The sequence below is a fragment of the Providencia sp. 21OH12SH02B-Prov genome, from assembly GCF_027362595.1.
Lineage (GTDB): Bacteria > Pseudomonadota > Gammaproteobacteria > Enterobacterales > Enterobacteriaceae > Providencia > Providencia zhejiangensis.
On sequence record NZ_CP114796.1, the window covers coordinates 4,210,023 to 4,267,693 of the forward strand.

53 protein-coding genes, 1 tRNA gene and 2 pseudogenes (2 of these 56 cut by a window edge) are annotated in these 57,671 nt (G+C 39.4%); 25 read left to right on the forward strand and 31 right to left on the reverse strand.

Annotation, left to right across the window (positions count from 1 at the left end; genetic code table 11):
- Nucleotides 1–356 carry the 3' end of an alpha/beta hydrolase gene (locus O7C57_RS19310; RefSeq protein WP_231131840.1) on the forward strand. It extends 607 nt beyond the left edge of the window, so 356 of the gene's 963 nt are visible here — the last part of the coding sequence; the start codon falls outside the window, past its left edge; it ends in the stop codon at nucleotides 354–356.
- Nucleotides 357–378: 22 nt separating this feature from the next.
- Here O7C57_RS19310 and O7C57_RS19315 read toward each other — a convergent pair whose 3' ends face one another.
- The gene (locus O7C57_RS19315) at nucleotides 379–1,314 is read right to left on the reverse strand and encodes a LysR substrate-binding domain-containing protein (RefSeq protein WP_154622185.1); all 936 of its coding nucleotides are present in this window, start codon (nucleotides 1,312–1,314) and stop codon (nucleotides 379–381) included.
- 750 nt (nucleotides 1,315–2,064) lie between these two features.
- Between O7C57_RS19315 and O7C57_RS19320 the strand changes: the two genes are divergently transcribed.
- From O7C57_RS19320 to O7C57_RS19350, 7 genes are all read left to right on the forward strand, one after another.
- Nucleotides 2,065–2,661, forward strand: a complete 597-nt coding sequence (locus O7C57_RS19320; protein WP_154621901.1) for an ankyrin repeat domain-containing protein — start codon at nucleotides 2,065–2,067, stop codon at nucleotides 2,659–2,661.
- 18 nt (nucleotides 2,662–2,679) lie between these two features.
- On the forward strand, nucleotides 2,680–3,603 hold the full coding sequence (locus O7C57_RS19325; RefSeq protein WP_196713908.1) for a DUF2877 domain-containing protein: 924 nt from the start codon (nucleotides 2,680–2,682) through the stop codon (nucleotides 3,601–3,603).
- Complete coding sequence (gene fdrA, locus O7C57_RS19330; protein WP_163860502.1) at nucleotides 3,593–5,143, forward strand: acyl-CoA synthetase FdrA; 1,551 nt, start codon at nucleotides 3,593–3,595, stop codon at nucleotides 5,141–5,143. Before O7C57_RS19325 ends, fdrA begins: the two co-directional genes overlap by 11 nt.
- Complete coding sequence (locus tag O7C57_RS19335; RefSeq protein WP_154623676.1) at nucleotides 5,143–6,558, forward strand: DUF1116 domain-containing protein; 1,416 nt, start codon at nucleotides 5,143–5,145, stop codon at nucleotides 6,556–6,558. The genes fdrA and O7C57_RS19335 overlap by 1 nt, the downstream gene beginning before the upstream one ends.
- Before the next feature lie 123 nt (nucleotides 6,559–6,681).
- Nucleotides 6,682–8,244: a xanthine permease gene (locus tag O7C57_RS19340; protein ID WP_154623677.1), complete on the forward strand. Its 1,563-nt coding sequence runs from the start codon at nucleotides 6,682–6,684 to the stop codon at nucleotides 8,242–8,244.
- Between the two features lie 71 nt (nucleotides 8,245–8,315).
- Nucleotides 8,316–9,266, forward strand: coding sequence for a carbamate kinase family protein (locus tag O7C57_RS19345; protein ID WP_154623678.1), 951 nt, complete (start codon nucleotides 8,316–8,318; stop codon nucleotides 9,264–9,266).
- Nucleotides 9,267–9,328: 62 nt separating this feature from the next.
- Nucleotides 9,329–10,705, forward strand: coding sequence for an amidohydrolase family protein (locus O7C57_RS19350; RefSeq protein WP_196713909.1), 1,377 nt, complete (start codon nucleotides 9,329–9,331; stop codon nucleotides 10,703–10,705).
- A 56-nt stretch (nucleotides 10,706–10,761) separates the two neighbouring features.
- Here the strand turns inward: O7C57_RS19350 and O7C57_RS19355 are convergent, their stop codons facing one another.
- On the reverse strand, nucleotides 10,762–11,349 hold the full coding sequence (locus O7C57_RS19355; RefSeq protein WP_154623686.1) for an RBBP9/YdeN family alpha/beta hydrolase: 588 nt from the start codon (nucleotides 11,347–11,349) through the stop codon (nucleotides 10,762–10,764).
- 179 nt (nucleotides 11,350–11,528) lie between these two features.
- Here O7C57_RS19355 and O7C57_RS19360 point away from each other — a divergent pair, with 179 nt between their 5' ends.
- Nucleotides 11,529–12,341 (forward strand): hypothetical protein, encoded by an 813-nt coding sequence (locus O7C57_RS19360; RefSeq protein ID WP_244316462.1) that lies wholly within the window; start codon nucleotides 11,529–11,531, stop codon nucleotides 12,339–12,341.
- A 51-nt stretch (nucleotides 12,342–12,392) separates the two neighbouring features.
- Here the strand turns inward: O7C57_RS19360 and uxuA are convergent, their stop codons facing one another.
- A complete protein-coding gene (uxuA, locus tag O7C57_RS19365) occupies nucleotides 12,393–13,583 on the reverse strand; it encodes a mannonate dehydratase (protein WP_154623681.1) in 1,191 nt (396 codons plus the stop codon).
- A gap of 44 nt (nucleotides 13,584–13,627) precedes the next feature.
- Nucleotides 13,628–14,938, reverse strand: coding sequence for an MFS transporter (locus tag O7C57_RS19370; protein WP_163860500.1), 1,311 nt, complete (start codon nucleotides 14,936–14,938; stop codon nucleotides 13,628–13,630).
- Nucleotides 14,939–15,153: 215 nt separating this feature from the next.
- On the opposite strand from O7C57_RS19370, the gene O7C57_RS19375 reads away from it, so the two are divergent.
- Nucleotides 15,154–15,870 (forward strand): FadR/GntR family transcriptional regulator, encoded by a 717-nt coding sequence (locus O7C57_RS19375; protein WP_154623683.1) that lies wholly within the window; start codon nucleotides 15,154–15,156, stop codon nucleotides 15,868–15,870.
- 50 nt (nucleotides 15,871–15,920) lie between these two features.
- Here the strand turns inward: O7C57_RS19375 and uhpT are convergent, their stop codons facing one another.
- The 21 genes from uhpT to O7C57_RS19480 all read right to left on the reverse strand — a co-directional run bounded on the left by uhpT (nucleotide 15,921) and on the right by O7C57_RS19480 (nucleotide 39,339).
- Nucleotides 15,921–17,321: a hexose-6-phosphate:phosphate antiporter gene (uhpT, locus tag O7C57_RS19380; RefSeq protein WP_163860499.1), complete on the reverse strand. Its 1,401-nt coding sequence runs from the start codon at nucleotides 17,319–17,321 to the stop codon at nucleotides 15,921–15,923.
- A gap of 29 nt (nucleotides 17,322–17,350) precedes the next feature.
- On the reverse strand, nucleotides 17,351–18,139 hold the full coding sequence (locus O7C57_RS19385; RefSeq protein ID WP_230085850.1) for an inositol monophosphatase family protein: 789 nt from the start codon (nucleotides 18,137–18,139) through the stop codon (nucleotides 17,351–17,353).
- Nucleotides 18,140–18,722: 583 nt separating this feature from the next.
- On the reverse strand, nucleotides 18,723–18,983 hold the full coding sequence (locus O7C57_RS19390; protein WP_154624771.1) for an acyl carrier protein: 261 nt from the start codon (nucleotides 18,981–18,983) through the stop codon (nucleotides 18,723–18,725).
- Nucleotides 18,980–21,094: a hypothetical protein gene (locus tag O7C57_RS19395; protein ID WP_269723458.1), complete on the reverse strand. Its 2,115-nt coding sequence runs from the start codon at nucleotides 21,092–21,094 to the stop codon at nucleotides 18,980–18,982. The genes O7C57_RS19390 and O7C57_RS19395 overlap by 4 nt, the downstream gene beginning before the upstream one ends.
- A gap of 99 nt (nucleotides 21,095–21,193) precedes the next feature.
- A complete protein-coding gene (locus O7C57_RS19400; RefSeq protein WP_269723459.1) occupies nucleotides 21,194–22,186 on the reverse strand; it encodes a hypothetical protein in 993 nt (330 codons plus the stop codon).
- A gap of 4 nt (nucleotides 22,187–22,190) precedes the next feature.
- Complete coding sequence (locus O7C57_RS19405; RefSeq protein ID WP_269723460.1) at nucleotides 22,191–23,498, reverse strand: hypothetical protein; 1,308 nt, start codon at nucleotides 23,496–23,498, stop codon at nucleotides 22,191–22,193.
- Nucleotides 23,499–23,519: 21 nt separating this feature from the next.
- Nucleotides 23,520–25,715 carry a type III secretion system translocon subunit SctE gene (sctE, locus tag O7C57_RS19410; RefSeq protein WP_269723461.1) on the reverse strand — a complete coding sequence of 732 codons (2,196 nt, stop codon included), beginning with the start codon at nucleotides 25,713–25,715 and terminating at the stop codon, nucleotides 23,520–23,522.
- A 10-nt stretch (nucleotides 25,716–25,725) separates the two neighbouring features.
- Nucleotides 25,726–26,241: a type III secretion system translocator chaperone SicA gene (gene sicA / locus O7C57_RS19415; RefSeq protein ID WP_154624776.1), complete on the reverse strand. Its 516-nt coding sequence runs from the start codon at nucleotides 26,239–26,241 to the stop codon at nucleotides 25,726–25,728.
- Between the two features lie 109 nt (nucleotides 26,242–26,350).
- Complete coding sequence (locus O7C57_RS19420; protein ID WP_154635689.1) at nucleotides 26,351–27,454, reverse strand: EscU/YscU/HrcU family type III secretion system export apparatus switch protein; 1,104 nt, start codon at nucleotides 27,452–27,454, stop codon at nucleotides 26,351–26,353.
- 15 nt (nucleotides 27,455–27,469) lie between these two features.
- A complete protein-coding gene (sctT, locus tag O7C57_RS19425; protein WP_154623043.1) occupies nucleotides 27,470–28,270 on the reverse strand; it encodes a type III secretion system export apparatus subunit SctT in 801 nt (266 codons plus the stop codon).
- Nucleotides 28,267–28,539: a type III secretion system export apparatus subunit SctS gene (sctS, locus tag O7C57_RS19430; RefSeq protein WP_154623044.1), complete on the reverse strand. Its 273-nt coding sequence runs from the start codon at nucleotides 28,537–28,539 to the stop codon at nucleotides 28,267–28,269. Before sctS ends, sctT begins: the two co-directional genes overlap by 4 nt.
- 12 nt (nucleotides 28,540–28,551) lie before the next feature.
- Nucleotides 28,552–29,217, reverse strand: coding sequence for an EscR/YscR/HrcR family type III secretion system export apparatus protein (locus tag O7C57_RS19435; protein ID WP_196713916.1), 666 nt, complete (start codon nucleotides 29,215–29,217; stop codon nucleotides 28,552–28,554).
- A gap of 1 nt (nucleotide 29,218) precedes the next feature.
- Nucleotides 29,219–30,148, reverse strand: coding sequence for a FliM/FliN family flagellar motor switch protein (locus O7C57_RS19440; RefSeq protein WP_269723462.1), 930 nt, complete (start codon nucleotides 30,146–30,148; stop codon nucleotides 29,219–29,221).
- Between the two features lie 2 nt (nucleotides 30,149–30,150).
- Nucleotides 30,151–31,539, reverse strand: a complete 1,389-nt coding sequence (locus O7C57_RS19445) for a hypothetical protein (protein ID WP_269723463.1) — start codon at nucleotides 31,537–31,539, stop codon at nucleotides 30,151–30,153.
- A complete protein-coding gene (locus O7C57_RS19450) occupies nucleotides 31,511–31,966 on the reverse strand; it encodes a hypothetical protein (protein WP_269723464.1) in 456 nt (151 codons plus the stop codon). The genes O7C57_RS19445 and O7C57_RS19450 overlap by 29 nt, the downstream gene beginning before the upstream one ends.
- Nucleotides 31,966–33,258, reverse strand: coding sequence for a type III secretion system ATPase SctN (gene sctN / locus O7C57_RS19455; protein ID WP_154623049.1), 1,293 nt, complete (start codon nucleotides 33,256–33,258; stop codon nucleotides 31,966–31,968). Before sctN ends, O7C57_RS19450 begins: the two co-directional genes overlap by 1 nt.
- Nucleotides 33,259–33,260: 2 nt before the next feature.
- The gene (locus O7C57_RS19460) at nucleotides 33,261–33,563 is read right to left on the reverse strand and encodes a type III secretion system protein (RefSeq protein ID WP_336432812.1); all 303 of its coding nucleotides are present in this window, start codon (nucleotides 33,561–33,563) and stop codon (nucleotides 33,261–33,263) included.
- A 132-nt stretch (nucleotides 33,564–33,695) separates the two neighbouring features.
- Entirely contained in the window at nucleotides 33,696–35,765 is a 2,070-nt protein-coding gene (locus O7C57_RS19465) for an EscV/YscV/HrcV family type III secretion system export apparatus protein (RefSeq protein WP_154623051.1), read from the reverse strand.
- Nucleotides 35,766–35,769: 4 nt separating this feature from the next.
- The gene (sctW, locus tag O7C57_RS19470; protein WP_154623052.1) at nucleotides 35,770–36,882 is read right to left on the reverse strand and encodes a type III secretion system gatekeeper subunit SctW; all 1,113 of its coding nucleotides are present in this window, start codon (nucleotides 36,880–36,882) and stop codon (nucleotides 35,770–35,772) included.
- Complete coding sequence (sctC, locus tag O7C57_RS19475) at nucleotides 36,873–38,570, reverse strand: type III secretion system outer membrane ring subunit SctC (RefSeq protein ID WP_154623053.1); 1,698 nt, start codon at nucleotides 38,568–38,570, stop codon at nucleotides 36,873–36,875. Before sctC ends, sctW begins: the two co-directional genes overlap by 10 nt.
- Entirely contained in the window at nucleotides 38,560–39,339 is a 780-nt protein-coding gene (locus tag O7C57_RS19480; RefSeq protein WP_154623054.1) for an AraC family transcriptional regulator, read from the reverse strand. The genes sctC and O7C57_RS19480 overlap by 11 nt, the downstream gene beginning before the upstream one ends.
- Nucleotides 39,340–39,536: 197 nt before the next feature.
- On the opposite strand from O7C57_RS19480, the gene O7C57_RS19485 reads away from it, so the two are divergent.
- The 10 genes from O7C57_RS19485 (at nucleotide 39,537) to O7C57_RS19530 (ending at nucleotide 46,797) form a co-directional block, all read left to right on the forward strand.
- Nucleotides 39,537–40,733 (forward strand): PrgH/EprH family type III secretion apparatus protein, encoded by a 1,197-nt coding sequence (locus O7C57_RS19485; RefSeq protein ID WP_154623055.1) that lies wholly within the window; start codon nucleotides 39,537–39,539, stop codon nucleotides 40,731–40,733.
- Between the two features lie 11 nt (nucleotides 40,734–40,744).
- Entirely contained in the window at nucleotides 40,745–41,074 is a 330-nt protein-coding gene (locus O7C57_RS19490; protein WP_154623056.1) for an EscF/YscF/HrpA family type III secretion system needle major subunit, read from the forward strand.
- A gap of 54 nt (nucleotides 41,075–41,128) precedes the next feature.
- Entirely contained in the window at nucleotides 41,129–41,422 is a 294-nt protein-coding gene (gene sctI, locus O7C57_RS19495) for a type III secretion system inner rod subunit SctI (RefSeq protein WP_154623057.1), read from the forward strand.
- A gap of 3 nt (nucleotides 41,423–41,425) precedes the next feature.
- Nucleotides 41,426–42,184 (forward strand): type III secretion system inner membrane ring lipoprotein SctJ, encoded by a 759-nt coding sequence (gene sctJ, locus O7C57_RS19500; RefSeq protein ID WP_154623058.1) that lies wholly within the window; start codon nucleotides 41,426–41,428, stop codon nucleotides 42,182–42,184.
- Entirely contained in the window at nucleotides 42,168–42,722 is a 555-nt protein-coding gene (locus O7C57_RS19505) for a hypothetical protein (protein ID WP_154623059.1), read from the forward strand. Before sctJ ends, O7C57_RS19505 begins: the two co-directional genes overlap by 17 nt.
- On the forward strand, nucleotides 42,700–43,350 hold the full coding sequence (locus O7C57_RS19510) for a hypothetical protein (RefSeq protein WP_154623060.1): 651 nt from the start codon (nucleotides 42,700–42,702) through the stop codon (nucleotides 43,348–43,350). The genes O7C57_RS19505 and O7C57_RS19510 overlap by 23 nt, the downstream gene beginning before the upstream one ends.
- On the forward strand, nucleotides 43,328–43,822 hold the full coding sequence (locus O7C57_RS19515) for a hypothetical protein (protein ID WP_163860487.1): 495 nt from the start codon (nucleotides 43,328–43,330) through the stop codon (nucleotides 43,820–43,822). The genes O7C57_RS19510 and O7C57_RS19515 overlap by 23 nt, the downstream gene beginning before the upstream one ends.
- Before the next feature lie 344 nt (nucleotides 43,823–44,166).
- Complete coding sequence (locus O7C57_RS19520) at nucleotides 44,167–44,595, forward strand: winged helix-turn-helix domain-containing protein (protein ID WP_154635688.1); 429 nt, start codon at nucleotides 44,167–44,169, stop codon at nucleotides 44,593–44,595.
- 14 nt (nucleotides 44,596–44,609) lie between these two features.
- Nucleotides 44,610–45,044: a YbaY family lipoprotein gene (locus O7C57_RS19525; protein WP_163860486.1), complete on the forward strand. Its 435-nt coding sequence runs from the start codon at nucleotides 44,610–44,612 to the stop codon at nucleotides 45,042–45,044.
- A gap of 1,294 nt (nucleotides 45,045–46,338) precedes the next feature.
- Nucleotides 46,339–46,797, forward strand: coding sequence for a hypothetical protein (locus O7C57_RS19530; protein WP_269723465.1), 459 nt, complete (start codon nucleotides 46,339–46,341; stop codon nucleotides 46,795–46,797).
- A gap of 78 nt (nucleotides 46,798–46,875) precedes the next feature.
- On the opposite strand, the gene O7C57_RS19535 is transcribed toward O7C57_RS19530, so the two are convergent.
- Nucleotides 46,876–48,393 carry an MFS transporter gene (locus O7C57_RS19535; RefSeq protein ID WP_154622706.1) on the reverse strand — a complete coding sequence of 506 codons (1,518 nt, stop codon included), beginning with the start codon at nucleotides 48,391–48,393 and terminating at the stop codon, nucleotides 46,876–46,878.
- A 1-nt stretch (nucleotide 48,394) separates the two neighbouring features.
- Nucleotides 48,395–49,480 (reverse strand): HlyD family secretion protein, encoded by a 1,086-nt coding sequence (locus O7C57_RS19540; RefSeq protein ID WP_163860484.1) that lies wholly within the window; start codon nucleotides 49,478–49,480, stop codon nucleotides 48,395–48,397.
- Between the two features lie 128 nt (nucleotides 49,481–49,608).
- Between O7C57_RS19540 and O7C57_RS19545 the strand changes: the two genes are divergently transcribed.
- Nucleotides 49,609–50,232: a TetR/AcrR family transcriptional regulator C-terminal domain-containing protein gene (locus O7C57_RS19545; protein WP_269723466.1), complete on the forward strand. Its 624-nt coding sequence runs from the start codon at nucleotides 49,609–49,611 to the stop codon at nucleotides 50,230–50,232.
- Between the two features lie 272 nt (nucleotides 50,233–50,504).
- Here the strand turns inward: O7C57_RS19545 and O7C57_RS19550 are convergent, their stop codons facing one another.
- Nucleotides 50,505–51,506, reverse strand: a complete 1,002-nt coding sequence (locus O7C57_RS19550; RefSeq protein ID WP_230085797.1) for a fimbrial protein — start codon at nucleotides 51,504–51,506, stop codon at nucleotides 50,505–50,507.
- 13 nt (nucleotides 51,507–51,519) lie between these two features.
- Nucleotides 51,520–51,933: a fimbrial protein gene (locus tag O7C57_RS19555; protein WP_425476428.1), complete on the reverse strand. Its 414-nt coding sequence runs from the start codon at nucleotides 51,931–51,933 to the stop codon at nucleotides 51,520–51,522.
- 101 nt (nucleotides 51,934–52,034) lie between these two features.
- Here O7C57_RS19555 and O7C57_RS19560 point away from each other — a divergent pair.
- The 3 genes and pseudogenes from O7C57_RS19560 to O7C57_RS19570 all read left to right on the forward strand — a co-directional run bounded on the left by O7C57_RS19560 (nucleotide 52,035) and on the right by O7C57_RS19570 (nucleotide 55,299).
- Nucleotides 52,035–52,732 (forward strand): IS1 family transposase gene (locus tag O7C57_RS19560; RefSeq protein WP_269723143.1). Its coding sequence is split into 2 segments (ribosomal slippage): nucleotides 52,035–52,284 and nucleotides 52,284–52,732, totalling 699 coding nucleotides; the frame shifts between segments, so codons are not numbered across the junction.
- A 24-nt stretch (nucleotides 52,733–52,756) separates the two neighbouring features.
- Nucleotides 52,757–53,914, forward strand: a pseudogene (locus tag O7C57_RS19565) (PTS transporter subunit EIIC); the annotation flags it as partial.
- 14 nt (nucleotides 53,915–53,928) lie between these two features.
- Nucleotides 53,929–55,299 carry a class-II fumarase/aspartase family protein gene (locus O7C57_RS19570; protein ID WP_154623533.1) on the forward strand — a complete coding sequence of 457 codons (1,371 nt, stop codon included), beginning with the start codon at nucleotides 53,929–53,931 and terminating at the stop codon, nucleotides 55,297–55,299.
- A 194-nt stretch (nucleotides 55,300–55,493) separates the two neighbouring features.
- On the opposite strand, the pseudogene O7C57_RS19575 reads toward O7C57_RS19570, so the two are convergent.
- A pseudogene (locus tag O7C57_RS19575) lies at nucleotides 55,494–55,987 on the reverse strand (tyrosine-type recombinase/integrase); the annotation flags it as partial.
- Between the two features lie 165 nt (nucleotides 55,988–56,152).
- Nucleotides 56,153–56,247: transfer RNA gene (locus O7C57_RS19580), tRNA-Sec, on the reverse strand.
- A gap of 255 nt (nucleotides 56,248–56,502) precedes the next feature.
- On the opposite strand from O7C57_RS19580, the gene prlC reads away from it, so the two are divergent.
- Nucleotides 56,503–57,671, forward strand: the 5' portion of a protein-coding gene (gene prlC, locus O7C57_RS19585) for an oligopeptidase A (protein WP_154624688.1). Its footprint extends 874 nt past the window's final position; only the first 1,169 of its 2,043 coding nucleotides appear in the window; the start codon lies at nucleotides 56,503–56,505; the stop codon falls past the right edge of the window.

The window sequence follows — 57,671 nt, forward strand, 5'->3', positions numbered from 1 at the left end:
CTTTGATGGCTTATCAAAATCACCCGACAGCGTTTCAATCCTTTGTGTCAGCCAGCCCCTCATTATGGTGGGGAAAAGGTGAAATGATAAATAGGGATAAACTGACCCAAGAACACAATGCAGCGCCTTTATTTATTACCTTGGGGGGTTTAGAGGAGAAGCCTGATTTATCACGCCTTAGTGAAGAGCAGATTAAACATTATCAATCCCGTTCTAGTTGGATTACTGCACGCCAATTGTGCACTGAAATTGCAAACCACGGGCGCCATTGTCAGTTTTCTCTCTACCCAGACAAAACGCATGGTAGCGTGATCCCTGATGCGATTTATAAAGCGCTACTCGTTGCGACGGAATAAATTCTAGTACCGCATAACGGACTTAGTGGCTAATGGGTTTAAGCAGATCACTGTATAGCTTGGCCAAGATACCATTGGCCGTGAATTCTTTACGGATCCATTGTGTCACTAATCCTGTTGCAGAGTGTTGGGTCGCGAGTAACATATGCGAATCTTGTCTTGGATTTTGAATCTGTTTGATAACCAATAGGCCATTTTTAACGTGTTCTTTAACCATATAATCAGGCAAAAAACCAATCCCTTCCCCTAATATCTGACACTGGCATTTCGTATTAAAATCGGGTACCTGAATAGCCTCTTGACCATGCAGTAGCCAACCAACCCGTTTATTGATAGTGAGTGCGGTATCTTCAACCATAATATTTGGATATAAACGTAGCTGACTTTCTGCGATAGGTTCAGGCATCAATGCTAATGGATGAGTCGCAGAGATCGCAAATTGCCAGTGGATAGCCCCAATTTCAGTGTAATCAATTCCCCCACCATCCATTAGTGTGCCTGGTGCGCCAATCGCAATATCCGACAAATTGTTAATAATGGCATCCCATACGCCGTTATACACCTCAGTCGTGACTGTAATTTGGCAAGTTGGAAACTGTTTTTTAAGGATTTGCAGCAGCTTCGCCGTATGATAAGGCGTATACAGCAGCTGATTAATACAGATCCGTACACGGGCTTCAATCCCCTGTTCAATGGAATAAATACTCTTCTTAATAAGATGAAAGTTATTCAATAAATCAGTTGCTTTACGGTAAAAATAATAGCCTGCTTCGGTTAACTCAATATTACGCGTATCTCGGATAAACAACACAACATCTAAATAGGTTTCGATACGTTTTATCGTATAACTGACGGCGGAGGTGGTTATTCCTAACTCTTCTGCTGCTTTACTAAAGCTCGCATATTTAGCTGCTGTCGTGTAAGTCAGTAAGTTTTCTTCGGTAAATATAGAGTTCATACTGGTGTCCAAAATAGGCTTAAAATCAATCAAAATAAAAAGTTATAATCAAAATACTTCGCATTACAGTTAAGCAACAAAAGATGGATAGCTTACGGTTGATAACTGGTGTGTGTGAGCATCCGCAACAATAACGTAACTTGAAGTATGACGAATATATGTGAATTATATTTAATAACCCGTAATTTTAGGTTATTTATCAAGCATTTTTTCAAGGTTAACAGAAATCGGCATACATACCGAGCGATAAAAAATTTTTGCTTTTTTGGCAAAAACCGATGTAATACGAAACCAACTATTTATAACCAAAATAGCTAATCTTATTGAAATGAATAATAAAAAATTCTATTAACAATCTCGCTGATCTCGATCAACTCTTTTACATTGTTAACAGTTTAAAAACTTTTAATTTGAGTTATATCACAAAATTGATCAAATCCTTTTTTCCCCTTCTCATTAGCAAACAAAATTTCATTATATTGCTTATTTTTTATCCAAAAACACGGCAAAAGCGACAAAAAATCATGCTATCACGCACAAAAAATCGTTATTGTTGATTTAAAATCAACAATAAAAGTAGCTATTGATGAATTAATTTTAAATGGATTCTATTTATCTCACCTGCTTGCTATGCTTAATTCATCATAAATATGCCCATAACGCTTCATTTACTTGGGTCACATTTAAATATTGTCTTTATCTATTTCGTTATTTGATGCTGAAATCAAATAATTTAATAAGGGGAAAAACATGACATTAGAGCAAGAGTTTTTATCCGCAGCAGAACAAGGCAACCTAGATTTATTAAAAAACTGCCTGAAAAAGGGCGTTGATATCAATACAACCAACCGCCAAGGCCGTACTGCTATTGTGAATGCAAGTCTCAATAAACATTATGAGTGTGTGACTTTCCTGATTAATGCAGGTGCAGATATTAATAAACAAGACCAAACATGTTTTAATCCTTTTTTATTAAGTTGCTTAAATAATGATTTAACATTACTACGCATCGTACTCCCCGCTAAGCCAAACCTTGATTTATTGACTCGCTTTGGTGGTGTGGGCATCACGCCTGCAAGCGAAAAAGGCCATGTCGACATTGTGCGAGAATTACTCGAAAAAACAGATATTAATGTTAACCACACAAACTTTGTCGGTTGGACACCACTACTGGAAGCGATCGTGCTGAATGATGGCGGTGAAAAACAGCAGCAGATTGTCAAAATGTTGCTAGAGCACGGTGCCAACCCGCATATGACCGACAAATACGGTAAAAAACCATTAGAGTTAGCGCGCGAAAAAGGCTATCACGAAATTGCTGAATTATTGATAGCAGCCGGTGCATAGTGCATTACAAGGAGGCTTGTGAATAACATCAAGACTCAACGACAACAACTGCATGGACTCTCGGCTGATATAACATTTTTCAATCTGTTAAATCAGCCTTCATTATCAGGCCACATAGAACAGGTTTTCCGTAAGGCGATCAATATTTCGATTAATCATTCACTTTTTACCTTACTGAGCGCCGAATTAGATAATGCCCCTAACAGTTGTCGATTATTGAATAGTGATCTTTCTCAATTAAATATCAAAGAAGGAGAAAACGTTTATTTATCGGATAAAAAAATTTATTTTGGCGACCATTACTTTCTGTCATTCTCTTTATGTCATCAATGGCAGCCTAATAATATTAGTTTTATTCCAGAGAAAATAAATAGCGACGACTATTTTACATTTTTAAATTTTAATATTAATGAAATAGATAAACTATTGAATAAAAGTGGTCACGCTTTATTGAGTTATCATGGGTGTAATTTATTTTATTCTAGTCTCGCTAACAAATTAAATTTATTACGTAACGAATTAATCGATTCATTAAAGAAAGCAGAGCATCAAAACTTGCCTGTTATTATCCAACAATTTGTTGGGCTCGGGATTGGTCTTACTCCTTCAGGGGATGACTATTTAGTTGGATTAATGGCGTTTTTATTACTCAAGCATCACCCAGCACAGCACCTACACCCTTTTTTTGAACAAGGTATCCGCCGTGCCAAAGATGCCACCACTAAAATTGGTGCCATCACCTTAGAAAAGGCGCTCAATCGCGAATATAGAGAAAACTTGCTGCAACTTATTCAGATGTTAGTAACAGCAGATGAGAGAAATATTTATCCGCAGTATCAAAAGATTTTAGATATCGGGTCTAGTTCGGGTAGCGACATGTTATTTGGCATTCGTGATGCTTTGTACCTTACCCATTATTTTGGAGAAAAGTATGTCGACTAAAGTTGTCATCAAAAAGAATACCTATTTTGATTCTGTATCATTGATGTCTATTTCCACAAAAGCTAACCAACTCGACAACGTTGAGCAGGCATTTGTGGCCATGGCAACAGAAATGAATAAAGGTGTACTGAAAAACCTAGGGTTATTATCCGCTGAATTGGAAGCAGCCAAAAACGGCGACTTGATGATTGTCATTAAAGGCACGAGTGATGAAGCAAATGAAGCAACACTCATCGCGATTGAAGAGCTGTTCAATAAGAAAAACCAAGGTGGCTCACAACATGAAGCTAAATATGCCACGATTCATTCCGCACATAGCCACATCCCAGACAGCAACCTAGCGGTCATTTCTGTTAATGGTCAATTTGCTGCTCGTGAAGCACGCATCGCACTTGAAAATGATCTTAACGTCATGCTGTTCTCTGATAATGTCTCAATCGATGATGAATTCGCGTTAAAACAACTCGCTAGCAGTAAAGGCCTATTGATGATGGGTCCGGATTGCGGTACTGCAATCATCAATGGTGCAGCACTATGCTTTGGCAATAGCGTTCGTCGCGGTAGTATCGGTATTATCGGTGCATCCGGAACAGGCAGCCAAGAGCTCAGTGTCCGTATTCATGAATTTGGCGCTGGGATTTCACAACTGATCGGAACGGGTGGTCGTGATCTCAGTGAAAAGATCGGCGGGATCATGATGATTGATGCGCTGAAAATGCTGGATGAGGATGATGAAACTCAAGTAATCGTCTTAGTTTCTAAACCACCAGCGGCGGCCGTTGCCAAAAAAGTCTTAACTCAAGCAGAAAAATGCCACAAACCGGTTGTCGTTTGTTTTCTCGGTAATCAACCCACGCCAGAAGATAAACCCGGTTTAAGCTTCGCAAAAGGAACTAAAGAGGCGGCACTAAAAGCGGTGCTTCTCACTGGCGTCAAAGAAGAAGAGTTGGATTTGCATTCGTTGAATTGGCCTCTAATTGAAGAAGTGAGAGCAAAACTATCACCCACACAAAAATATATTCGCGGCCTTTTTTGTGGCGGTACGTTATGTGATGAAGCCATGTTTGCTGCACTCGAAAAATATGATGATGTCTACAGTAATATTCAACCGAACCCTGATTACCGCTTAAAAGATCTCAACAAAAGTGTTGCCCATACTTTCCTTGACTTTGGTGATGATGATTTTACCAATGGCAAACCTCACCCAATGATCGACCCAACCAACCGCATAGAGCGTTTACTGCAAGAAGCGCGCGACCCTGAAGTCGGTGTTATCGTCATGGACTTTGTTCTGGGTTACGGCTCTCATGCAGACCCTGTTGGGGTAATGATTGATGCTATCAAAGCAGCAAAAGAGATTGCGAAACAAGATAACCGTGAACTGGTGATCCTCGGGTATGTTTTAGGCACTGATCAAGATACACCATCAATGGATGCACAGGTGAAAATGCTCACTGATGCAGGTGTCATTTGGGCGAGTAGTAGCACCAACACCGGTTTGTTAGCGCGTGAATTTGTCTGGAAAGGGGAGAAAGCATAATGACTTCATTATTTAAACAACCATTAAATGTGATTAATGTGGGCATTGAAATGTTTAGCGATGACCTGAAAAAACAACATGTTCCCGTAACACATTTGAATTGGACACCGCCTGGGCAAGGTAACGTTGCCGTCATCCGTGCATTAGACAAAATTGAAAGTAACGCCGCATTACAAGAAAAGATTGCAGCGGCTAACGCGCAAGCCTTGGAACGTATCATTCAATCACAACCGATGTTGGTCGGCTATGATCAAGCCATTAATGTTGTACCAGGAATGACCAAGAATACTATTTTACACGCAGGTCCTCCTGTTGAGTGGAAAGACATGTGCGGTGCGATGAAAGGCGCGGTGACAGGCGCATTAGTATTTGAAGGTCTAGCGAAAGATTTAGCGGATGCTGAACGTGTTGCCGCTTCTGGTGAGATCATTTTCTCCCCTTGTCACGAACACGACTGTGTAGGCTCCATGGCGGGAGTGACCTCTGCCTCCATGTTTATGCACATTGTTGAAAACAAAACGTATGGTAATCGCGCTTTCACTAACCTTAGTGAGCAAATGGCAAAAATTTTGCGGATGGGGGCCAATGACCAAAGTGTTATCGACCGCTTGAACTGGATGCGTGATGTTTTAGGTCCAATGCTACGTGACGCGATGAAGCTCGCTGGTGAAATAGACCTGCGCTTAATGTTAGCGCAAGCCCTGCATATGGGGGATGAATGTCATAACCGTAATAATGCAGGCACCACACTGCTCATCCAAGCATTAACACCGTATATCATCCAAACTGATTTTTCTGTTGCTCAACAAAAAGAAGTATTTGATTTTGTGGCAAGTAGTGATTATTTCTCAGGCCCAACTTGGATGGCGATGTGTAAAGCGGCAATGGATGCGGCACATGGTATCGAATACAGCACCGTCGTCACGACCATGGCACGTAACGGTTATGAGTTCGGTTTACGTATCAGTGGGCTACCGGGCCAATGGTTTACGGGTCCATCGCAACAAGTGATTGGTCCTATGTTTGCAGGTTATAAACCTGAAGACTCTGGCCTCGATATTGGAGACTCCGCAATTACTGAGACTTATGGTATTGGTGGCTTCGCCATGGCAACAGCGCCTGCCATTGTTGCTCTCGTCGGAGGTACCGTTGAAGAAGCTATTGATTTTTCAAGGCAGATGCGTGAAATCACTTTAGGTGAAAACCCAAATGTGACGATTCCTCTGCTTGGCTTTATGGGTATTCCTACTGCCATTGATATCACTAAGGTTGCCGCCAGCGGTATCCTTCCGGTCATCAATACCGCAATTGCCCATAAAGATGCAGGTATCGGTATGATTGGGGCGGGTATTGTTCACCCTCCGTTTGATTGCTTTGAAAAAGCGATGTTGTCTTACGCCGAAAAATACGCCTAGTCACACAGATAATAAGCCCAACTTCGGTTGGGCAATCCAGACTAATGAGTTGTGATTCACCAGAGCAAATAGGGTTTTTAATTATGACTGCCCCCGCAGTCTCTTCTTTGAAGGATACATTCCATGAGTGTAACGAAACTAAAGTGGAAACGTGGTGACTGGGCGGCCTACTTCGGGCTAATGACCAATAACTTAACTAATCTGCTCACAATGATGGGGCTACTGATCTTTGTCGTCGGTATCCCAAAAGATATTGTTTATGGACGTATTGCACCCGCTTTTGGTTTTGCCGTCTTACTTGCGAGTGTCAGCTATGCTTATTTTGGCCAGCAACTTGCCAAACAAACTGGGCGCGACGATGTTACCGCACTACCGTCTGGCCCAAGTGCACCCTCTATTTTTACCGTCACCTTTTTAGTCATCATGCCAGTCTATCAAACTACGCAAAATGCGGAGTTTGCCATTCAGATTGCACTGGTTTGGTGTTTTGTGGAATCAATGATCCTTGTTGGTGGCTCATTCCTCGGTGAAACGATCCGTAAAATGATCCCTCGCACTGTCTTGCTTTCCTGTTTATCTGGGCTAGGTTTGCTGTTACTGGCCATGAACCCAATGCTACAAGCATTTGAAGCCCCGACCGTCTCATTTATCGTTTTACTGCTCATCTTTATCAACTGGTTTGGTAAAAAACCGATCTTTGCCCGTATACCGACAGGCTTATTGCTTCTGATCGCAGGTACCGTATTGGCATGGATTTCAGGATTACAAAGCCCTGCTGCGATTAAATCCTCCGTCGAGTCATTTGGATTTAACCCACCAGGCATCCATATTGATAGCTTTTTACAAGGTCTACCGCACGCGCTGCCTTACTTAGCTTCCGCGGTTCCATTAGGCTTAGCAAACTATATCTTTGACCTCGAAAATATTGAGAGTGCCCACGCTGCTGGTGATGAATACAATACACGTAAGGTCATGCTAGCCAATGGTTTATCATCAACTGTAGGTTGCTTTATGGGGAACCCATTCCCCGTGACGGTGTACGTAGGTCATGCGGGTTGGAAAGCCATGGGAGCCAGTATTGGCTATACGTTAGCTTCTGGGATCACTATGTTCATCGTTCCGTTATTTGGTTTGGGGGCTTTCATGTTAGCCATTATTCCAATGACAGCGATCGTACCTATTCTGGTATTTATCGGGGTTGTTACGGCGAACCAAGTGGTGCGAGAAACACCCAAGATTGAAGTCCCCGTTATCTTTATTTGTTTATTCCCTTGGATTGCCAACTGGGCACTGACCATGATGAATAGCATGATGGGAGCAGCAGGGACTTCAGCGGCGCAGATCGGAACCGATGTATTGTTGAGCAAAGGGGTGTATTACCAAGGTCTCGTACACCTCGGCAATGGTGCACCGCTAGCCAGTATGCTGTGGGGCTGTATTGCTATCTTCGCCATTCTTAATCAACCACTACGTGGTGCAATTGCTGCTGCCGTCGGCGCACTACTCGTATTCTTCGGAATCATTCATTCGCCAATGGTAGGAATAGCACAAGGCTCAGCCTTGATGTTTGTATACGCTTACCTCATGATGGCGGGCTTATTTGTCATGAAATACTTTTTGGATAAAGGCAAAACAACAGAAGAGCAACAACCTGAAAAAGCTGAAAAAATCAGTAAATCAGTGTGATGCCACTAACCTCCGATTGTCGGTGTGCCTAGCACACCGACTCTAACACTCTGTATCAGGATACAATAACAATGAAAGAACTCGTGGTTGTTGCCATCGGGGGCAACAGTATTATCAAAGATAACAACAGCCAGTCGATTGATTCTCAAGAAAAAGCCGTACAAGAAGTGGCTACCCATATCTGTGACATGCTTGAAGGAAACTATAATATCGTTTTAACTCATGGAAATGGGCCACAAGTCGGATTGGATTTACGCCGCGCTGAAATCGCACATACCGTTGAAGGGCTACCTTTGACACCATTAGCCAATTGTGTCGCCGATACCCAAGGGGGAATTGGTTATTTAATCCAACAAGCACTGACTAACGCATTGGTGACGCGCCATAATCGTCAAGCGGTCACTGTAGTCACTCAAGTTGAAGTCGATAAAAATGATCCCAATTTTCAATCGCCAACCAAGCCTATAGGGGCATTTTTCAGCGCTGAACAGGCCGAGAAATTGCAACAAGCAAACCCTGATTGGCATTTTGTTGAAGACTCAGGACGTGGATACCGCCGTGTAGTCGCATCACCCGAGCCCAAAAGTGTCGTCGAATCCGCGGCTATCCGTACATTAACTGAAAATGACTATGTTGTTATTGCCGCTGGTGGTGGTGGGATCCCTGTGGTCAAAAATGGCCATGGAGGCTTTCAAAGTGTCGATGCCGTTATCGATAAAGATTTATCCACAACGCTACTCGCAAAAGAGTTACAAGCCGATATTTTGATCATCACAACAGGGGTTGAAAAAGTCTGTATTTACTTTGGAACACCAGAACAAAAGGAACTTGGAGAAACCACGACAACCGCGATGCAACGCTATATGCGTGAAGGGCATTTCCCCGCTGGAAGTATGCTACCGAAAATAGAAGCTAGCCTGTCGTTTCTCGCCAACGGTGGCAAGCGAGTGATTATTACCTCACCTGAAAAATTGCCGCAAGCCTTACGCGGCGAAACAGGTACTCATATTATTCAAGGCTAACTTCACACCATTTCAGGTTGCGACGTTCAGCAACCTGAAAACTGCCTAATTAAGGAGTTTCTATGCAATCCAACAGAAGAGAGTTCCTTTCTACGAGTGCAAAACTGGCTGCGACTTGCACGCTATTTGGTGCGATGTCAGGTATTGCTATCGCTGAAACCGATTCAGTCCCATCAAGCACGACGTCAAAGATTACAGATAGCCACTATTATCTTGATAATGTGTTACTTGAGACAGGGTTTAACTATCGTGATAATACTGTCGTCGGCACGAAAACAGCGTTACACACGCTCGAGATCAAGCAAGGTAAAATCGTGGCTATCCTGCCAAATACACAACATCAGAATAGCCAATTAGCCGCATACAGTGCGAATAATAAGCTTATGCTCCCCGCTTTTCGCGATATGCATATTCACCTTGATAAAACTTTTTATGGTGGTCCTTGGCAGGCTCCTGAATCACGTGAAGGCAAAACCATACTGGATATGATTGCACTGGAGCAAAAATTACTCCCTGAGTTACAACCTTACACACAAGAGCGTGCTCACGCGCTGATCAGCTTGATCCAATCTAAGGGATCAACTATCGCGCGTAGCCATTGTAATATCGAACCCGTTTCAGGGCTTAAAAATCTTGAGGCTCTCATACAGGTTCTTGATAAACATCAGCAGGACCTAACCTGTGAAATCGTCGCTTTCCCACAACATGGCTTGCTATTATCCAAATCAGAACCTTTAATGCGTGAAGCAATGCAAGCGGGGGCACATTATGTTGGTGGACTCGATCCAACTCACGTCGATGGTGCGATGGAAAAATCACTCGATACCCTGTTCCAAATTGCATTGGATTACAATAAAGGCGTTGATATTCATCTTCATGAAACCAGCCCTGCGGGCTTAGCAGCCATTAATTATATGATTGATACTGTGGATAAAAACCGCAGTTTACGCGGTAAAGTCACTATCAGCCATGCCTTTGCTCTCACAACGTTGACACCAGAGCAAGCCAACACCACAGCGCAGCGCCTTGCTGAGCAACAGATTAGCATCGCCACTACGGTTCCTATCGGTACATTACATATGCCATTGAAAATACTGAATGAACACGGTGTATTTGTGATGTCTGGAACCGATAGCGTTATTGACCATTGGTCTCCTTTTGGCCTAGGCGACATGTTAGAAAAAGCCAATTTATACGCTCAACTTTACACGCGCCCAGATGAACATGCTCTATCACGTTCACTCGCAATCGCGACGGGGAATACATTGCCATTGGATAACAAAGGCAAGCAAGTGTGGCCAGTTGCAGGCGACGATGCCAGCTTTGTCCTCGTGGATGCTTCTTGTTCTGCTGAAGCGGTTGCACGCATTTCACCAAGGCAAGCCAGCTTCCACAAAGGGAACTTAGCTTCCGGCTCAATTGAGAAGAGAGTAGGCTAACTGTTTGTCCAAAAAGACGGGGGTTCAACTCCCGCCGTCTTACTGGTTGGGCATCGCTAGCAACGCCAATTTTTTAACAGTGCCAATATCAGTGGAAACTCACAAAACCCTTCCCTATCGAGAAAGTGTCCTGCATTTTCCACCGTAATAACCTCTGTTTCTAAATTATCCGCTAATGTTCTCGATGACTGCGGGGAAACAATCTGATCATTATTTGAGATCACAGAAACGCGATAGTCAGCTAATGATTTCAAATAAGGGTAATCGAATATAAACTCAGTATGAGGTTTCAATTCAGGCAATGTTTTTTGCTCATCAGTAAAACCAGAAACGAAGATATAACCACCTACCCGCTGTCGCTGCTCCGCGAGGAAACGTAATACGCTAACACAACCAAGACTATGACCGATCAACACCGTATTTGTGTCCAATTTAATATTTGCATCCAGTAAAAACTGCAACCATCGTTGGGGATCAGGCGCTTGTGGATCAGGCATAGCAGGAACGAATACGCTAGCCCCACACTGCTCAAGCTGTGCTTTTAACCAAGGAAACCAATTTTTCTCAGGCGATGCCGTATAACCATGCACAATAATGACTTTTTTATTGTTTAAATTTTCATGCTGAAGATTTTCACCACTCATCATTCGGTTCCTTTTATCAGTACTGAGTAGGCTGTACATTAAGATAGCGTCAAATAAAGACCATCTATACTAAAACGTTTTCAGGTAAACCTGATGTGTTTTTTGGTAATTATCTCATTATTATTATTCAGCAAATCTTTATAATTCTCTAAAAATTAACATAAATGGATATTTTACCTGTGCAAAATAATCTTCAACTTTCAGATAAAGTTTTAAACGCCTTCCCACAACGATCACTAAAATTAACACCACTATCAGGCGATGGCGGCATGATTCGTTCGCTATTTTTGATTGTGTTCCTAGTCGTATTAACCGCATTCAGTGCGTATCAGCTACCTAACATCGCTTATGACTATAAAATTGGCCAGAATGCCGTTCCCGTTGATGCGGATATTGATGGCTCCTGCAAAACGAACTTATTGGTGATCACCAACTGTAAAGTTGAGTTGCGTTATAAACACAATGTCGTCTCCCATGACTTCACTTTCGTAGGATTGAACGGTGGAGACATTGCAGTCATGCCACTCATGGATGCGACAGATCCGTCAAAGCTAACCGTAGATGTTGCTGTCGATAATGTCATGCTTCGCTTTGTTACCACTATTGCATTAATTGGCTTATTTATTTTTTGTATCTTCTTTTTTATTCGTGCCCAAATACGCATCAGCAAAATAAGAAAAGAGTTATTATCTGTCGGGAGCCAGCCTTTGCAACTGATGGCTATCCCTGCCAAGGTCATTAATGCCAATCGACAAATCATTGCCACTTATCAGCGTGAATTGAATGGGAAACAAATATCGACAGGTTATTCAGGCAAGAAAACAAGTGCACCTATCGTTTTAGAATCAAATGGTAAAACTTATGTGCTCGCGGTGGCCAGTGCCCAGCAGAATATTCCTTATGTACTTGATTTCCCGATGCAGCGTATTCAAGCAACCCCTGAAGAAGTGCAGCATTTTCATAATGTGTTGCAGGAAGAAGGGATAATTTAATTGTTACTAAAGAGGTTGGGCTAGCCTGCCCAACCTTCCTAGCAAATGCAATTATTTTAAATCGGGGAAAAACACGCGTTTAATCGCTAATTCAACACCACGTACCTCTGCCAATCCCTTCAAACGTCCAATCGCAGAATAACCTGGATTGGTTTTCTTTTTCAGATCATCCAACATTTGATGACCGTGGTCAGGACGCATTGGAATACGACGCATGTTACCTGCTTTTTGGCGACGATTTTCTTCTGTTAAAATCGCTTTCACGACGGCAAACATATCCACATCCCCCCCTAGGTGAGCGGCCTCATGGAAGGTTTTCGGATTATCTTCCCGACAGGTTGAACGCAAATGAGTGAAATGAATACGATCACCAAATTGCTCAATCATTTTAACTAAATCGTTATCACTTCTTACACCGTAAGAACCGGTACACATGGTAAAACCATTGTGAATACTATCCACTGTATCTTTCAGCCATTGCATATCTTCAATGGTAGAAACAATCCGCGGTAACCCTAAAATTGGACGTGGTGGATCATCCGGGTGAATAGCCATTTTCACACCCACTTCTTCAGCGACGGGGATAATCGCCTTTAAGAAGTACGCCATATTTTCACGTAGCTTCGCCTTGTCAATACCCGCATATGTTTTCAAATGGGCTTTAAATTGTTCAAGAGTATAGCCTTCTTCCGCCCCAGGTAAGCCCGCAATAATATTTCCAACCAGTTTATTAATATCGGCTTGGCTCATCGCTTCATAATAGGCTTTCGCTTGAGCGATTTCCTCTTGACTGTAATCTTGTTCTGCCCCCTCGCGCTGTAGCAAATACAGCTCAAATGCGGCAAATGCAATTTGGTCAAAACGTAATGCTTTTGAACCGTCTGGTAATTCATATTCTAAATCTGTGCGAGTCCAATCAAGCACGGGCATAAAGTTATAACACACGGTATCAATGCCACAGGCGGCCAAATGACGAATCGATTGTTGGTAGTTCGCAATATGCTGCTCATAATCGCCACTGTGTGTTTTGATTTCTTCATGAACAGGAATACTTTCCACGACAGACCAAACAAGGCCCGCCGCTTCAATTTCTGCTTTACGCTTTTGAATTTCTTCAATACTCCACACCTGACCATTCGGAATATGATGCAGTGCTGTCACGATGCCCGTAGCCCCTGCTTGACGTATATCACTCAAAGAAACCGGGTCATTAGGGCCATACCAACGCCATGTTTGTTCCATATCACTCACCTCAAAAATGTGGGCACCGTATCGTGCCCTTAAATTTATTGTGTAACAGTTTCTTCGATCGGTGCTTTAACGATGAAGAAGTAAGCTAATGCGCCCGCGAATGTCACCATAGAGCAAACGATTAGCGCCCAATTAAATGAACCCGTGGTGTCTAATACCCAACCAGTAACAATCGGTGCGAATGACGCAAAAATGAAGCTACCAAAGTTTTGAATACTACTGACGGAAGCGACCATTTTGCTAGGCGTCACCACTTGCACTAATCCCCAGCAAGAAGTGCCAGCAAAATGCACAAAGAACAGCGCTAAACTGATAAATGCGACCGCCATAGTGGTGGAAGTCGATTGCACAACTAAGAGCGTGCAAGCCGCGGAACAAATCAGTCCTAAACAGATTAAAATTTTGCGGCTATTCATTAATGAATAACCTTTTTTTGCTAAGCGGTCTGCCACCATGCCATTGACTAACATACCGAGCGAACCGAATAAGAATGGAATTGCGGCAACCCATCCCGTATTCGCGAGACTTAATCCCCGTTCTGCCTGTAAATACCCCGGCAACCAAGCAAGATATAGCCATCCCGTATAGTTCACACCACTGAAACCTAAAATCATTCCCCAAACAGTACGCTTTTTGAACAAGGCGCCCCACTCTTTAAGCGTCACTTTCTGTTTTGGGGTTTCATCACGGCCGGAATTGAGATATTTCAAATCGTCTTCTGACAGCTTTAATGACTCACGGTTGCGATAATACGCATACCAACAAATACCAATCAGAATGCCTGCAACCCCGATGATGATAAACATCATTCGCCAGCCAAAAGCCAACATGAGCGCAACTAAGATTGGTGGAGCAAAAGCTTGGCCAATCGTCGTAGAGGAGTTAAATATTCCCATCGGAATACCTCGCTCTTTCGCACTAAACCAATCATTAACGACCTTTACACCACTCGGCATAAAGGGCGCTTCACCCACTCCGAGGCCAATTCGTAATGCAATAAATTGCCAAAAGTTTTGGATCAAACCCGCCATGCCTTGCATTGTTGACCAAAAAATCAATCCTGCGCCTAAAACAATACGAGGTCCAAATTTATCGAGTAATAAACCTGATGGTAGCTGTGAAATACCGTAAGACAATGAAAAAGCAGATAATAAAACACCGAATTGAGTTGCTGAAAGCCCTAAATCAGCACGAATCGCTTCGTTAGCAACCGAAAGCGAACCTCGGTCAAGGAAATTAATGATCCCTGCCAAAAACAGCAGCAGTAACGAGATACGTTGAATTTTCTTAATCCTGGCGGTTTTTGCAATATTATCGGGTGTTATGTCAGATGCTGAACTCTGCATAGTTACATCCTCAAAAAAGTAATTATAATTGTATGATACCTGAATGACTGGTGGCTCGATTGTCAGGTGGTCAGGCCGGTATTATAGTTATTGAATTTGAAAAAAATTAACTTGATATGGCTCACAAATCTGTTTTTTTATCATTCAGATTAGTAGCTAGCAGCGATTAGAGCGTATGATATGTGGCGATAGGATGAGAATACCGAGGAATTAACATGGCATTAGCCCCACTGAAAGTTGAACGATTGTACCGCCAGATCTCAAACCTTATTATTGAGTGTATAAAACGTGGCGATTTCAACGCAGGAGAGCCGTTGCCTTCTGAGCGAGAACTTGCAAAACAGATGGAAGTCAGCCGATCATCCATCCGTGAAGCCTTTATTGCATTAGAAATGACAGGTTGGATTGAAATTCGAGTTGGAAATGGTGTTTATGTCGCCAATCCATTACCACAGGTTGAATCTAAAAAAGAAACCGTCAGTGCAACACCAGAAAAAGATGAAACCGAATTCAGCTTACGTGATTTGTTGAAAGCGAGGCAATCTTTCGAAACTATGATTGCAGAACTCGCAGCTCGTAATGCAACAGATGAGCAATGCGCTGAATTACAAGAAATAATGAAAGATCTCATCAAGCAGAAAGACAATGACGAAAACTTTTTGCGCGAAGATAAACGTTTTCATTTGCTGATCAGTGAAATGACAGGAAATGAAGTGTTGCATAGTATGATGGAACATCTGTGGGATATGCGCCAATCAACACGTTTTATCCGCATGGAATCTCACTATGCCGATATTGATTTACCCAAAACGATGAACGAAGATCACCAATTAATCGTCAATGCGATTCTAGATAGAAATCCAAAAGAAGCAGCAAGATGCATGCATGACCACTTACAGCATGTCTATGAATGTTTCTTCAACATCGAATAACATTGATCAAAAAACGCCCCCATCTTATCGATGGGGGAGTCACCACACTTTTACTGAATGAGTCGATTATCGCGACGGATCTTGCGTTCTTCATAGATAGCCACGACACCCAGCATCACTATCCCTACTGCGGTTGCAGCAAATAACAGATAGAAAGTATCCGACCAGCCATGAAGTGTAAATCCACCTACCGAGATACCGTTGCCGGTTGGGTCTGCGATACGAGAAACTAGGACTTTAGCCATCCCATCACCGAATAAGTAACCAAAAAAGCCCGGAATTGAGTTAACCACCGCCGTTGCACACTTAGGTGCAAAGCCAATGATTGAAATACCAATCAAAATCACAGGTCCGAAAATAAAGAAGCCTTCAAAAAAGAGTGCAATATAAATGCCCCAGACACTGGACATATTTTGGTAAGCAATTAATGGGAAGATGACGGAGATCATACATAACATACCGAGTAATGCACGGCGTCCCCCCATTTTATCGGAGACATACCCCCAAGTGAGTGAGCCTAAAAATCCCCCTAATTCGAGCGCTGTAATCGTACCAATAGCAGAGATATCATCCCAATCAAGTGCCATTTTAACGTAGGCAACACTCCAGTTATCGACACCAATACGAATGGTATACACACAGAGGTTAGCTAAGCATAGAAACCAAACTGCCGGATTTTTCAGAACATATTTGATGAAAATTTCTGACTTTGACATACTTTCTGCGGCGGTATCATCTTTAGAAACTGGCTCGTCAAAAATTTCTTCTGGTGTGTTCCAACCTAATTCTGATGGGTCATCTTTACCAAAAAACATCCCAAATGTAGCAATGACACCCGCAAATAAAATCGGGAAAATAAACATCCCTGCCACATTACCGTTAAAAGCATATTCCATCCCGAATAAGGCGATTGGCCCAGCCAAAATAGCACCTATATTGTGTGATGCGTTCCACCAAGAGATAAACCGACCCCGATTTTTTCTGGGTGTCCAACGGTTAATGGTTGAGTTAGAGCAAGGACCTCCAGGAGCCTGAAATAACCCCGTGAGTGCCCATAAGAAAATAAAAATACCAAGAGAATGCCCTGATGACAGTAAAAACATGCCGATCGCAAATGAAGATGCACAAGACAGCATAAGTAAGAAGCTGAGTATTTTCTTCGTATTTTTGCCATCAATATAATAGGAAAGGAGCACACGGCCTAGACTATAAGTAATAGAGAAACCAAAACCCACCGTGCCCAAATCACTCAAAGTGAAATCTGTTTGTTCAATAATAAACGGGGTAGCGGCTTTAAAATTATAGCGAAGAAAATAGATCCCTGTATAAGCCAAACACATCACAAAGAATGGCTCCATAAACTTTCTTAACCATAAATCGCGTTGTACAGAGAGGGGAATTTTTCCTGTCGGTAGCCTTTTTATATCAAAAAAAGAAAATTTAGAACTCATGTTATTAGCCTTTTCGTGGTTTTATTATTTTATTCTCTAAATGATTCGAGTTGCTGATATATCTTTGGACTCGATGCCAATACATAATTTCCTTTAAGGAGAAAATTATCTTTCGCTCTATAATTATTCATAACCCCTCCGGCTTCTTGAATTAACAATAAGCCTGCAAGACAGTCCCATGAATTTAGATGAGGTTCGTAGTAACCAATTAGCTTGCCTGCGGCTACATAAGCCAACATTAATGCAGCAGAACCATTGCGGACAAACATCCCTTTTTCATGAAGTAATTTATCTAAAAAAGGAATAATGTATTTAGGTGATATGCGAGTTGAAATCCCGACACCAAGCAAACCTTCATTCAGGGATTGAACCGCATTAACTTTGATAGGTGATTGATTTAAATAAGCCCCATGACCCGCCATTGCATGAAATAATTCATCCTGTACGGGGTCATAAACAACCGCGATTTGTGTATTTTGTTGTTCATCCAAGAGGGCTATCGAAATACACCAAGAAGGCAACCCAAAAATAAATGCACTAGTACCATCAATAGGGTCAACGACCCAAGTATATTCTGATGCACCTTGTGTATAACCCCCTTCTTCACCAAATAAAGTATCGAGGGGATATTGTTGGTGAATTTTCTCACGAATAAATTGTTCAGTATTTTTATCCGCAATAGTGACTAAGTCCTGCCCATCCTCTTTTTTCTTTTCAATGTTGAGTTGGTTTCGGTCATAATAGTAGGATACCGCTAATTTGCCGGCTTCAAGAGCAACTTGGCGAATAAAAGTATATCTCGCTGAAATCGCATTCATTCCCATCTCCAGATAATGAAATTAATGTTTCGAAATATATATTTAACGAATCGTATATTCTGTGATCGATTTCATGAGATGATAAATTAATGTAATTTTTATTTTATAAAATATATTTTATTGTTATCAACTTATTGTTATATAAAGAACATAAATAAAATTACTCAATTGAGGTCGTTATTTTTCATTTTCTATTTTTTATTATTTTAAAATAAATTTTTCATTTAAATCCTGAAAACACATCGTTTTATGATGACCTGACACCCACTTCCATTCGTAAAATTAACTCGCCCTTTGATAACGATTCACCAATAGCATGACTGTCTTTTGAGTTTTGATTAAATGATCTTTAACCGGCTAAATAGGATTTATTTTGTGACTGTTAATGTTGTGAAAATGCGAGTAGGGAGCTATTTTTTACTATCAATACTAAAAATATTTTTTAATAGAATAAATAAGCAGTTTAATGTGGTTAAAATTTAATATTAATTAGAAAAGAACTTAATATTCATTATTGATAGCGCGCGTGGTTCATCGTTAATATGACCCGGACATCCTTGTCATTCAGGCCATTATATACACACTATTTCAAGGTATTCCCTTGAGAAAGGTAGTCGACAATATCCTGTAATCGATACCATTTTACCCAGATACTATCGTTTAATGGTTGGCCAGTATAATTTTCAATAGCCGTAATTAACTCGAGCATTTCCAACGAATCGATATGCAAGTCTAAAATTAATGCTGAATCCATCTCAATGGGTTTATCGATACCCGAATAGGTGCGGATCGCTTTTATTTGCTCGGTAAGCCATGTTTGATGAATTAAATGACGGGTACTCATGACCCACTTCCTAATTTAAACCGCTGGTCATTGCCGATATAGTGTTTTTTCCGTGACAAATCTCTCGCCTGACCACCTGACGTCGCATATACCCTATTATCCGTATTAACCTGCCAACGATATTTCTTCTCCGTCGTATCACCATCTAATTTTTCCTTCGAGGGCGCTATCTCTCGAATAGGTTCGGCAGGCGCCTTTTCAATCTCAGAAGCTGTCATTGGCTGCTCCTCTACAACCTGTGCCACCTTCGCGTGATAGACTCCACTAATATGCCCCTTTAATAGCGTACTTGCTGTCGATTGCTCGCCCAACGGCTGTTTATTGCCTAACGATTTTTGTGTGTCTAATTCAGGATCTAATGCGTTGTTTTTCAGCTCCATGGCAGAACCCTTCGCGACATCAAGCATATTGCTTAATTCAACGACCACTTGTTTGGCCGTATCCACCAAACGTGAATTGCTCACCGTTTGTATATGAGCATCAAAGAGGTGATCGGTAAGTTGTGTCACATGTTCTTCCAACAGCTGGTCGTCAATGCCATCCACGGCTTTCTGCGGTGGCTCCTTCGGGTTTTGAGCAAACAGTTTTGTACTCTCAGTATTCGAGTCACCCGCCCGATACCGCTGCCTTTCCAAAGGATTTGTACTTTGGTTAAATCCCCGACTGGTGAGCACAAACGGGTTGATTTTTTGGGTGTTTGATAGCCATTTTCCCTCCGCTGTACGTGTATATCCCCCCACTTGTTGCTGTCGAGAAGAGGACGCCGGTGCTTGTTTTTCTTGGTTGGATTGCAGCAAAGGTGCTGCCTTACCCTCTACTGGCTGCCGTGTCGTCTCTGATAGTTCATCACTCGGTTTATCTTTTAACGGCTGCTGAGAAGGCGCGTTATAGTCAGTCTGAACCACATTATTCTGTGGTAACGAGCCACTTCCTTTAACTGTTTTTCCTTCATCGTTGAGCTGAACATGCAATTCAGTTCGGTAGCTTGTCGGCGCATCTGCTGCTGATGCTGCACTTTTGGGCGTAACGGTTTGACTCTGGGCTGTCGGTAACGTGGTGACACCGTCAATGGTTACCGTTGCTGTCGCATTAGCATAATGATTCGACGTATCAGAGACCTTATTAATGCAATGAGGGCATGCATAGTTATTGGTTATATAATAATTATTGATGACCGGTGCTGATGCTTGGTCGCTGGTACGATACGGCATACCATCCACATCATCTGGCTGCGGTGAAGCGGCAGAAGATAGCGGGACATTTCGCTGAGTGACCGGAGGCTTTTCGGTCATTTTTGATTCAGGTGACGACAATGCGGCTGGGGTCGTTGGCACATTCAAACCGATTGTCTCAATATGCTCCTCTAAGGCACGAAATCCTTGTTCCAAGCAGGCATTTTTATCTGCCCAGAGATTATGTTTTTGATAAGCTTGCATCGCGTTATCAAAGCGCGCCGTTTTGCCTTGCAGCAGTGAACCCGTTAAAAAATGAGTGACCAATGTTGCATCATCAACAGACTGTTCAGGCGACAGCCCCGCCATCGATTTTAGTTGGCTATCCGTGTAATTTTCATTCAGCTTTGCCTTGATAGCAGGTGTAACATACTCAGCTAAAAAGCGCTGTTTAAGGGTATTGGCCTGATTGGGCAACTTAGCTAAGATATTTTGTAACTCTTTACTGAGAGATTGACTTGCTACTGCTTTTGACTTCTCCGATGCAGCCGAAACCACTTTTGCCGTATGCTTGATTAAGGCAGGGGTTATTTCCTCTCTATTTAATAATGAAAAGGAGGTTAATACGGCATTAATATGATTTCTATCTTCCTGTAAGATATGATGAATACTCTCAGGAGTGATATGATACTTTAAGGCTTCACTGCCTAACATCTCTGCTATTTTATTCGCTTTAACATCATTCAGTTGTCGATGTAACGCGATACTATCCGCTTGAATAGCCATAGTTTGTTTAGCTTCTAGAGGCGAGGTTTCTGCTACACTAGAAACATTCCCAATATGATTTGCCATGAACATATTTTGGCTAGTGACACCCACTCTTTTAGTCGAATGTGTATCTATATAGCTATTGAAAGGCGCTAATGAATTTGGTCGCATAGAATATTACTCTTCATTATATTTCTATCATTAATATCTGAAGGTAATGAGATATAATATGATTATATCTCATTTAAATAATGGGAAAATTAAAACTAATTAGGTATTGGCAAAAGCAACATTATATTGAAATAGGTCTTTTAATAATTGAATTAACAACTGAGTCAGTGTCTCAAAATGGCTATTATCTTGTCGAAAGGTTTCTAATAAACGCGATACGCTATTATTAACCGCATTCTTTTTACTATCTATCGCCGTTTGCATACTTTGGAAAGTCTGCACCATCATCTCCCCTTCTGGCGTACTCGCCCCCATGATTGGATTAACGGTTTCATAAATATCTTTTATCGGCTGCATATCAGGATAAATATAGATAGTGTGATCTATTTCTTTAACTAAAAAGCCTTGCCCATTCAATTTTTTTTGCCAAAAAGCTAACATACCCGGTTTGCTATCAAAGCGAGCCATTGGCTTAATCACATTATTAATGTTATCTATGCTTAAACTGTGCTCCCAAAAATTTTTAGTGTGCGCATAAGTATAATCTTGCAAACTATCCTTTAGTAAATTAAAAAACTTTTGCTTATTAAACTTAATATAACCATTACTACCACTATCTAAACATTGGCTAATCGCGCCCAACCCCTTATTAACTTTTTCCATAAATTGGGTTGCCGCTTTAGTAATTTCACCAAAACTTTTCTGATAATCTAAATTCACATCGTTAATGACATTAAAAATACTGGTTATATGAGATCGACCATCTTGAATAACCTCCGCAGCAATTTTAGTGGAAGCACTATTATAGAAATCTGTGGTATTTTTTAATTCGCGCTCAACTAAGCGGGATTTTACCTTAATGTCTTCCTCTGTTTCTTGCCTATCTGTGTATTGATAAACTTTATCAGGTACATACATATCATAATATTTTAAAACAGCTTCAGCCTGCTCTTCTGGGTTCGTTGCCCTATCGACCACAAAATTCCCCCCTACTGGGCTGAGCTGTAAATTGCTCTGTGCCATGAGTCTGTTAGCGGAAGTGGTTATGGGATTACACTGTGGGAGCATTGGATTAATTTCACTCATACTCATCGATTTAACCCCTCGTTGCAACAGCTTGGAAAGTTCTGATCTGCCCTTCAATAACGTCTTTAAGGATATCGAATACTTTTTTCATCAGATCCAAAACCGTATCGATCTGCTTCTCTTTATCATTGGCGATAGACCGTGCAGTATCACCAATATCTTGCAAGACCATTTTTTGTGCTTCCAATGCCTTCACATCCATTTGCACAGCAGATGTCACTAGCTGCCCCGCGTTATCAGATAGACGAGTCACACTCTCAATAATGCTGGATTTCTTTTGTGTTTGATTGGTGATTTTATCCAGTTTTGTTTGATGCTCATCTGCTTTTAGTTGACTACGTCTTCCGGCATCTTGGTGACGTAAACTTGCCAAATCATTTTGCTGATTCAGGGCCTTATTCGTCGTTTTGATGGTTGATGCACGACTCAATTCAATCGAATCCTGCGCGCTCGAAGTATGCTGATTCCTTGCTACACCATGCATATTGATCGCTTTCGTTTGCTTCACTAACTGCTTAGTTTGTAATGCCGCTCCCGCCAGCGTGACCCCCATCGATACCGCAAAACCTAATACCGCGCCAAGAAACGCTTTCTCACCTTCTTTGATCGTCGTATCTGCCGCGCTCTGCACCATTTTTGCTTTTAATTTTAAAAAATCGGCTTGCAGTTGGCGGTCTGTCGTATTAATGATCGACTTAATCTGACTCAATAGATTACGTAGCTCCATTAAAATATCGCTACTCATAATGCCGATAAATTGGCTATCTTTTATTGCATCAAAAGACTGAATTCCAAGTTTTACATCTTCACTATTTGCTTGAGCCACTTGCACATCTTTAATTGCAGATGCCGCCAGCATTAAGTTAACCCCTTGAGATAATTGCTTGATCTCACTTTCGTCCAAATTCGCTATCGTTGGAAACATGTTTTCCAACTTGCTATTTTCTTCCGCGATCACTTCTCTTACGGCGTTTTCAACTTTGGTTGCCGTTACCGCAATATGCGCTTGAAGGTTGGCGTAAGCCGATGAAAAACCACCGATCACTTTCGATGTTTCTTCAAGCTCCGCCTTATTCATGTTTTTCGCATCAAACAGGAGCGATGGGTTAACAGTCGCTTGCTCAGGGCGCTTTAATAACGGCTTATCTTGTGATCTTGGTACCGTAATCTCAACGGCATCTCTGATAGAGACTTGCGGTGCAGCGGCTGGTGTTGACAGCGTTTGAGTATCACGACCCGTCAAAACAGCTCCCTCCTCAAGATTGTCTAACTTTTGAGTTGGCATAGAAAACTGCGTTGGTGATGAAATTGTCGTCATAGTAGGGTTCCTTGATGAGAATTAGGCATAATTAGAGAGATTGACTGCACTGGCTTTACGGTCGTTGGATTGTTTCAGTGATGTCAGCGTGTCAGTGAATAGGTGATTAAACACTTCGTATTGCTTTGACAGCATCTTAATCAGGGACTCCAGCAACTCATCGAGAACTTTAATAATTTCATCATTCATCATCATTTTGGCGAATAACTTCTTAAGCTCTCGTAATTGTGCCGCCCCTTCTAAACGTAATGCCCCAACAGTGACCGTGCTTGTTACTGACGTAGCAACGCCAGCCCCTTTCGCGCCGACCTCTACGCGTGACGCTAATAGACTCTGTTTTCCCAGTTTTTTCCCTGTATCAACGATCTCAGCAATATCATCAATCCGATCAGCAGCATTATCGACCACCTTCACCGTATCTTTGACGCTATCTGCTTGCTGATGCATCTTATCAACCGTTTTCACCGTATCTTTGATGCCGTCAGTCTGTTCATTGATCTTATTTACGTTTTTCGCTGCACTTTTCGCACTGTCAGCCTGTTCATGCGTTCTATCGGCTGCTTTCGCAATATTTTTGATATCACGAGCTTTCTTCGCGACCTGATTGGCGGTTTTGACTGTACTTTGCAACTCCTCCGCCGCATCCGTCAATTTAGTCAATTTCGTTAATACCACCATGTCATCCGCGGCTTTACCTAACGTTTTTATTTTGCTAAGTAGCTTTTTAACGAGGTTGATGATCGTATTCGTTATCGCCTTCACTGTGCTTTTTACGACCGTTTTAAGTGAATTTGCCGCCACTTTGGCGACTGTTTTTACGGTATTGGCGATGTTTTTCACAAAAGAGGACATAGAAACCAAAGAGAGGGCCAGAAAAGCGACAGCCGCAACTACCATGCCAACAATGCTACCAATCTTTTTCGCCTCTTCCACAGACATTCCAAACGACACCAGCATATCCGTGACAACATTTGAAATTTCCGTTGCTAGCATCTGCATTAAACTGGCATTACCCGTCTCTTCCAACACGATATCAGTGACCGAAATTGCGATACCGATGGCAGCAACAGCGAGTGTTAATGGGGCAGCCGCGCCGAATGTTGCAACTGTCGCAATAACCGATACTGCTAACATGACGTAGCTAAAAATCTTACTGGCACATGATGCCGCTTTATTCGCAGCGTCAGCTTTATGTTGAGCCTCTTCAGCTTCTTTGGCTTTTTTTTCTGAATCTTTACGAGAGGCTTCGCTGATCTTAGCCATCACCTCTTCCTGCTCTTTCATACTACGAATAGAGTCTTCATTCATCGCTTTTTTCAGCGATGCGGTCAACATCGTTAATAGCGCAAGAGTGTTTTCCCACTTCTCACCATCCACTTCAACAGGGCGAGGGGCGGTATCAATAAAATTATTTAATACACTTCGATCACTATCGGCACTCTGAGCAAGCCCAGTGAGAACCTTATACGCATCTTCAAGTTGTGGACTAAGTACCGCGAGTTCAGCCTCTACCTGACTCATTTGCGCGGTCACATCATTCCGCTGCAAAATAAGCTGTTGCCCTTTTTCCTGTAAATGAGCCAGTTCGGATGTTAGTGTGTTAACTAACTGCGTTAATTGATGAAACTTTGACAATGTCTCTGCTGTTCTAGGTTCTTTTGCTAATGAGGATAGGTTTGATTGTGCCGTGACCAATTCCTTATTCACTGCGTTTTGTTGCTGAGTATTATCATCAATATCGGTCTGTCGCTGATTTTGGGTTACTGTCAGCTTATTTAACCGAGTTTCAACTTTTTCTACTGCTTGTTTAATCGACGCGACTTCTTGTTTTTTTGTTTCCAGTTTTTTGGTACTCTCTGAAAACGAATTTAATAAGGATTCCCCTTGTTGTTTTAGTGCTTCCGATTCAATATTTAATTGGTGCAGTTGATTACGTAATTCATTGATATTATTTTCACCTAATATCTTACGTATCGACGAGAAGGCCTCCAACATGGAGACTCTGGCATTCACCCCTTTTTTCGGTTCTTGCAGTTGTGGCTGGCTTTCTAGCTTACTGCGTTTCATTTGTTCATTGGATGTTAATTCTTCGCATGCAACCTCCATACTTAACACCGCTTTAGCGATGTTTTCCCCCATTTCTAATGGATTAACACCTTGTTGAAAGGCTTTAACTAAACCTATTCTGTCAGATGTTATATTTGTCATTGATGCCATATTATTTCCTCTACTTTATTGAAGAGTCTTCCTGCGCTGAATCAGTCTTTTCAAGATTCTTTTTCAATGCATTAAGGTAAGCCTGCGATTTGGCTTTTAACTCACTATCGGTACTACTGTCACAAACACTCTCAAAACAATGCAAAGCAGCACTACTCTTTTTCAACATTAAATTACATTGGCCTGCATGAAATAATGGTCGATAGTCATGTTTCGCTAAAACAAACGCTAACGCATATAATTCAGAGGCTTTTTCATAACGTTTAGTTAATTGATAAACAGCCGCTAATCCCATGACATAATCGGTATTATAGAAGTCATAAATACTGAGAAAACGAAAAAAAGTCTCCGCTTCTTTTAATTTACCTTGCTGATAAAATTCATATGCATAGGCATAAATTCCATCCATCATATCTTGTGAAATACCATGAATATCTTTATATGTTGAGCCATTCATTAAAGCAGACGTAATACTTTCAAGTAACTCATCCATATCAACGGGTTGTTGCTCTTTTTCACTCTTCATATATTAACCCCATAAGTTATTGAAGATATAAGATGCTCCACAGTGATAGTTGCATCTTAATTAATCAATGTTTAATTCTCTTATAAAAAACGATATTATTAGCAAACAATTAATTTTGGTTATTTTCTTGAGTCACTTCCTCTTCATTAATTAATCTCATCAATTCGTCATCAACAAATATTCCCATTTTTTCTAATTCAATACGTAATAACCAATTAATGATTTGCATAACATCTTGTAAGCAATGTTCATCAATAAAACTGTCTTTTCGATAATAACGCCATATTTTTCGTGCTAATGGAATATCTCTGACAACCGGTATTCCTTGTTGCTCTGCATATTTAATAATCATTTTGGCCTGTAGACCACGACTTTTAAATAATAAAAAAGGTAATGGCGCTATATTATCATCATAATAAATTAACATCGCGATATGGGTTGGATTTGCCATAACAAAGGTTGAATTACGGACATTTGCTTTTACTTCTTCAGACAGTATTTCATGATGCAAACCTTTACGCGCGCTTTTTAAATGAGGATCACCTTCATTATCTTTATACTCTTTTTTTACCTCCTGTTTTTCCATCTTTAAGCCTTTAATAAATAGGAAAAACTCGGTAATGACATCAATAATAATGATCAGTAACGCCACGGCTAAAAAAACCACAACAAAACTCATACAGAGATCAACCCACTGATAAATCATGCCATTTATTGTTGTCCGATAAAGTAAAAAAATATCGTGTCGCCATAAGAAAAAAAAGACACTCGCAGAAATTGAAAAAACAATGAGATATAGAAAGGCTTTAACCAACTCCTTAAGTGAATTGAGCGAAAATATCTTTTTTATCCCAGAAATAGGGTTTAATTTAGAAAAATCAATTTTTATTGCCTCTGTTGCTAAACGAAAGCGGCTCTGTAATAAGGAGATTATTGAACCTGAAAGAAAACTCGCTAATAGCACCGGAGAAACAATCACAAAAAAAATACCAATAAATTCTGAAAATAGCTTATCAATATTAATGTCATTAGGTGATAATAAAAGACGCCTCATCAAGCCCCCAATTTCAAATAAACTGGTGGCGCCTGAAATCACATAGGCACTCACAACTAAAACTAATGCGGCAACACTATCTTTACTTTTAAAACTTTGCCCTTTTTTGGCAGAGTCTTTAATTTTTTTCTCAGTAGGCTGTTCGGTTTTTTCTGCCATCTTATACTCTCTCGATTATGGCATCGAAGAATTGAAAATTTCATTCAGTGTCGAAAGTGAAATTAAATTGACTAAAATTTCTGGTATTTCATTTTGAAAATAGAGTAAAAAGACAATAAATGCGATAATTGATTTGATTGCTAATGATAAAGAAAAGGCATTAAGTTGAGGGCAGAATCGGGAATATAACCCCAGCGCAACTTCACTAATAAATAGAGTGACTAAAATAGGGGATGCTAATGTAACCCCTTTCACCACCATCTGATTAATCCATTCCCCTATAGGTAAACTATTAAATTGAGTGAATCCAGCCGCGAAAGGAAGGGTTTGATAACTTTGAGCAAACGTTTTGACTAATAATACCATTCCCCCCTGCGATAGAAAGATCATACAGATGATATAACTGATGAAGACAGCCAGCTCAGATGATTCACTACCGCTTGCAGGGTCAACAATACTACTGATTGTTTCACCGCGTTGCGTATCAATTAGCTCGCCGATAACACTCGCAATCATAAACGGCAACGCTAACATAAACGCGATCACGACCCCTATCGTCAATTCATAAACAACCACCTCAACAACACTGACATTCTCCCATTGAAATTCATGGGCAGATAAAAAAGGCCATAATCCTAATGCAATATAAATCGTGACACAGCTTTTAATCACGCTGCTATTCAGTAACTTATTACTGAGAAATGGCAGAAAAAAAAGGGTAGGCGCAATTCGTATCCAAGCAATCGCGACGATGGTTAATTGCTGTTGAAACGTAAAATAGAGCGATGAATAAAAAGACAATATATCTTGATTCATCCTAACGACCCTATGGCAGGAATTGCCATTGTGAATACTTCTAGCGCATAGTTCATGACTTTATCAGCCAACCAACCTGAAATCATAAATAAAGAACCAAACACTGCCAGTAACTTAATACCAAAAGGTAATGTTTGCTCTTGAAGTTGCGTCACCGTTTGAATCAGGCCAACAAATAAGCCGACAACCGTCGCAACAATAATAGGAAGTGCCGATAATATAACAATCAGTAACATCGCCTTATTGCTACTATAAATAATTGCATCCATGGCATTTCCTCATTATTGTTGTGCTAATTCAAAGTATTGCATCACTAGTCCTTTGGAAATGAGTGACCACCCGTCAATAGCTACAAATAAAATCAATTTTACCGGCACTGATATAGTGACAGGGCTCATCATCATCATACCGAGCGCTAAAAGAATGCTAGAGATCACCAGATCAATGACCACAAAAGGCAAATAGATATAAAAACCAATTTCAAATGCAGATTTAATTTCACTTAATGCATAAGCAGGTAATAATGAAAAAAGTGTTGTCTGACCCTCTTCTATATAATTAATTTCTTCATTCGTGCCTTTTTGTACGGACTCAAAAAAATTGACGAGTTCAGGATCGGAATATTTTAGTAAATATGCTTTATAACGGCCTAATCCACCTTCAACAAAATTATCGACCGATTCCACACGCGTAAAATCCACCTTTTCTTCACGCATATAATGATTAATATCTTGAACAACGGGCATCATGACAAATAAAGATAACAGCATTGCAATACCGTTTAATGCCATCGTTGACGGTACCTGCTGTACCCCCATCGCATTACGTACCATAATTAATACAATAGATATTTTGAGATAGCAGGTACCTGCCGCAATAAGAAACGGCAGTAATGTAGCAAGAGAAATAACAGCTAATAGCGGAATTTCATTAGATACGATAGACATATTAAAGCCTTCTATCGCCTAAATTGCCAAGACGGGTGATTTCTAAACCTAACTCATCACTATCGCCAATATAGATTAGCTCCCCTTCCGCAATAAACTGTTTATTTGCATAAACTTTAACTTCGCGCTCTTTATTCTCACCAATGGAATATATTGAGCCAAGCTGCATATTCGCTAACTCATTAATCGTGATTTCACTGTGACCTAATACAAATGTCAGTTTGACCGATAACGTATTTACATCAAATGGTTGCACGACTTCATCAATCAGTGCTTCCGTTGACGCCTCAGTGTTATTTTCAGTCTCCGAATCAATCATTTCCTCAATCATAAATTGGCCTTCTTGTTGTTTTTGAAAACGGGCAAACAGACGCCCTGCAATTGACATATGCAGTTGTAATTTTTGGATATACAACACATCGTGTAATTCGATGGATTGCAACAGCTTCACGCTGATATCGCTATGGCCTAATATCCAATCTGCTTGTAATCGCAAACATTCTATAAAACGATTTTCGACTGGTTGCCGTGCTACCCCATTAATTGGAGAGGACAGCAACACTTTTCCTAGGTGAGACTCATGCACACATAACCAATGCTGAGTGACACTCTCATCATCAATAATTTCAATATTTCGGCAACGGAAACGTTCGGAGAAAAAAAGAGTCCTAGGGTATTCAGAATGAAACAAGCTAACCAAATCTGCCTCATTAAGGGCATCCCATGCATAATGTATCAATGTTGGCCAACGATAATCACACCATTCACCGACATGCATGAGCCCCTGTACGGTTTCCTTCTCGCTCACTAACGTCAGACGAAAATAACGCTCCCCTGATTTAGGTACAACGACATCGGCATCAGGTTGATAACGCTGCTGCAAAGCGCGCATTTGCACTTCTCGTGGGCTAATACGACGAATATTCAACATAATTAGTTATCTTCTGGCTCAGTGTGTTCTTGCTGCTGTTGGCGTTGCTTTTCATGCTGCTGACCTTCATAACGAATCGATAAAGGCTGCTCACCACGAAAAAGGTGTTGGTTTTCACGTAATACTTGATGAACTTCCTGACTAGTTGTACTGGCGAGTAACTCTCCACCACGCGGATTCAATTCAAACGTCACCGCGGGACTACTTTGCCATCGACTAAAGGTATAAGTGAGGCTGCGTCCTTCAATTTTTGCGACTTTTTCCGTCATTTGCTCAGTCATCTCAGCCCTAACTTGTGCCGTATTCATCGCCACTGTTGTGGATTGCCGCGCTTGAGCTGTTGTATGAACCTGTATGTTTGCATTCATCGGTGCAGGTAAAGTCCCATTTTGTTGTTCAAGTACATCAAGGCGCTCTGCCAGCGACTGAACCTGAGACACTGGCGTAGACTGAGTACTCTCGGTATCCATTGGCACATTAATCGGTTGTTTAGTTAACGCTGTTCGTTGCTTTTCAAGCGACAGAGAAGGCGCAGTGAACGTATTTAACGTGACATTTTCTGTTGGATGAGCCTCTGCGAAAGCCAATGAAGAGGCATGCTGAGTGTCAGGCAGTGTTGTAGATGACTGAGTCGTAGGAGCAGTTTCAGATAAGATGACAGGCCACTGAACGCCATCCTGTATTTCAGATAACAGGGAGGGAGATTGAATACCATGGTGTATTTTAGGCGTGATGACCGAAGGTTGAGCAGGCACTTGTGACGTCTCAACATGGGTCAAATCAATATTAGTCTGTGGTATATCTCGGGATTTTATCGGCGATAGCAAGTTTGACGAGGCCAATTGCTGAACACTACGTTGTGGCTTGGCTTGTTGTGTCGCTAAAGAAGGCTGCAAGCTGTCGGCAATATTTTTATTGATGGTTTCACCGAATAGCGCCAGTTTCTCTGGGGTGGCTTTTAACTGGCTTTTGGGGAAATGATGCTGTTGAGTGTTATTGAAATTCCCGAATATTCCACCGCCGTCCTTCTGCAACATGCTGACCGTTGCTACCGGTAATATCTCTGCCGCTAAGTGTTCTCCCTGAAAGGTTTCGTCAGCCTGCTTCTCGACATTTAACCCTAATTGGCAAAACGCCATAAGCTTTTCGGCGGTTTCCGTATGGCGTAAGTGAATAGGCAACTGCATCAATAATGGCACGATACACTCTTCAGCCAGCTTTTTACGGTGTTTTTTCGGTGTCGAACGGTGAGCGTGCTTCGCTGCCAATGCTTTCATCTGTTTTTTGAGTACGGATAGATTATCGAGCGGCTTTCCATTGCCGGCTGCCATCGTTTGCTTATCTATCGGTACCACATTAGATTCATTCAGTTCCAATTTTATTGTTGTCATAAACGGACAACTCCTCAATTTCATTTTGTTGCTGACGTTCTAATTTTAAACACCGAGCAATTCGTTGCTGCTTGAGATAATTTCGGAATTTTTCGCACTTGTTACGTAAAGTGAACATACGCTGAACAAGATGTTTTCGTGATTGTTCATATTTGGTTAACTCGGCACTCATCGATTCAATTTGATATTCAAGGTGGGCAATTTCAGCTAACAAGGCGGCTTTTAGTCGCTGACGCTCCCAAAAAGCAACTTTGTTTAATTCCGCCGATAATTCATATAAGCCCATTTGAGTATTCAACACATTAATTCGTGATTGAATGTCTGTACGTTGTTGTTGCAATGCATTCATGAATGATTGCAATTTCAATTGCTCCTGCAAAACGCTTTCAAACCGTTTTTCATTGAGTGCAAGGAGGTCTTTAATCATTAAGATGCCAAATGACTGAGTTGATTTAACATTGCATCAAAATGTTCTGCTTCATTGATTTTTTGTTTTAAAAATTGCTCTATTTCCTCTTTTTTATCTAACGCATTATCATTATCGATACTTTCACCACGCTGATATTCTCCAAGCTCTAAATACAATTGGATTTGTTCTAATCGCGATAACCGCTCACGGACTTTAATCGCGAATTGTTGATGTTTTTCTGTTGTTACTTTCGAGGAGACGCGGCTAATACTATGCAGAATATCAATAGCGGGATAATGCCCTTTTCCGGCTAGCTTATGACTTAAATAAATATGCCCATCTAAAATCGAACGGATCTCATCACCAATAGGGTCTGCTTCATCTTCACTTTCGAGTAACACCGTGTAAAACGCGGTTATCGACCCTTTTTGGAGACGTCCGGGTCGCTCAAGCAACATGGGAAGTTGTTCAAAAACAGATGCGGGGTAACCTCGTCTAGCAGGTAATTCACCCGCAGCTAATGCAACATCCCGTAAGGCTCTTGCATAACGAGTCATGGAGTCCACAAAAAGCAATACATTGCGTCCAAGGTCACGAAAATATTCCGCAATTGTTGTCGCCAGTAAAGCGGCATTACAGCGTTCAATTGGGGGACTATCTGAGGTCGCGTATATTAAAATAGTCTGACCTGCATGAGGTGAGTTTTGCAGTTCATCAATAAATTCAATAACCTCTCTACCACGCTCCCCAATTAAAGCCACCACATGAATATCCGCTTCAGCGTGGTTAATGATCATATTCATTAACGATGTTTTGCCGCTGCCTGCGGCCGCAAAAATACCAATGCGTTGCCCTAACCCACAAGTCAATAAACCATCGATTGCTCGAATTCCAGTAATGAGAGGTTCATCAATAGCGCGCCTTGAGGTGACACTGACAGGTGGGCTATCAATACGCATTAACTTGGATTCATTTAACACACTTTCCTTTGCTGGTTCACCGAGTGTGCCAACCTGCTCACCGGCAGCATCAAAGATTTTGCCAGACAGTTGCTCATTCATTGCAAACACAAAAGATTGTCCTGTTGGGCGGATAACAACCTCACGAGTTAATCCTTGGATTCGACCAATTAAGCTCAGCACTGTCAGCCCTTCTTTAAAGCCGACAACTTGTGCTTTTGCGAGACATTCACTTGAGGCTAAAGAACGTTCAACAATACAAATTTCGCCAATAAAAACACCGTGTAACGGTGCCTCCACCAAACAGCCATGAATGCGCGCTGGGTGCGCGCAGTAATCAAATAGTTTCATGGTTAGCCAACTAATGCTGTTCTGAACAAATTGCTACGTTCAAAAAATTCTTCGAAACTATCAGCAAACTGCTGTGCATGACTTAATGCCGTTTCTTTCATGACCGCGGACAGAACGAAAACATCATCGACAAGATTTAATGCCGGTTGACCTGGTTGAAAATTACGTGGTGGATATTGAATTATCATATTTAGCAAATTCTGACTGACAGAATCAAACCTTGCTGCACTATACTCCGCTAAATGACACCAAATAATTACGTCATCACTAGAAAGGTCAATATTAATCGCTGGTGCATCATTCATTTCTAATTGAATATTTGAATATTTGAATATTTGAATGACAATCTAATTGAGGATTAATTAAATCACTACGCCCCATGTCATTTAAAAATGAATTTAATGCTTCAACAAAACGATACTTCATAAGAAATTTCCTTATATTGTCTTAATAATATTCACTTTCACCATGTCAGAAACCTCATTAAATGAGAGAACTTCTAACTCAGGAAAGCGTCCTTCAAGGATTTTTTTCACAAAACGGCGGATATCAACAGGAACCAATACCGTAATATCCCGAGCTGAGAGATAGCTGTTTTCAAGGGCTAATTCCGCAGATTGAATTAATTCATTGGTTGTTTCGGGTTCGAGATGCAAGTAAACCCCGCCTGCCGATTGCCGAATACCTTGGCGAATGGTGTCTTCAAATACAGAATTCACCATTAATACATTTAAGCGGCCTTCAACAGCGAAACGGGAAGAGATATAACGCGACATCGACGTTCGAACATGCTCGACTAACATCAAACTGTCTTTTTCTTTTGGCGCCCACTGGACAAGGGTTTCAACGATTAATTTCATATTACGAACTGAAATTTTTTCCATTAATAAACGTTGAAAAACTTCCGTGACTTTTTGCACTGTTGAATGCCGATAGCACTCCTTTAATAACTCCGGATATTTGTTTTCTAAATCATCAAGTAGATTTTTAGTTTCTTGAATACCGAAAAATTCATTAATATGACGTAATAAAAGCGTGCTAACACAATCAATCATTTCTGTTACATCATCGCGTATCATCAATCCTAATTGTTCAACTTGCTCGATATCTTGATTAATAATCCAAGAACTCACCGCACCACACTCATCCGTAAAATGTATTAGCTCGATCCCTAAATATTCCAGCTCATCACTCACTGTTAATAAACGATGACCGCCAAAACAGATATCATACTCACCTGCTTTGACTTCATTTATTAAAATGATAATTTTATTATTAGGTACAATCGGTGAGTAATTAATGGCAATATCGGGTATTCGATAGCCATAGCGAATAAACACATCCTTTTTAAAACGCGCTAAGAAATTTTTCTCTTCAAGTGATTTTTTATATTGTTGGTTGACAGAAATAATAATGGGTAGCGTTTCAGGAATATACTCTTCCTCAATAGCACTGTTTTCCCTTTGTGTTTCTCCTTCAGTTATCTCTGTACCCACATTAACGCGCTCAGCTTGTGTCTGCTGATAAGTTTTATCTTTACGTTTTTTCCAAAAACGGACAAAAAATATTATCGATAAGAGCGCTGATAAGAAAATAAATATCGCTGTCGGAAACCCAGGTAAGAACCCCATAAATAAAACAATGAGTGCGGTAATGAGGATCGTAAAATCATTGGCAAATAACTCAGAAACAATATTCTGTCCCAAGTTTTTATCGTTGCCCCCCACTCGGGTGACAATAAAACCAGCACTGATAGAGATAAGTAACGCAGGGATTTGCGCAACAAGTCCATCACCGATGGTTAATAATGAGAACGTGTTCAGCGCAGAAGAGATATCCATTCCCTGTTGTGCCATACCAACGGAAATCCCACCGATTAAGTTAACAAAAATAATGACAATCCCAGCTATTGCGTCTCCTTTAATAAACTTCATCGCACCATCAAAAGAACCAAATAGCTGACTCTCTTTTTCTAAATCACCTCGGCGCTCTTTGACCGTTGCTTCATCAATAACTCCTGCCCGTAAGTCAGCATCAATGCTCATTTGCTTTCCGGGCATCGCATCAAGCGAAAAACGGGCAGCCACTTCCGCGATACGTTCAGAACCTTTAGTAATAACAATAAATTGTACGATGGTTACAATCGCAAATACGACCATCCCAACAACCAAGTTATCTTGAATAACAAACTCACCAAAGGTGGCAATAATTTCCCCAGCGTCAGCTTCTAATAGGATCAGTCGACTAGTGCTAATCGATAAAGCAAGGCGAAATAATGTGCTGATTAATAAAATTGAGGGAAAGGATTGAAAATTGAGGATCCGAGTAATATAAAAAGAACTCATAAAAATAAGTACTGAGATCATAATATTCAAGCCAATCAGTAAATCGACCAATATCGTCGGTAACGGAATAATGAGCATCGCGATGACCATCACCATAATCACTAATACCATCAATTCTGGCCGATTACGGATCGCTAAAAGAAATCCAGTAAACTTATTCATTTGATTAAAAATCCTCCCTTTGAAAATAGTTACGCATCATTAATTCTTCTTGTGCCATCACATAATGCATACAATCTTTCAATTGATTTATTAATTCATCGCGCGCTTCCAATGATTGAAAGACGCTAACGGGTATTGTTGCAAATGCCAAAATTAATAATTGCAAAAATCGAGCACGCAAATCAGTACTCATCATGCTTAACTGGGAAGAAATAAATAATAATAAACCTTCATTGAAATTAGTTTGATTTCGAATACCTGCCGTAAATAATTTACTAAGCTCTTTTTCAAATTTTTCGTTAATAAATTGCCGATGGTGCTTAAATAGATTTGATTGAAAAAATTGTTGGATAAATACATGGTCTAATGACTGTAACTCTCTTAATCGTCCTACACGCATAAAATAGTTACCGAACTCACCCATATTAATGTCACCTAAGGGAAGCGCTTGCAGATCACAAGCCAATGCACGACTTAAATAACGCATAATATTTTCACGTTCTTGGCTTTCCATCTCTTCCACCCATTGTTCATATAAATAAACAACAGGACCTTCATAAGCCAAAAACTCACGGTATAACATACGCAAGTTTCCCGCCGACTGTTTTATTTTTTGCGCAAAAGCCTTTGCAATAAGGGCAATATTCACGCCAGCTTGCGTACTTCTATCGAAATCTTCTTGGTGAAGTTGCTCTTCCAGTTTTTTGAGTTGTTCAAGCTGCTCTTGCTTAAGTTTTCCACGATTAATTAATGCTGCCAACGCCATTAATAAATCGCTGGGGTCGGAGAAAAAACGCAATAAAAATGCTTTTAACTCTTTAGGTGTCATAAATTGACGATTGAGTATGCCCTCAACATTTAAAATAGTTTCATCCGCATTCTCATCAAGGATACGTTCAGCAAACTGCATCCAATCTTCCGTATCATCTTGCTTACCACTACTTCTTTTTACATGGCTCGCTGCTAACATCGACATCGACGCATATTCTCCGGAGCTATCAATCACCCCTTGCCCACGTAATACCTCATCCGAATCATCACCCGTTTTGGATGAACGACTCTTTTCTTGCGCCCCTCCTAACATGCGGGCACCACCACCCAAAGGCGCTATTGCCATGATTCCCCCATATAGGTTTTTAAAAATTGGATGGTGCTATGTAACTGTTTGTCATGTTGTTTGATGCGAAGGTTTTCAGAAAATTGTCGGCCATCCCATACTTCATTTTCATCCAACAAACGAGGTTGGATTAAGAATAGCCGTACCATTTTTTGTTTATTCATTGATGAATGGCTAAATAGACGACCAACCAATGGGATATCGCCTAATAAAGGAATATGACTTTCATTTTCTACAATCTGTTCTCGAGTATATCCGCCTATCAATAAACTACTGTTTTGAGCGATACGAGCAACGGTATTAATCGTTGTTCGATTGACCGAAGGGAGCCCTTCAACATTAGACGTTTCACCATTTTTTGATTGTTTTTCAGCACCATCCTCAATATTCACTTCCATTTCTACATGGTTACCCGCTGAAATGCGTGGCATCACACTGACCATCGTGCCGTAGGTGACTTGCTCTAAAGTGGCGATACGTTCACCCTGTAACTTAGCGTAGAAACTGGTGTTGTTATCAAATAAAGCAGGAATATTTTCTTGAGTTAATAACACGGGGCGAGACACAATATGCCCATTGCCACTTTTACTTAGCGCATCAATACGCAATAAGAAATCTGTACTATCAGACAGTGTACTGCGGTTAAAAGAAAACGAACTGTTACCGGTATTAATGGTGCCAACTTCCCAATTAACACCTAAGTTATCTAATTCACTACGTGTGATATCAATGATCCACAACGACAATTCAACTTGTCGGCGCCGAGTATCTAATGTCCTGACTAATTGGCGAACATAACGAATTTGTTCAGGGGAACCTTTAACAATTAAACTGTTACTATCTGGATGTGCCACTAATGAAAAAGGAACATTAGATGGATTACGAGTACCATTGAATGCAGGCATGGGCTCTACAGCCTCACCAATCGGCGCATCCATCAAGGCATCAATGTCATCTCCTATGTTATCTTTTGGTGCCGATGCAATTTTTTGCGTTGGTACAGTCCCTACAGGGGTATTTTTAAATAATTCACTGATGACTGATAACATACCTGGAACAGTAATATTATTACCGCGTAATGAATAAGTTCTATCTGTCACCGAAGCATATTTGACCGCAATAACGGCAAGCTCCCCACCCGAAAGAGCTTCTTGTTTTACTTGCTCATCAAGATAGGCTGTCGCGGCTTGTATCAATTCAACATATAAAGGAGGGCCAGAAACAAACAATAAGCTGTTTCCTCCTTGAGTACGAACAGGAAAGCGCTGGTCATAGATACCATTTTTTTTAATATAATTGAGAACTTGATGACTACTGGCATTATTCATAGGAATAATAGCACTACGCATCTCGCTATTATCGTAAACATAAATAGCGGCACCATCATCATACCAAACCAATGCGATACGGCGCGTTAACGCCTTAAACATCTCATCAGCATGTGCCAAATTAAAATTACCCGTTATCCGCTTTTGTGCCGCGAGTTTGCTAAGAATAATCGGTTTATTAAGTCGCTCAGCTATAGCATCAAAAACTTTGCCGACCATAATATTATTTGCAACAAACGTTTCTTGATTCATCTCCTGCTGAACAGGTTCAGCCATGATAATTTCAGTTTGCGCTGAAAAAACATTTACACTGAGTAAAAGTAGCGATACTAATATCATCCCACTTCTTTTACTTTTCATATAGTTTCACTCCAAGATGCCTAATATCTGAAGGGGTTAACCCTAATTCTTTTTTTATATCATTCGTAAAATGAGAGGCTGAGCAATAACCTGCTTCAAGGCCGATATCTAATATAGAATTATCACTTTCAATAAGCTTTAAGATGGCTGAGGCCATACGAACACTCATAATTTTTCTTTTTGCTGTTTTATTAAAGTTTTCTCGATACAGTTGCCTAAAATAAGAGGCCGATATGCCATACTGTTTACACAATTGATTAATATTGGCATTTTTATCTTTTTCGGCGGCGGAAAGTAAAAATCGCATAATGCCGTATGCTTCATAACGCCTTAATATGTTGCACCATAAATTGAATTCAGGCTGTTGCTGAATAATTAAGCCAATAACAATATCTTTGATTGTAAGATCATAAATATAATCATTAGAAATATAGATAACATCACTATTTTTGCTCCCCGGTTCCATCATTTCCTTTTCTAAGAGAAATGATTGCTTCATAGCAGAATCAATAACAGCAAGGATCTCCACTACCTCTGAAAGCTCTAATGAATAAATTAACCAATCTTTTCTGCTAATAATAGAATCGAACTCTAATTGCGAACAAACAAATAAAGACTGCTCTTCAATATTAATTCTCTTCCCTGAATACGATGAATTGAAACTTATCCCCATTTCAGCTGAATGAGGAACAGCCAAAACCAACTTATCCTGCAAAGAAAAACAACACTCTTTATTTTCGAGTAGTGCAGCAATGTTCGTATCAATCATGATGCTTATACTTTTATTTAAAAAGATTCGATATAGCTAAATTGAAGAAAATGCACTTTTTATACAAGGGAATATTCCGGAATAACTCATACCTAATAAACAAATCAATCAGTCAGAATGATTAAGATAAATTCTACTGACAAAAATGAAGTAATACTTTTTACTGATACTAATTTCTTATCCGTGGAATTCATTTTATGACAGATACAAATAGCCGCGCTTGTATAATGAAAATTGCTAGCGGCCCTATGAGTGGGCATGAGTTGGTATTAACAGCAGATGCTCATCTTATTGTTATCGACCCCAATATTCAATACAGAGCAGAAGTCGATGATAATGGCTTTACCACCTATTATATTCCTAGTGCTGCCGAGCATTATGAACTCGCTGTCGTGACAGAACAAGACCCAACAAACAGCAGTGATAACATACAAGAAAAAATATTTAGCCTGAATATTAATGATGGGATTAAATCATTTACTATTCCCATTGTTTATCAAGAATTAATGCTTGCTGATATATTCCCGATTGCTTTTAAAGCACTTGATATGCCATGGAAATTAACCGATATAGAAGAAAGTATACCGCATAGCGCGTTTTGTGATGATAAAAAAAATAACTTAACGTCTCTTACTGAAAAACGCAAAACCATTTTTATCTGTACTTTTCTATTGTTTATTTCTTTTGTGGGTATTTATCTATACCCTACAAATAATTCAGAAAAAAAAATAAATATGCTAGAAAACATACTACAAGATAGCCATTACCCCATCATCGCCACTCGAGATGGACAAGGGGATGCATTAATTCTCGTACAAACACAGCGTGATGCCGATTGGAGTGTACAGCGTTTAAATAAAGAAAATTATGCTGATAAATATCACATAAAAAAAATCAATGATCTTGAAAGTGAGATTGAAAACCACATTTATGATTATATACCTAACCTTTTAAAAGTAGATTTATCCAATCCTTGCCAACCCGTTATACGTATAATCAAAGAACAAGCCTTATCTAAAGATAGGAAAATTATTGATAATATAATAAAAAGCCATCTTGCCTGTTATACCGATAGTAAGGTGATAGAAATAGAGTCAAAAGCATTAATCCAGATAGCTGAACTTGGTTTGACTGAAAGTAACGTTCCATGGAAAAAAATAAATAAAGATAATCACGTTATTTTTATTATTCAGGGAAATCTTAATGATAAGCAAACGTCTTCAATTGTTCAGCTAGCTGAACGTTTTTCTCATAAATGGGGAAATAAGTATATTCAGTTTTCAGTATCTTTGGCGACTAATCAGTTAGCAGGAAAATCATTTATCCGTAACGATCAAGGCTTCATTATTTTAGGTCATAACCATTGGTCGTTTAATTCAAATACTCTTAACTAATGAGGTGATATATGTCAGATGGATCTACATCAGATATTTTAGGTATTAATAGTGCCACCGGTAATTGGGATTCATCCGCGTTTGAAACACCAGTTAAAGGTGATCATAACTGGGGGATGATGTATCGCAGTAGTGCGAATGTCAGTATTCGCGCTAAGGAATTAGCTGACGAATTAAAAAATATGCTTGATGGTAAAAGTGAAAAATTAGAAGTCGATAACCCATTAGTACTCGGAAAAATTACGGCTTTAAGCGGTAACTATAATATGGCACGTCAATTACAAAGTAGCTTAATGAAATCTATTAAAGATACAGCCTCAGCGATTATTCGTAATATTTAATTTATATCGAAGAGCATCAGTTAAGTGATGCTCTACTTTTTAGGAACTAATATCATGCAAATCACCAACCATACTATGTTACCACCAACACCAGATAACATTTCAGACAATACTTCAAGCCAATCACTTGAAGATAAAGTGAAAGAGTTATATGCACAATATTCTGTTGAGGTAAAAAATAAAAAGCAGCAACTGATTATTCAGGGAAATAGTCTAGATGTCAGCAATCCCGTGGAGATGTTGAAAATGCAGGATGCCATTGGACAATATGCATTAGAGCTCAATTTTGTCTCCACACTCACCCACAAAGCAACCAATGCCATTGATACATTATTAAAAGCCCAATAAGCCATGAATATAGTCAAAAAACTGCTCTTGGTTGGCATGATTGGATTCTTGGTCGGTTGTGATGATCAATTATTACTCAGCCACCTTAGCCAGCGACAAAGTAACGAAGTCCTCGCTGTGTTACAAGAACACGGCGTTGATGCTTCACGTAAACAAGATAATAAGCAAGGAGACTCAATTAGAATCGCACCTAATGACTTTGTTATCGCCGTTGATTTGTTACGACAATATCATTTGCCATCCAAAGATCCCATTGAAATTATCCAAGCTTTTCCTGGAGATTCTTTAGTGGCGTCACCACAAGCAGAGAGAACCCGACTATTATCATTAATAGAACAACGTTTAGAGCAATCATTATTAACCATCCCTGATATTGTCAATGCTAGAGTACATGTTAGCTATCCTCTAAGCAGCAATAGCGCCACAAAACAAATACAAAAAGTATCCAGTCTGGTGACCTATTCAGGTAATGAAGACCCCAAACTCATGATGAATAAAATCAAATTATTCCTAACCAATAGTTTCGCAGAAACCAGCTATGACAATGTGTCTGTTGTCGTCGTTAAACGACCACCACTGCAACATCAAACACGCCATCAACCTAAAACTCTGTTGAATCCAGTTTGGGTTACGGTCATTTCCTTGTCAGTCATCATGGTGATTGGTTTATTAATATTTGTTTGGCGTCGGCAGCCATTTTTCAAGACTAAGGCAGATACAAATAATATGACTGAGGTAAAAACCCATGGCGTCGGAGAGTAATATATCATTGCTTTTAAAAACGGATATTTTCTTAGCGCCAGGAAGCTATTTTCATCCTGAATATAGTAATATTCATTACCATAAATTGCCTCCAATATTAAAGAAAATACATAACCATCGATTAATTCGACAATACCCGATGCCTTGGCCGGATCGTACCACGATGATATTGCCAAATATTCTCTTACAAGAATGGGCGAACCTCCCGAAGGTTGCGCTTGGATTAGGCACAATTCTCTATAAGGAAGAGCTTCCTTGGTGGGGAAAACTCACCGTTTACTCAGATTTACGCCAACAGTTTGCTAACCCGCTTTGGCAAGTGAGTGGAGTAAATATTCCCTCACCACAGAGACTACTGGCTCTCGGAGCAGAACAACTTTTTGCTCAATTAATTCCATTCGGTGCAGTATATACCGACAGGTTAAAACATATGTTTAGCTATAAAACGCGCCAACTCATCCCTTCCGCCGTAAAAGCAATATTACCTTGGAATATTATTGAAGAGACTTGTCACTATGTCCGAAAAAATGCAGCCTGATATTCAACAAACCGCAAGAGAAAAAGTACTCATAAAACATAATACAATTAGTGCCTTTCGCTATGCAAAACACATAACAAAACAAGCTCACAAGCAAGTAACCGAAAACTATCAGAAAGCTCAGCAAGAAATAGAGCATATCCGTCATGTTGCTTATCAACAAGGTTATCAAGATGGATTAAAACAGTTACTCTCGAATATGATTGAAAGTATTGAGATGAGCGAGAAACGCTTTCAGCAACAATTAAGTCAAAGTAAAGAACAACTTTTACATCAACTCTCTGAATTTTTCCACGATAAACTATTACAAACAATCATTGCTGAACATTTCATTCAACAATCGAATATGGAACCCGCTATTTTGTATTTACCGAGTTCATTACAAGAGAACTCCCCTCAAAAAAACGCTCATATTAAATTTATACCAAGTCAAAATGAGGATATCGCCTTAGAAATAGGCAATGAAATTATTCATTTTTCGCCTTCTATCGCCGTAAAACATCTATTACCACAACTATTATCGATTCCAAGCCGCTGCCAAGTATTAGCAGAACGAAAAATAGCCTACCAAACGATGAGGAATAACCTTAATCAAGGAGAAACCAATGATTACGCCGCTAAAAAATAATCATTTAAAAACACCATCAGAGCATACACTACCCACAAATCACGACAGCTCAACGTTAGTCAACAAAGTCAAAAATACATGGCAAGCTAAAACAATCGAAAATACCAAGCAGCTTAAGCTAACGACTCAAGAGATTGAAAATATTAAAACATTTTTTACAACATTGAGAGTCAGTGATCCAAAAGATATTAAAAACTCGGAAGATCATAAAACAAACTTCTTAGCGCTTTGTAAAAAACTCAATAGACTCTCTTCTGAAGAAAAAAAAAGGTTTATTGCTGGCGCCATACAATTACTCGGAAAGCCCGATACCTTTGATAATCAAGAATTACTCAAGAAAACGTTCAATCACGCATTTTATCGTGTTAATGCGGTAAAATTTATGCTCCAACCACTGACAGAACAAATGAATAATCAGATAGGCCATAACAAACTAGAAGATGATGGTGATGATGAGCTTTCATTCGTCTAATCTATCGTATTGTTAATATATTATCGTTTTTTCCTTTCTTCACAAAGATTTGATAAGAATCCTATTCGAAATTTATAGACTTAGCATATTTCTTATCATGCTAAGTCTTAGTCAAACACCCCGCTCAATAAAATATAAAAAATAAATATACTAAATTGATATATATAACTGAGCGCATAGCGATAAATTAAGCCATCCTAAAAAATCATCTGGATTTATTAAAAATCGTCTTTTTTTTATAAAAATCTTATTGTGTGTCGTTTTTTTATATTGTGGCACACTATCTTGAACGTTAGGATATGGCAAATAACTTGTCGATGAAATTATATATATGGAAAAATAATATGAATAAGACAGATCAAATTGAGCAAGAACCCCTTATTATTTTATCGGAATATGTTGTTTACAACCCTCTCAAGCGAACGCTCTCTCGCGGTAAGAAAACGATTAATCTTTCAGAGAATGAGTCATGCTTATTGAAACTATTACTGAATAAAACCAGTAGTAAGCGCGAAATTATGTATGAGATTTGGGAAAAACGCGGAACGATTGTGACTGAAAGCAGCTATTATAAGTTAGTCAGACAGCTTCGCTTATCATTTAAAAAAATAGAGCTTGATGAAAATTTAATCATGACCCTACCTAGGGTTGGTATCCTATATACAGGCACAAAATCAGAAGCTAATCGCTCAATGTTCAACCCTCAAAAGAAAGGGATATATTCTTATGTTCAATGTTTTTTCAATAAGGTATTTAACCGCACTATTTTATAATCAAGAGAATAGAAATGAAACTAATTAACCGCAATAACAAATTCACATCATCAATATATTTATTGCTATTGGTCTTTTTTTTGTCTGGCTGTACAAAAAACTTAACTGAAAATAAAAATAATAAGTTATCTATCATTGAGGGAACGATTCATTCCAAATCTATTGATATCCCTAATGATTCATTGGTTACCCTTTCTCTTTCACCAATCGGTAAAAACGAAAATGAGAGTATTACAAGCGATAATTTTCAATTTAAAACTAAAAAATCAGGGCGTTTTTTAACATTTAAAATCAGACTATCATCTGAAATGAATAAATTAAGAAGTCAGTTAGGAATCAGTGCAAGAATAGAAAAAGATAATCAGCTAATAATGATGAGCGATACTATCAATCCTATACCTAAAAGCGCTTCTGGTCATGTTTCTCTTACGGTTATAACAAGTCAGTAAGAGTCATTGAATAAAACGATCAATCGCTCATTAAAATTCATATGGAAGAATTGCATTACAAGAAAAACGAGAAGATTCAGTGTTATCTATAGTCTATGGTGATTATAATGAGGCTATTTATAGCGATATTCTATAACGTTATTCTTCCATATACTCCCCTCCTACAGTTAAGTTAAAATTCATCACAAGAACTGAAGAAATAAATCTCTGTATAAAAAACAATCTTGTCTAAGGTTAGATAGATTAACGACCTTGTGTCATGAGCATTTCATGAAAAATCAGCAGCTGACTTAATTCCAACCGTTTAAAATCAAACAATAAAGTGAACATAACTGCCCATATAAATATTTGAATGGAGATACCATACCTGTTTTTTACAGAAGAGATAATAGCGAATTTCTTCCACAATAAAATGCAATAACCGATGGAAACATGCAAGATAATTGATTTAATAAGCATAAAATGACTGTATCTATTAATCGTTGATATAATATTCACATTGATACTGGACGTAAATCGAATTCATTATAGCTTTTTAATCGTTATTTAACATTATTTGACTTTATTAATGCCAAATAAATAACAGCGCTAACTTTTATTTATCATAAAGAAATAATGGAATTATCTATGATAGATAATCTGTAATGTTGCTATATTAAACAACAGTATTTATTCAATATACATGTTTAGATTAACAAAATCTAAACATTATAGTGATGCCCCTTGCATTCTATGCATTATAAAATATTTTATTCCTATCAACATCCAATAAACACAATCAATTAATAATAGACGAATTAAACTCGCCCTTACTCTTTATGAGTGGTCGACCATATGAAAATAACCATTCACGCCTAAATAAGGCACTATTATAGCTTTTATATTATCTATCTCTAGATTTAAAAAGCATTTTATTGTTTTTGTGGGAATAAATAGAACATTTCAAATCTTATGTTATATTTAAAAAGTAATCTTACCGCTATATATTAGATTAAAACGATAATCCAACTGTTATTTTTATAAGGTTCAATTGGCCAGTTAATTATGCTCATTCATTAACTGGCCAATTGAAATGAAAAATCTTTTATTCTTTATGATAGTTCGTTTCAATATTCGGCTATTTTTATTTGATAGCTATTAATTAAATATTAACATCCTAATTTTTTAAATTTAAGTTGAGGTCACTATGTTTTATGGATATGTAACAAATATTATTGGATATACAAGTAATCAGACAGATAACCGTTCCGTCTTGCTAACCTGAACCGTGACGGGGCCAAGAAACCCTGAGATATTGACTTTTCTTTTTGAAGGTGTTGATGCCTATGCCGTATCGCTTTTTATCGCGACCGAGCATAAAAGCGGTTCTGATATGATGCTAACGATCATTGATGCAGATGAACAGGCTACAAGGCCTCAAAATAGTCGAAAAGTAAATGATTTTTATATTAGTCCTACAGGTTATTCGGCGAGTAAATTAGAGGTAACAAAAAAGATCGAACAACCCACTCAAGGCTATATTACCGAGGTAGATTATATTGCTAAAAATCTGGGACGTGATGACTATTTTATTTTTTTTAATGATGAGTCATTGATCCTATCAATGGATAACCCATCCGTTATGGATGTGTTCTTCACCTATATGGTGAATTATTATGATAACAATAACATTTATAATTTAAAATTCGAGGCTCAATTGAACAATGAGGATAATTTACATTACATCACTAAATTAACGATGGGTAAAAATTAAAGCCTCTATTTCAGTATTGCCTCCTAATAAGGAGGCAATATCGATATTACGATAATATTCTCACAACGAGCCTGTGAGTCATTCTTTTCCAGGCACAATACTATTTTCAGGCGCTGGTTTTAAGAATATAAGTAAAAACAATACCATAATTGCAATGAGTAATGTCATGGCAAAACCATCGATAAAAGAACCTACACTTGACTCCCGACTGATTAACGATAAAACGACACTGAACGTGTCTGCCGAAGATAGCTTCTGTTCCCCTGTTTGGATAAAAGCTCTTTTAGTTTCGAAATGCCCATCAAAAGCTACCCGTAAATAAGTATTCATTAATGCACCCGATATAGCCGGCATTAATACCCTGGCAATAGAGATGTATGCGCCTAAATTTAATGCATCCTGAGGCTTAATATTAACAACAAATGAAGCAATTAAACCTATCAATACTAAACATTCGCCAAATGACTGCATAATCATGAGTGGTACGAATTCATCAACCCGCCATTGATAATCCACCTGCATTCCTAATACGCTAGCACCGCCAATAATCGTTACACCAATCACCATTAGTAATCGTGAATCAACTCTACGCGCCAACCAAATTGCTATTGGGCTAAATAAGAGATAAGCGATAAAAGCAATGTTAGTCACTTCTCCTATTTGATAGGGTTTTAACCCACTGATTGTCGTTAAAAATGAAGGAATAAATAGAGAGTTCGCTAGCATTAAAAAACCGTATAGGCAGGAAACAATAAAGCACAACAACAAGTTTCGATTTGCTAGCCAACCAGGATGAGCAAATGTTTGATTAAAAAGGAATGAACGAACGATAAAAATAGTAAAAAGAATCACACTTCCTAATAGACAAGAAACAATCAATCCAGAGTCATACCAACCAAACATTTCACCTTGTACAATACCAATATAAAGTAAAACTAAACTGACGCTTTTCAGCGCCATTCCTCCCCAATCCGTTTTAGCTAAAATATCACGGTTAATTTCAGCTACTGGCATACCTTTCCATGTAAATATAAAGATAAAACACGTAAAAAAAGTACAAACCCAATACATCCATTGCCAGCCAAAGATTTCAATAAATGATCCTGAAATTCCGACGCCAGCATCCATGCCTAAAGAGACCCGTAAACTGTAAGCGGCCATGACAATCAACCAGACATTTGGCTGTAAATTTCGTAAAGCTAATGAAATTGTCATCGGCAAATACACGCCTAAACAGAAACCAATGACAAAATGAATTGATACTAATTCAATAAGTGATCGACCATCTACACCTAATAATGGAAATGACAAAAAACTCACTAATAGAACAATACTGGTACTCATTAATATTTTTTCAGCACCCAAGACGACCATAAACCAAGGTGTTAACGTCATGCTGATTAGCTGTGCCGCATTTAATGAAACATTAATCCACGATCCTTCTTGCGCACTTAAACCAAAAACACCACGAATATCGGCCAGTGACAAAGAAAACATTCTCACAAATAATGTCGACAAGACAGCCCCGAGAAATACCGAAATAACAACAAAAAGAGGCTTCGTTTCTTTAGCATTTTGCAATATTCTTAGTGACATATTACTTTCCTTGCGAATGCATACTCTGCGTATCAATATTCACAACAACTGACATTCCAGGGCGGAGCTTATCTATGTCATTTGATTGCGTTGAGAGAAAACTAATATAAACAGGGATCCGTTGAACCACCTTTGTAAAATTCCCGCTACTATTATCTGCGGGAATTAATGCGGCCTCACCACTACTTTGCGCACCAATATCACGAACAACACCACGAAACTCCATACCGGGAAAAGCATCAATCGCAATAGAAACGGATTGTCCTGACTGAACGTTTTTAAGTTGGGTTTCTTTTAACTGCGCAATGATATAAGGCTTAGAACGAGGTGTCACAGTAACAATTTCCGTACCCGGTGTGACTAAACTGCCTACATTAAGCTTAATTTTATTCAACTGGCCATCGAATGGTGCCACTATCGTGGAATACGAAATTTGCGTCTCTGCTTGTTGATAATTTGCTAATGCAATATCTCGTTCTGCCAGACGGATCTTTTCTTGTTGCATTAATACTAATTTAGATTGTTTTGCTTGCTCCCATTCGGCTTTAGCTGCTTGCTCTAATTTTATTAATCGCTGTAAATCTGATTGAGCATCAAGATGATTTTGAGAGGTTATTGCTCCACTTTTAATTAATTCCTTACGCAACAAAGGACTACGCTGCATTTGTGCTACTTCAATCCCCGCAGCCTTATAGCGGTTTAATAACTTTTCAATTGTCAGGTCATGCTCTTTAATTTCATCTGCAAGATTCGCAAATTGTTGCTCCGCTTTTATATACTTTGCTTTAGCAATTTTCTGATTCAACAGCTCTTCTTGGTTATTAATTTCAGCAATAACTTCCCCTTGATGAACATATTGATAATCATCGACTAAGATTCGTGAAATATAGCCCGTCATTCTTGACTTTAAGATTGCTGAATCTGATTTAATATACGCATTATTTGATTCTTGATAGCGCTGATTACTTTGCCACCTATTCCAATTGAACGTGGTAATTGCAACTAATATGCCTATACATAACACGCTTATCCACGGTGTTAATCCAAAGATTTTTTTGGAAAATTTTTTAGTTTCCTCAGTCGCCATGTCATCAACCTCAATATGCATACCTACAAGTGGCAAAATAAACTATACTGACAACCTAACAACGTTAGGTTAGATAAATATGTTAGACTAACAATGTTAGGGAATAAAGATATAATTGAGAATTATTTATGAAAAATCAAAAAATCACACGATTACAAGTACTTGAAACAGCACTGCAACTGCTAGAGACCGACGGTATTGATGGATTGACGATGCGTAAGCTTGCCGATGCTCTGCATATCAAAGCCGCTTCACTGTATTGGCATTTCAATAACAAACAGTCCTTAGTCGAAGGCATGGCTGACCATATTGTGGCTAATGTCGCGGTGGGTGATCTAAATGAAGAGGATTGGAAGACTAATTTATTAAACATTACCCATCAATTGCGAGACGCTTTGTTACAGCATCGAGATGGCGCGCGAGTTTTCGCTGGAACCTATGTTATTTCAGATAATGTATTACGTATCAATAACGCGTTGATTAAAACCTTTATGCAATCAGGCATGTCAGCAGAAAAAGCAGCAAACTCAACCATGACTATATTTTATTTTATTTTGGGGTGCTGCATAGAACAACAAGCAGCACTCTACTCTCATGATAATGAGATAAATGAAAAACTAAATAAATTCAATGAAATATATAAGAATCAATACCCATACACATGGGCTGCTAAAACCATATTGTTTACCAATAACTATGAGCAACGTTTTCTAGATGGCCTCACACTCATTATTCGCGGCCTAGAAAAATAATCGCAATCACGACTTAACGAGCTGAATATTAGAATCATAATCAGCTCGTTAGCCAATAAAAATTAACCTAAGCGTTTTCTATCCTTACCGATAAAATAATAAATAGGCTGAAATCATGACTAAATCCCCAAACGCTTTTTAAGTCAAAATACCGAGTGCTTTATTTTCACCACTAAAAACACCAGATTAATTTTGAATAAATATTATTCCATCGGAATAACGAGCCGTTATTAAAAGAGATTTTTATTTGATAATAGCCCCTTTTTTTATAATTAAGGTGTAGACATGATAATTGTCGCGGCAGAATTAAATTGCCCTTCTGTTAGCTCATTTGGCGATAAATTAGGTTTCTTAACTAACGTAAACATTAGTGTATCTCGGCCACGCCCATTCTCTATTTTTGAATTGAAAGAGCCATTCATCGGCGACACTCGTTGTCCTTGATGATAAACCTCTACACCTAATCCGCGCATGATAGGACCTTGATTACCGATATCACCCGTTCTAATGAGCAATGCATCAGACGAAAAGGTTGAGGTTTCACCGCTTAAGGTCATTTTTATTGGTGCGGTGAGATTATTATCTTCACAGCTGTATGTGAGCTCAACATTGCGCTGAAAGCGGCTTGCGCTACCAACTGTTGAAATACCCGATGCATTGACCATTTCAAAATCAACAATAATGATTTGGTTATTATTGATATCACAAGTTCCTGTCCCTACCACCACATCATTTCCAGAATAGAAATTCCATCTATAATAGAAATGGTCAATATATTGGTTGCTATTTATAAATGTCGCATATTTATGGAGATCCAATGTCATTAACAGATCACCTTTTCTCACCAATACGGAAGGCGTTGGCCTCACATTTACCTGTAAATATAACTTTATTGGCAGAGGCTCAGTGGCGGTTGTTAAACGGAAAACGGGAATTTCTCGACCACTAAATGGCGCTAAATAATAAGCACCACGTATAACAACGCCGGCTTTTAATTCTGGGTTATTTCTAAATGCAGGACCTAAACTCGCCCCTGTAACATTGAGGTAATCAACGTATGCAGAAGGTGCCTCGTTACGGCAAGTCATGAAATCGCTCACATCCGCAAACTCATTAATTCGATTAGGTACAGCAAAAATATCATTATCAATAGGTACATCATAAATATTCTGTGTTCCGCCACGAAATTCTTGACCACCATTTGTTCTGCATTGAAATGCAAAAATGGAAGGGGAAAATAATGAGGTTACGAGGAGTAATAATAATATTTTCATTTTTACTGATACCCTAATCATAAATTAAACTAAAAACAGCGGTTGCAGTAAAATGGCCAAATGCAATACTTTTATTTTTTATTGCATCAGGTTCTCCTTGCACATTCGCATTAAAACTTAAAATATTCGTACCATTTTCTAAATTGTATGCGGGCGTCATGCTATTAATGGGAATTTTTTTACCGCTATAATCTAAAATTTCAATTGCTATACCTGAAGCCATGCTGGCAGAATCCACTGCCAGCAGCCCCGGTAAATTTGGATCCTCTGTTCCTGTAAATTTGACAGCGACTGTTTTAAAGATACTGTTATCACAGTCATCTAGATGAATATTAAAATTTTCCAGTGGTGTTTTTTGGTTAATATAAAGGTATTTATTGACGATAGTACCAAAGTCCACAATGATATTTTCATCACCGGGTCTCACTGTACAAGCTTCGGCGACAAGTAATCCACGAATCTTAATTTGGTCATGTATTCAATCTGGTGATTAATCTGTAATATAGGGTAATTTATCGGAGAATATTCATGGCTAAAGTCGATGTAAGGTGCCCATTTTGTCAACAAACTCCCTCAGTGAAAAAACATGGCCTAGGGAGTACAGGTCATCAACGTTATCGTTGTCAAGACTGCTGCCGAAGCTTCCAACTCGACTATGAATATCGTGCCTGCCAGCCCGGTACCAAAGATAAAATTATCGACCTAACGATGAATAATGCCGGTATTCGTGATACCGCTAGAGCCCTTCATATCAGCATTAATGCGGTTGTTCGCACTTTAAAAAACTCTCGCCGAAGCAGGTAACCTCTTTACCCCTTGATAATCTGCACATTGAACTCCTTTGCGAAGTCGATGAACAGTGGTCTTTTGTGGGTAATAAGAAGCAACAACGCTGGCTTTGGTATGCGTGGGAGCCCCGCCTAAAACGGATAATTGCTCATACGTTTGGTCGTCGAAACAAAAGGACTCTTCACCAGTTACTGGCTTTACTGTCTAGGTTTAATGTGGCTTTTTGGTGCACGGATAAGTTCAGTGCTTATGAGATATTGCCCAAGCAGAAACATGTGGTAAGTAAGTTTTATACGCAACGAATAGAAAGAGAGAATTTGAACCTGAGAAACCGCTTGAAGCGCCTTAACCGTAAGACGTTAGGTTACTCGAAGTCACCTGAAATGCATGACAAAATCATCGGTACATTCATTGAACGCGAATACTACCTATTATGATGATCTCTATATTGAATACACGACCTACAAACCATGAATATTAGCGCCGCAGGCGGGATAATCACTGGATTAATTGCTGCTTGGGCGACCGATAAATTCTATAACCTTGAGTTACCGACTGCATTTGCCTTCTTCTCAGGTAAAAAATCTGTCTCGATTATTATGATTGGTTTAATGATCGCAGTGGGTGCTGTCTTACCTTTTATTTGGGAAATTTTGGTTCTTGGCTTGATGAAATTATCCGCCGTGATCCTCAGCCCTGTCGGACCATTCTTTACTGCGGGTGGTGAACGACTCTTTATTCCATTTGGCTTACACCATGTTTGGAACGTTTTATTTAGATTTACAGAAGCAGGTGGCTCTTACGTTATTGATGGACAGACGTTTGTCGGTGTTGTTCCTGCCATGACGGAAGTGTTATTCAAACAAGGACCAAACAGTGAATACTGGGCGATGATGCCAAGCCTGACTCGTTTTATGGCTCAACAGCAGATGTTAGTGACCTTGTTCTTATTCCCTGCTATTGCCTTAGCCATCTATAAGACATCCAAAAAAGAGAACCGTGCTGAAGTTAAATCAATGCTGGTGACCATGGTCTTAACAGCCATGTTAGGTAACGTGACCGAACCATTAGAATTTACCTTCGTCTTTATCGCACCTCTTTTATATTTAGTTTATGCAATCATTGTTGGTATTGGTGCAGTTTTACTCTCTTTAGCAGGTGTTGCAATCGGCTATATCCGAGGAACGGTGTTTGACTTTACTATCTTTGGCTTGCTGTATGAACACACGAACTGGATCTTCTTAGTTATTATTGGAAGCTGTTTAGCTGTTGTAACTTACTTTATCTTCTACTGGGCGATCATCAAATTTGATATCAAAACACCAGGCAGAGAAGAATCAAGTAATTTGAAAAATACCTTAATTAAAGAAAAACGCTATGGCGAGATTGCAGAAAAACTGATTAACGCTTTAGGCGGTAAACAAAATATTCGTAATGTTGATAACTGTATTACCCGTATGCGTATTGACGTCGCAGAAGTGAATCAAATTGATAAAGAGTTAATGTTGGAATCTGGTTGTACTGCATTCTTCTTCCCATCGGCAAACCATGTCCATGTTGTCTATGGTCCAAAAGTTGAGTTTGTTCGTAATGCTGTTGATGAAGCAATGAAGAAATAAAGAAGGGATACAAAATGAGAGCGTTATACGATTCTAAAAGTAAAACGATTGATGACCGTGGAATAAAAGACCTGTTATCGAATGAAGCCAAATATTCAACTTGGTTAATGTTTGAATCAATGCTAGCTCAGGCTCAGGCCGAACTTGGTTTTATTCCTCAATCAGCAGCGGATGAAATTAAAGAAAAAGCCGTCATCGAAAATATTGATTTCGAAGAAATGAACCGTATTTATCAAAAAATCGGTCATGGCTTTGTACCTTTTTTAAAAGTACTGGTAAATGCTTGTTCCGAAGAGAGCGGTAAATATATCCATTATGGAATTACCACGCAGAATATACAGCAGAGTTCACAGCTGTATATGATGAAGACGGTACATCATAAGTTTATGTTGCTGTTAGGCGAGATCATTGAAAACTTATCTAATTTAGCATTGAAAACCAAATCGATGGTAATGCCAGGAAGAACCCATGGCCGCCATGCGATCCCGATTACCTATGGATATAAGGTTTCTGTCTGGATCAGTGATTTCATTGATTGTTATCAACGCATGCAAGAATGTGAAAAGCGTGTATTTACTATCATGATGGGTGGTGCTGTTGGGGCATTTAACTCAATGCCGGGTGTCGGCTTAAAGGTACAAAAAAGAGTTGCCGAGTTAGTGGGCATGGAAGCGATGGAAGTACCATCAAGAAACCTTAGTACCCATAAATTAGAATATATGGCTAACTTAGCGTTGATGGCTAACATCTGTCATAAGATTGGTGAAGAAGTTTATAGCACAACATTGGAAGAAATCGCTGAGGTTTCTGAAGGGTTTACTAAAGGCACCGTGGGTAGCAGTACCATGCCACATAAAATTAACCCTAAATTAGCCAAAGGGATCATTGCTAACTCACAGAAATTGTATTCCTTGCCAAGTGTGGGTATGTACTCTGCGGTAAGACCATATGAAGGGGATAGCAGTTCATACATGCTGTTTGATGGCCTAATTGAAGAAGCATTAGAGCTCACTACGGAGATCTTGTTGAGAACCGAAGAGCTGTCTAGAACTATTGTGCCTCATGAAGAAAGAATGCTACATAACGCCCTCAGAAATAAAGGATTAGATAATACTGAATACGTTATGATGAAAATGGCTGAAAAATTGGGTAAAGATAAAGCTCACTCACTACTCTATGACGAAGCGATTAAAACCGCTGCTGATGGTGAGGATTTTTATACGAACTTAACTAAGAATGAGATCATTTCAGCCACATTTAGCAATGATGAAATCAAAGAAATGTTAGACCCTCGAGCTTACATTGGTTTGTCTGTTGAAATTGCCGAGAAAGAAGCAAAACGTGGGTTTGCGACTGTGCAAAAGATTCAACAACATTATAAATAAACCATAATGTTAAGAATAAATAATATATTAAATATTATTTGCAATCTCTAATAAATATGGTCGTCTTTATATCTATAAGTAAAGACGACCAATCATGACTTAAAACTCACACTGGCCACATTATCCAAACTTCCCTCCAACTCCCCCATTTAATCGGCATACCACTACATCATTTCCCTGCACCTTTTCATATACTAAGCGTGATTATACGTACCACGGATCGCATTCTTATCGATATGTGCAAGCTAGGTTTCAATCCATGCTGAATGAAATCCCTTTTCATGCAGAATCGTACTCATTGTGTCGGGAAGCCGTACCCTGTTAGCCTTTCTTTATATCCCAGCAACTCAATAACCTGATTCACGCTTTCTTTGCTGATCGGCTTTCTATGGTCGTTACGACCTATAAATACGAGTTCATAATGTCCTGATAACGGCTTAAGTGAATTACATAGCTCGTTCGGCTGTTTTGATAACGGTACAACATGCGCTCGCTTCATTTTCATGACTTCAGCAGGTATCTCCCAAATTCCTTTTTCTAAATCAATATCCTGCCAATGGGCAAAGCGGAGTTCTTGCGGTCGAACAGCCGTTAGCAAAATAATTTTAGTCGCAGTTTTGGTGATCACATTATCAGTGTAACCTGCTAAATTTTTTAGAAAATATGGCAACTCTTGAGCTATTAAGAACGCGGAATAAGAATTTCGGGGTGCAAAATAGACCATATCTAAATGCCTTCCTAACAAACAGCCCTAATTGGGTGATATGAGTAGAACCGAGTTGATGATAATAGACTTTATCTGTTGAATTTAATGGGGGTTAATTGATTTTAGTGGAGGTGCATTGAACTTGAGTGGCGGAAGATCACAGGAGTCGAACCTGCCCGGGACTGCTGGCAGCCCCAACTGGATTTGAAATCCAGCCGCCTCACCGGAGACGACGATCTTCCTTTCTGTAGAAGCTCGATTATAGCCCGAATAGTCTGTTTTCCAAAGCTTAGTGAATAAAATAGTCACATTTATTGATAAATATTAAGCACAAAAAACGCTATCGTGTATTGAGGTTTTCATTTCCGCCCCCATATAATTTTACATATTCACAGTGGCGTGCTGCTTTCGTTAAGCTGAGGGTCAGCCGTTTAACTTATTGTCACTACAGTAAGCCTTGGCCTACGAGCGCAAGCCTGCTATCACAGGATGTTTATATGACAAACCCATTATTAACCGATTCTGTACTACCTCATTTTGCTAAAATTGAACCTGAGCATGTGTTTCCTGCGGTTCAACAAGTTCTGACTGAATATCGTCAAACTGTCGAAAATATCCTGTCAGCTAACAATCAATACACTTGGGATAACCTATGTCAGCCTCTTGAAGAAGCAAGCGATAAACTTTCCCGTGTGTGGTCACCCGTTGGGCACCTTCATTCCGTTAAAAATAGCCCAGAGCTACGTGAAGCTTATGAAAAATGTCTACCGCTGCTCTCTGAGTTTAGTACTTGGATGGGCCAACATGAGCCGCTATATCAGGCATATAAATCACTGAAAGACAGTGCTCATTTCGCTTCACTCAGCCAACCGCAGAAAAAATCAATTGAAAATACCCTACGCGATTTTGAGTTATCGGGTATTGGTCTGCCGCCTGAGAAACAACAACGCTATGGCGAAATCGTGGCACGTTTGTCAGAAATTGCCTCTAAATTCAGCAACAATGTCCTTGATGCGACAATGGGTTGGACAAAATTAATTAAAGATCAAAACGAACTGGCTGGTATGCCGGAAAGCGCTATTGCCGCAGCAAAAGCGATGGCGGAGTCCAAGGGCGAAGAAGGCTATTTACTCACCCTAGATATGCCAAGTTATTTGCCAGTGATGACTTATGCTGATAACGCGGAATTACGCCGTGAAATGAGTTATGCCTACAGCACTCGCGCATCAGATCAAGGCCCAAATGCGGGAAAATGGGATAACAGTGAACTTATCGATGAGTTGATGGCACTACGTCATGAACTTGCGCAATTACTTGGTTTTAAAAACTTTGCTGAAAAATCACTCGCAACGAAAATGGCTGAATCGCCAGAACAAGTATTGGATTTCTTAACGAATTTGGCTGATCGAGCACATCAACAAGGTAAAAATGAATTAGCAGAATTAACGGCATTCGCTAAAGAACATTATGGTGTTGAGAAGCTGGAATCTTGGGATCTCGCTTATTACAGTGAAAAACAGAAACAATACAAATTCTCTCTCAGTGATGAGCAACTGCGCCCCTATTTCCCTGAACAACGTGTGATTGAAGGCTTATTTGAAGTCGTTCATCGTATTTATGGGTTAACCGCCAAAGAGCGCAAAGACGTTGAAACATGGCATCCCGA

Excerpts from the sequence above, each read along its gene's own strand:
- O7C57_RS19420 (WP_154635689.1), bottom strand. The coding sequence starts at position 27,454 with ATGGCAGAAAAAACCGAACAGCCTACTGAGAAAAAAATTAAAGACTCT.
- O7C57_RS19335 (WP_154623676.1), top strand. The coding sequence starts at position 5,143 with ATGACTTCATTATTTAAACAACCATTAAATGTGATTAATGTGGGCATT.
- O7C57_RS19390 (WP_154624771.1), bottom strand. The coding sequence starts at position 18,983 with ATGAGTACCCGTCATTTAATTCATCAAACATGGCTTACCGAGCAAATA.
- O7C57_RS19480 (WP_154623054.1), bottom strand. The coding sequence starts at position 39,339 with ATGATTGATACGAACATTGCTGCACTACTCGAAAATAAAGAGTGTTGT.
- sctI (WP_154623057.1), top strand. The coding sequence starts at position 41,129 with ATGCAAATCACCAACCATACTATGTTACCACCAACACCAGATAACATT.
- O7C57_RS19320 (WP_154621901.1), top strand. The coding sequence starts at position 2,065 with ATGACATTAGAGCAAGAGTTTTTATCCGCAGCAGAACAAGGCAACCTA.
- O7C57_RS19485 (WP_154623055.1), top strand. The coding sequence starts at position 39,537 with ATGACAGATACAAATAGCCGCGCTTGTATAATGAAAATTGCTAGCGGC.
- O7C57_RS19445 (WP_269723463.1), bottom strand. The coding sequence starts at position 31,539 with ATGACAACAATAAAATTGGAACTGAATGAATCTAATGTGGTACCGATA.
- sctC (WP_154623053.1), bottom strand. The coding sequence starts at position 38,570 with ATGAAAAGTAAAAGAAGTGGGATGATATTAGTATCGCTACTTTTACTC.
- O7C57_RS19520 (WP_154635688.1), top strand. The coding sequence starts at position 44,167 with ATGAATAAGACAGATCAAATTGAGCAAGAACCCCTTATTATTTTATCG.
- sctN (WP_154623049.1), bottom strand. The coding sequence starts at position 33,258 with ATGAAACTATTTGATTACTGCGCGCACCCAGCGCGCATTCATGGCTGT.
- uxuA (WP_154623681.1), bottom strand. The coding sequence starts at position 13,583 with ATGGAACAAACATGGCGTTGGTATGGCCCTAATGACCCGGTTTCTTTG.
- O7C57_RS19550 (WP_230085797.1), bottom strand. The coding sequence starts at position 51,506 with ATGAAAATATTATTATTACTCCTCGTAACCTCATTATTTTCCCCTTCC.
- O7C57_RS19450 (WP_269723464.1), bottom strand. The coding sequence starts at position 31,966 with ATGATTAAAGACCTCCTTGCACTCAATGAAAAACGGTTTGAAAGCGTT.
- uhpT (WP_163860499.1), bottom strand. The coding sequence starts at position 17,321 with ATGAGTTCTAAATTTTCTTTTTTTGATATAAAAAGGCTACCGACAGGA.
- O7C57_RS19350 (WP_196713909.1), top strand. The coding sequence starts at position 9,329 with ATGCAATCCAACAGAAGAGAGTTCCTTTCTACGAGTGCAAAACTGGCT.
- O7C57_RS19465 (WP_154623051.1), bottom strand. The coding sequence starts at position 35,765 with ATGAATAAGTTTACTGGATTTCTTTTAGCGATCCGTAATCGGCCAGAA.
- O7C57_RS19525 (WP_163860486.1), top strand. The coding sequence starts at position 44,610 with ATGAAACTAATTAACCGCAATAACAAATTCACATCATCAATATATTTA.
- sctS (WP_154623044.1), bottom strand. The coding sequence starts at position 28,539 with ATGGATGCAATTATTTATAGTAGCAATAAGGCGATGTTACTGATTGTT.
- sctT (WP_154623043.1), bottom strand. The coding sequence starts at position 28,270 with ATGAATCAAGATATATTGTCTTTTTATTCATCGCTCTATTTTACGTTT.
- fdrA (WP_163860502.1), top strand. The coding sequence starts at position 3,593 with ATGTCGACTAAAGTTGTCATCAAAAAGAATACCTATTTTGATTCTGTA.
- O7C57_RS19515 (WP_163860487.1), top strand. The coding sequence starts at position 43,328 with ATGATTACGCCGCTAAAAAATAATCATTTAAAAACACCATCAGAGCAT.
- O7C57_RS19510 (WP_154623060.1), top strand. The coding sequence starts at position 42,700 with ATGTCCGAAAAAATGCAGCCTGATATTCAACAAACCGCAAGAGAAAAA.
- sicA (WP_154624776.1), bottom strand. The coding sequence starts at position 26,241 with ATGAAGAGTGAAAAAGAGCAACAACCCGTTGATATGGATGAGTTACTT.
- O7C57_RS19460 (WP_336432812.1), bottom strand. The coding sequence starts at position 33,563 with ATGAATGATGCACCAGCGATTAATATTGACCTTTCTAGTGATGACGTA.
- O7C57_RS19405 (WP_269723460.1), bottom strand. The coding sequence starts at position 23,498 with ATGACGACAATTTCATCACCAACGCAGTTTTCTATGCCAACTCAAAAG.
- sctJ (WP_154623058.1), top strand. The coding sequence starts at position 41,426 with ATGAATATAGTCAAAAAACTGCTCTTGGTTGGCATGATTGGATTCTTG.
- O7C57_RS19345 (WP_154623678.1), top strand. The coding sequence starts at position 8,316 with ATGAAAGAACTCGTGGTTGTTGCCATCGGGGGCAACAGTATTATCAAA.
- O7C57_RS19370 (WP_163860500.1), bottom strand. The coding sequence starts at position 14,938 with ATGCAGAGTTCAGCATCTGACATAACACCCGATAATATTGCAAAAACC.
- O7C57_RS19435 (WP_196713916.1), bottom strand. The coding sequence starts at position 29,217 with ATGTCTATCGTATCTAATGAAATTCCGCTATTAGCTGTTATTTCTCTT.
- O7C57_RS19400 (WP_269723459.1), bottom strand. The coding sequence starts at position 22,186 with ATGAGTATGAGTGAAATTAATCCAATGCTCCCACAGTGTAATCCCATA.
- O7C57_RS19385 (WP_230085850.1), bottom strand. The coding sequence starts at position 18,139 with ATGAATGCGATTTCAGCGAGATATACTTTTATTCGCCAAGTTGCTCTT.
- O7C57_RS19545 (WP_269723466.1), top strand. The coding sequence starts at position 49,609 with ATGAAAAATCAAAAAATCACACGATTACAAGTACTTGAAACAGCACTG.
- O7C57_RS19395 (WP_269723458.1), bottom strand. The coding sequence starts at position 21,094 with ATGCGACCAAATTCATTAGCGCCTTTCAATAGCTATATAGATACACAT.
- O7C57_RS19490 (WP_154623056.1), top strand. The coding sequence starts at position 40,745 with ATGTCAGATGGATCTACATCAGATATTTTAGGTATTAATAGTGCCACC.
- O7C57_RS19375 (WP_154623683.1), top strand. The coding sequence starts at position 15,154 with ATGGCATTAGCCCCACTGAAAGTTGAACGATTGTACCGCCAGATCTCA.
- O7C57_RS19340 (WP_154623677.1), top strand. The coding sequence starts at position 6,682 with ATGAGTGTAACGAAACTAAAGTGGAAACGTGGTGACTGGGCGGCCTAC.
- O7C57_RS19315 (WP_154622185.1), bottom strand. The coding sequence starts at position 1,314 with ATGAACTCTATATTTACCGAAGAAAACTTACTGACTTACACGACAGCA.
- O7C57_RS19540 (WP_163860484.1), bottom strand. The coding sequence starts at position 49,480 with ATGGCGACTGAGGAAACTAAAAAATTTTCCAAAAAAATCTTTGGATTA.
- O7C57_RS19355 (WP_154623686.1), bottom strand. The coding sequence starts at position 11,349 with ATGAGTGGTGAAAATCTTCAGCATGAAAATTTAAACAATAAAAAAGTC.
- sctE (WP_269723461.1), bottom strand. The coding sequence starts at position 25,715 with ATGGCATCAATGACAAATATAACATCTGACAGAATAGGTTTAGTTAAA.
- O7C57_RS19440 (WP_269723462.1), bottom strand. The coding sequence starts at position 30,148 with ATGTTGAATATTCGTCGTATTAGCCCACGAGAAGTGCAAATGCGCGCT.
- sctW (WP_154623052.1), bottom strand. The coding sequence starts at position 36,882 with ATGGCAATAGCGCCTTTGGGTGGTGGTGCCCGCATGTTAGGAGGGGCG.
- O7C57_RS19535 (WP_154622706.1), bottom strand. The coding sequence starts at position 48,393 with ATGTCACTAAGAATATTGCAAAATGCTAAAGAAACGAAGCCTCTTTTT.
- O7C57_RS19505 (WP_154623059.1), top strand. The coding sequence starts at position 42,168 with ATGGCGTCGGAGAGTAATATATCATTGCTTTTAAAAACGGATATTTTC.
- O7C57_RS19570 (WP_154623533.1), top strand. The coding sequence starts at position 53,929 with ATGAGAGCGTTATACGATTCTAAAAGTAAAACGATTGATGACCGTGGA.